Origin of the sequence: Proteus penneri, from assembly GCF_003144535.1 — a bacterium.
In the GTDB taxonomy this organism is placed as follows: Bacteria; Pseudomonadota; Gammaproteobacteria; order Enterobacterales; family Enterobacteriaceae; genus Proteus; species Proteus penneri.
This window is the reverse complement of record NZ_PHFJ01000001.1, coordinates 576,713-617,279: the sequence shown is the minus strand read 5'-3', so window position 1 is coordinate 617,279 and position 40,567 is coordinate 576,713. Positions and strand designations below refer to the sequence as shown.

Genomic DNA, 40,567 nt, shown 5'->3' with positions numbered 1-40,567 from the left:
ATAGACGACTATTGCCTTTGAGATAAAAATTAATCACATTTAGTTTAAAATCAAGAGAATATTTAGCCATAGAAAAACACCCCAAAGTTGGTGTCCAACTTTTGGGGTGCAGTTCAATATGAGATGCTTTTTACATACAATGCTAGCAATACTAATAACTAATTTTTAATTCTTTGCACTCGTGCGAATCAAGTAATCAAAGGCGCTAAGTGAGGCTTTTGCACCTTCACCTGCAGCAATGATGATTTGCTTATAAGGTACTGTTGTACAGTCACCCGCAGCAAATACACCTTTAATATTGGTTTCACCGCGAGCATCAACAATAATTTCGCCCATCTTATTACGCTCAACGGTACCTTCTAACCACTGTGTATTAGGTAATAAGCCGATTTGCACGAAAATACCGGCTAGCGCAATATCGTGCATAGAATCATTGGTGCGATCTTTATATTTGAGACCGGTTAATTTAGTACCATCGCCATACACTTCTGTAGTTTGGGCATTTAAGATAACCTCTACATTGCTTAAGCTACGCAGTTTTTTCTGTAATACCGCATCGGCTCTCATTTCTGGAGCGAATTCTAATACTGTTACGTGTTCAACCAAGCCAGCTAAGTCAATTGCCGCTTCAACACCTGAGTTACCACCACCAATAACAGCAACTCTTTTACCTTTAAATAGTGGACCATCACAGTGTGGACAATAAGTTACACCGCGAGTACGGTACTCATTTTCACCGGGAACATTCATATTTCTCCAGCGAGCACCTGTGGCAATAATTAAGCTACGGGTTTTTAAAAGCGCACCTGATGCTGTTTCAATTTGGTGTAATTCCCCTTCTGATGCGCCAGGAATTAAACGACTGACTGTTTGGCTATCAATCACATCCACTTGGTAATCATCAATATGGGCTTTTAAAGCACCTGCAAGTTTTGCACCTTCAGTTTTTGGTACTGAGATATAGTTTTCAATATCAACAGTATCAAGAACTTGACCACCAAAACGTTCACCAATAAGGCCAGTATTCAAACCTTTACGAGCTGAATAAACAGCTGCCGACGCACCCGCAGGGCCACTTCCCACAATTAATACATCAAATGCATCTTTTTGGTTTAACAATTCTGCAGTACGTTTTTCTGCATTGCTGTCTACTTTGTTAACGATTTCAGCTAAGGTCATACGACCCTGACCAAACTCGTTGCCATTTAAGAATACAGCAGGAACGCCCATGATATTACGTTCCTGAATTTCATTTTGGAACATGCCTCCGTCAATCGCAGTATGTGTGATCTTCGGATTTAAAATCGCCATTAAGTTTAATGCCTGAACAACATCTGGGCAGTTATGACAAGAGAGCGAATAATAGGTTTCGAAATGAAACTCACCGTCTAACTGACGAATTTGTTCAAGTAATTCTTGCGCTTCTTTTGATGGGTGACCGCCAGTTTGTAGCAAAGCTAAAACTAATGAAGTAAATTCATGGCCTAATGGCGAACCAGCAAAGCGAACACCCGTTTCTTTTCCTGGGTTAGTAATAAGAAAAGATGGTTTACGCACATCAGCGTTATTATCTTCACGATAAGTGACTTTATCGGATAATGGTTCGATTTCTTTTAATAGCGCTTGAATATCAGCTGAATGTTTACTGTCGTCTAATGTTGCTACTAACTCAACTGGCTGAGTTAATCGTTCTAAATAAGCTTTCAATTGAGCTTTTAAATTATTATCTAACATTTTTGCACCCTCAATAAAATCGGGTGCCGAAACACCCGATAAATAACTTTTTTAGTGGCTTAATTCTTATTTAGATTTTGCCAACTAAATCCAGTGATGGAGCTAAAGTTGCATCACCTTCTTTCCATTTTGCTGGGCAAACTTCGCCTGGGTGGCTAGCTACATACTGAGCCGCTTTAACTTTACGCAGCAGGTCTGATGCATCACGGCCAATACCTTCAGCAGTAATTTCAATTGCTTGGATAATACCTTGTGGGTCAACAACGAAAGTACCGCGGTCTGCAAGACCTTCGTTCTCACGCATATTTTCAAAGTTACGAGTTAATGCACCAGTTGGATCGCCAATCATGCCATATTTGATTTTACCGATAGTTTCTGAACTGCTGTGCCATGCTTTATGGGTAAAATGTGTATCGGTAGAAACTGAATAAATTTCTACGCCCATTTTTTGGAACTCAGCATAATGATCAGCTAAGTCACCTAATTCGGTTGGGCACACAAAAGTGAAGTCTGCAGGGTAAAAGAAGAAAACGCTCCATTTTCCTTCGACGTCCTTTTCAGTCACTTCTACGAATTGACCGTCTTTAAATGCCATGTTTTTGAATGGTTTGATTGGGGTATTAATTAAAGACATTGTATTTCCTCCTGTTTGGTATGGGAACTAATGTACCTATTCCACTTGAGAATAGCTAATACATTCCTACTATCAGTTCAATAGGTTTTACCTAATGAGTTGAAGAAATTGATAGAGATAGGTTAACTAAATGTAGCTATTAATGCAATTAAACAACCATGCAATATGCCTTACTTACTATCAACTACTCTCTCTATTTAACATCTTTGCCTTAAATGGCGATATGATTATAACATAATGAATTATAAAAATAATAATTCAATCTACCAGAGATTAGTTTAATATTATTGTGCTAATTTAGCAGGTTTAAGGATAGTATAAGTACACTCAAATGCTGCCTTTTGAATACGGTAAATATCTTGACTATCTATTGTGGATTGCACAACAGCATCGCCCGATTGAAAACGTTGCAATTCTCCCCAAGGCGCCTTCATTGCAAATGGAGGTGTAGAATCCGGTATAATAAAGTAATTCATTTCGATCCCCTTTGGAGTAAAAGGCCGATAATTACTAGGATAAGACGCTAAATTAATTTCACTTTTCTCTGCGATATTATAACGTTGAGCGAATTTGGTTTTTCTTACCAAGATCTCCTCATTACCTGTTTCTGGACAAATATTTTGTACTACCCAATCTCCTACTTTTGCGGGTTCTGAAATTGTTTCAATCCCTTCACCTTTAATTATAGTTATGATGATCTCACCTTCTTTCGCGGGTCTTGCTAGAACAGGTTTGGTTTTAATTGCCACACCGGTGATCCCTGCTTGCTGGGCTTGCGTAAAGTAAGCTACGCGTTCCTTTTGTGGTAATTGAGAAAGATCATGAGCAAACCCAAATGAAGGAATTAAGGATAAGCCTATTAATAGTGTTTTTATTCTATTTTTCTTATAGGTCTTGTCGATATTTAAATTACTGCTTTGTATATAGAAAGGCATTGAATTGTTTCCTGATAAATATCACCCATAATACGCTAGTTAAACGTCTATAAACGTTAAACTGATTACCGCAGGAAATAAAACAATAGCACGAGAAAAATCAGCTATCTAGCTCCAACAACGATGCAAACTATATAAAAAATAAAGACTTCAATTAACCAACAATACTCAGTATCTTGAAGTCTTTATATAAATCAATCTCTAACTATAAGTATTAAAAATAGAGTTAAAATAGATACTTAAAGCGGACACGAGCCCCATAACGATCTTTATCACTACTATGTACATTAATATCATCTTTGCCATCTATATGTGAATAATAAGCACCTAAATAAGTCTTGAAATTATCCATATCTAAAATATTAGGTAATTCATAAGAAGCAAATACTGTGTTGATATTGTACTTTCCAGGATTAAGTGTTAAATAGGTGTCATTTTGACCACTGCCGTTTCCGCTTTTTTGATAGTAAGCTTTAATATCATTATGAGCATAAATATAACCAAGTTGAAATTTTCGCCACAACACATTACTACCAATAGAAAAATCATTTTCATCTTTAGCGTCGAGATAAGCAGCACTTAAATTTGCAACAATACCGTTAATAGGATCATCAGCTAAAGTGTCCCATTTTACAGTTAAGCCATAACCTGTACGTCGTGACTGATCTTGGAATTTTCCATTTTCATCATCATAGCCATAAGCTTTGCTTATCACATTCGCATCTATTGCTCCCGCAATCGTGAAGTTATCTTTTTGCCATGCAACAACAGGCCGCATGTAAATAACATTTTTACGATTATCAAGTTTACGCCCATGATACTCACCATCTTTAAAAACAGAAGTTCCATCTTCAACTAAAGCATTTAGCTCAAAATACCAGTCGTTATAGTATGTATTAATCATCATACTACCACCATCGCTACTACGACCGCGTCCTTCTTTCATCATATAGATATAGCCAAAGCCATCACCATATAAATCATTTGCTGTATTACCTGAATACTCAACAAATGTATCTTGGTTTAGAGGGAACATGTCATAAGCTTCATAGCGACCAATTTTATATTGCCATTTATCACGTTGCCCAAAGTAGAAAACAGCATCATCGAGATTCATTTTACCTGTCATGTCAGCCATAGGCTGAACCCGGAAACCAGCATAATTACCGTTTTTTAATTCTCGTTCACCATCCACACCAATTAAAATACGCCCATTAAGTGACCATTTTTCATTATCATCAAAATCTTTTTGATTACCGGGCATCATTCTCATCGATGTTAGTTGCCCTTTCTTACTAGCTGCATCAATATTATATTCAACGTCACCATATAATTTGAGATCACCCCAATTTGTATTGGTAGAGAAAAAACCTGTGCCGTCTTTACTTTTCGTACTAGCAAGCTGAGCTGATTGTTTTTGCTGGATTTCATTAAGTTGAGTTTGTGTTATATCTACTTTGGCTTGAGCCTCATCAGATTGCTTTTCTAATAGAGCAACGCGTTGCTCCATGTTGACGTTTGTAACATTATTTGATGCTTTCTTTTCTTGAGATAAGCTGTTGGAATTAATTAATTGCTCAAGGCGAGCCGCTTTTTGTTCTGCTGCTGCGGCTCTAGCTTCAGCGGCGGTTGCTCGTTGTTCAAGTACATTTAACCTTGCTTCAATTGCACTTATATCGGTTTGTGCGTTTGCACATAATGGCGCGGTAAGGATTAAACTTATCACAGCAGATAATGCTTTAACTTTCATTCGAATATTCCTAAGTTAGCAAATGTTGGCTTAACAGGTACGGCAAATGCATAGCAATCAATTTAGTTGTTGGTCGATTGCTCTATCTGATGAGCGTATTGTTATAGTGATTAGATAATATTTTTATAAATATCAATCAGTTATTCGCATCATTATTTATATTCTTAATAATAAATAAACCGATATGTTGATTATCTTCCAACATCATAAGTAAGGCTACGTTTGAGCAAAGGTACTTATTCTCGTTTAAGTACTTACAAACGTTTATTATTTTTATTCGGTATTTAATTTATTATTTCAAACATATCTCTGGTTTTCGTTTTCAAATTTTATAATGGGTTCACTAATCTAAATAAAATAATCGCTAATGTGGAACATTTCCACAATCATTTGTGATTTTTTTGAGGTCAGTACAATAACCAGAGAAAATCAATGTAACCACCCATCAAAAAATGATGTATTACAGGTAAATAGAGATAAGAAATGTTTTATCAGGAATGAGACGTTTTGATATTTAGAATATATTTTATAAGGTGATAAATGGAGAGAAATTGCATAATAGAGGGGAAAGTGACAGAGATTATATCATTATAACCTCTGTCCATTATTATTATATTCTGCCTGGTTTACGTAATGCTCTACGAAAATAAGAAACCGGCATTTTCGGGCAAATTTGTTCTTTTACTGCTGGATTGTTTTCCAAATCTTCTTTATCTATTTCATTATTTCTTCTTGAATTTTGTAACCGAGTATCTGCTTTATTCATCTTCCCTTTCCTCTGAGATCAATGCCTCATTGATAGCTTCAATTTTCTCAACTGCTTCATTAAGAATAGAAGCAATACGTCCAGCTCTTTCCACAGAGAGCTCTTTTAACACTAATTTATGGCGTAAAACTGCTTTTAATTTACCAACAGCAGATTCAATTTCCTCAGAAACACCACCCGCGTTTTGAGACAAATCTCTCGCATAAGCCAGTTTTCTTTGGATATTGGCATCTATATCTTGATGTTCTGCTAAAAATGCAGCACCTTCAGATGTAATGCTGTAGTTTTTACGACCTTTTTCAGCAATCGTAGCAACTAATAAATCTTGCTCTTCAAGTAGTGTTAACGTTGGATAAATCACACCAGGGCTAGGTACATATAATCCTGAAGAAGCCTCATCTATTTCTCTAATAATTTCATAACCATGACTTGGCTTTTTCGAGATCATACTAAGTAGCAGAACGCGTAAATCACCATGATCAAACATACGTTTTAACTGGCGACCTTGCCCTTTCCCCCTACCAGCGCATCCACGGCCACGTTGCTTTCCATGTCCATCAGAACGATGTTCACCATGACAACATTCACCACGACCTTCGTGTCCATGATCATGTCCACCATGACAACACTCACCGCGACCTTCGTGTGCATGACTATGCTCACCATGACAACAATGCTCACCATGATTTTCTTGGTGTCGGTTATGTTTACCTTTACCACCGCAACGCCCTTTTCCGTGACCATGACCATATTCACCATTTTCAGCACGTTGTTGATATAGTGAGTTTAATGCTCGAATCATCATAAATATTCCCTCATTGTTTTAGATATATCGAATTTATACCGTGCAATATAATCCGATATATCTAAATGATCAAGTTTTAGATATATCTAAATACGCATTTAAATCGATTATCTTATTAACAATATGATTTATCTATGATTATATTATTCAGGCACGAGCTTAATTATGAATGATTATCATTCTCTAATTTGCTCTTATGTGCTATCGATGAAAATAAAAGAAGATTATTAATAAAGAGGAATAAAAAACAGGCACTTTTAGCTTAAAATGCACACAGAACAATAAAAGATATTTAGAATACGATAAGTGACAATGTCACCTTTATCTATTAAAAAGCGAAGATAATGAGTAATAACCCACTACTTCGCTTTTTAACAAAATTTATTTCAATTTGAGAAAATATAACAAAAGCGAAATATTGTTACTTGTCTAATGCGGACAAAACGACTTTCTTAATATATTGATATCCTGCCTCAATTTGTTGTTCATCACAGATTTCAGTATTTTTTATAGTAAGCTGCAGCAAGTTTAAGTGTTTGATAGTTTCCCACTCATTGTTATCAAAACCACACTCAGAACAAAACTGCACGGGCGCATCATCGCTATTGCGAGCACAAAGCGTTAATAAACTTAAATCTTGTTTATGATGGCTTTTTATCACCAAGTTTTCATAGATTGTTTTATTAAGATTATTTTGTGCTTCTAGATCCTTATTTCCTTTCTTTACAATAGCAAAATTTAGTTTATTAAAGTCAGATGCAGATAAAACACGAATATAATAGTGCTCACCTTCTTTTTCGAAAGCAGCTGCTTGATTAAAAAACTGCTCAAGTTTGATGCGTGTTTCCCATTGAATTTGTGCATATCTTCCATATCCAGATGAAGTAAAAGGATAAAGTTGATGCACACTCCACATTGACGCTACCGCTGGTGCGGATTGAATACCATCAATTTCAGGAACATCATCGTCTTGTTCTGGACATAATTTAGGGGGATTGCTTAAAAAACGACTAATACGTGCATCTTTAATACAGACTACACCAGTAGGATATGGTGAAAATCCAGCTTGAAATGGTTCAAAAGAAACTGAATCGGCAAGAGAAAGTTGTGTAATGCTTTCATATATTTCAGGTGTCAACTCGAGTAATGGGGCTTCTTTCTTTAATTTCTTACATAAAGTCTGATAAGGGATAAGATCATAATTATCATCAAGAAATAAGCTTTTCATATAACCAAATTGCGAAGCATCAATATGAATGTAAAATGAATTATTGTATTTTTCCTCGCACTCTTTTCTTAATTCAAAAAGTGGTTTTAACTTATCAACACAGCCATAAGACGGTGCACCTAATATTCCTATAACGCCTAGAATGGGCTCACCTTGTTCAATCAAACGAAAAACAATACTACGTGTTTTTTCAATATCAGTTTTAAATGTTTCATCAATAGGCAATGCGATAAGGTTGTCATACCCTAAACCAAGTATATCCATTGCTTTTTTCCAAAATTCAAAACGGGAAACTGGAACAAGCAATTTTCCTAAATGCATTGTTTTTGTCATGCCCGTTCCTCGGCATGTTAAATGGCTAACATCATCAAAAATCCCACGCTCATTGAGTTGTTCGCTGATTGCTAAAATATCCGTAACAGACATATTGAATAACTCAAAGGCTTTTTTATCTGCAACTAAATCGCGTGATTTTGGGTGACGAGCAATTGCCATAGGTAATGTCTTTAAATTTCTGAGCGCCCATAATATTTCATAGCAAGCAAGAGTGTGGCTTGTTGTGATATGGCCAAATGCTTCTTCTGATGAGAAACCGATTAATCTACAGAGATCATCTGTAATTTTCTTTTCTTGTTCTTTTAATAAGGGGGAGTGGTTATTAAAAACATTATCTGAATTGTATGCTAATGCGGAAAGATAACCGAATTTCGCCAATTGCATCACTTGAGAATGATGATGGGAAAAATAAGGTTCAATATCAGATTGATTATAATTATTTTGCTGCCTTAAAGGCTCTAAAATACTTTCATAAGCATTATCTACTGCTTTTTTTTCAATAGTGTTACTTTTTATTTTAGCGTCTAAACTCTCGCTATTATTTCTTTTCATTTTATTTGCTTTAGGAAAAGAATACTCACTATCCATTAGTATATTTATCATCTCTCGGTAATAACATGTGAGAGTATCAATGGTTCGGGTATGGTATACACGTTCTGTAGCACTCAGACAGGTTTGTTTGTAATTTGCCATCATCGCACCTATATATAAATTTTTATTATCTGTTTTAATGAGAATTGTGTTTATTAATCGTCAATAATTAATCTTTATTCAAATGATATACTACATGATGAGTAAGAATCTTCTTTATTTTATTGATATCAGTTAATATTTTTCTAATTTGATTTAATTAAATGATGTTTTGATGATAAATGATTTAGCTTTATTTGTTAGTTTCTTTAATTTATTATCAATTTTGATTTAAGTTATATTACTATAAATGTGATATTATTTTTGCTAAGGTCGATACTTAAATCTACCTTAATAAGAATTAATGAATATTTCTATCGCTTAACTGCTATTAAAAAGAACAGATATTGAATTACTTATCTAAAATAAGAATTTGTTTATTTAAATGTTATTTATTTTTTCTTCAATATATAAAAAAACACATGAAATATGGACATGTGTTTTTCGGAATATTCGTTTTTTAGAAAGTAAAATAAGTTCTGGCTCTTATATCAAATAAGTTTCAAACACCCTTAATTTTACTCTTTTTCGTTATAAGACAAAGTTTCAAGCATCACTTTACCAATCAAATCACCAGACTCCATTAATTTATGTGCTTTCCCCACTTCTTTTAATGGAAAAATAGCATTAATCATGGGTTTGATTTTTCCTTCAGCTATAAGTGGCCACACTTGCTGTTTTAGTTCTTGAGCTATTTGTGCTTTCTCTTCTATTGAGCGAGATCGCATCGTTGAACCAGTATGAATTAAACGCTTAATCATCATTGGCATCATATTTAAATTTTTAGGCATTCCTTTCATCATACCCACTTGTATAACGCGCCCAAATTTACTGGCAACTTGATAATTCTTTTCTACGTAATCCCCACCAATAATATCAAGAATAACATCAACACCTTTCCCTTCAGTTAAGATAGGAATTTCCTTAGCAAAATCGGCTTGTTTATAATTGATGACATAATCAGCGCCGAGATCACGTGCTACGGCAGCTTTTTCTTCAGAGCCTACCGTTGTATAGACTGTTGCACCTATTGTGTGAGCAAGCATTATAGCCGTTGATCCAATTCCTGACGTTCCACCATGAATCAGAACAGATTCCCCCTGTTTTAGCTTCCCTAACTGAAATAAATTAGCCCAAACAGTAAAAACATTTTCAGGTAATGCAGCGGCTTCAATATCCGTTAAATTCATTGACGGTAATGCAATGTCTTCATGTGCAATACAATATTGAGCGTAACCACCTCCAGCAACTAATGCACAAACTCTATCTCCTAATTGCCATTTAGTGCAACCGTCCCCTAATGCGACAACTTCTCCAGCAACTTCAAGGCCTGGAATAGGTGAAGCATCTGCTGGTGGCGGATAGCTTCCCTGCCTTTGAAAGATATCAGGTCGATTAACACCTGAGGCGGCAACTTTAATTAAAAGATAATGAGGAGGAAGTGTAGGTATCGGTGATCGTTGGGGTTTTAATTTATCTATACCGCCAGGCTCTGTAATGGCAATCTCTAACATATCCGCAGGTAAAACAGTATTCATCATAGGCTCCCATTTTATTTAATCACTCTCGTATTTAATGATAAATAAACAAAATCAACACGCTGTTTCTCATTTTAATCAGGATAGTCGATTATCCAGCAATAAATAATCTAAGTGTATTTGAGAGATTATAACCAACCTTGCTTCTGATGTTGTATGCAAATCGGGCATAATGTTGCGTCAGATTTCCATGATAAGAAAGCTAACCGACATTTTTCACAGTGGGCTTCATAATAGTGATAAAGAATGGGTTCATTATTTTTAGCGACATGTTCTTTAACATGAATAGATTTAGGAAAACAAACCACTTCACAACTCATACAACCAGTGCAACGTTTTTCATCAAGCGTGAATATATTATTTTCAAGTTCAATCGCACCTTCATCACAGACCTTTGCACATGCGGAACAAAGAATACACGTTTCGGTATCTAACTGAATTTGAAACCAACTGTCTTCTGGATAAAGTTGTTTTCTTGCATTTAATCCTGTTCTTACTTGATCTTTATTAAGTGGTTTTTCATCTAGTTTTTGACGAAAAAGCATAAAGCGGCGCCCACTATCAATATCAGTAGGTTCTGTGATAATTAATTGCCAAATAGGCTCTTGTAATGTTTTTAATTGAAGATTTAAGTTGGCTAAAACAGGAAGCCATTTATCCACTAAAGGCTGTGCTATCTTCATTCCTCTAATTTGATATTGGCGGTGCCACACTAACAATTCTTCTGTGCTTGCTAATGGTTCATCATGATTAACAACAAGGTAATTATCTTGATATGTTCTTTCATGAGGCGCGATATTTTCTATCGCATCAACGGGACAAGTAAATAGACAATTGCCACATTGAAAACAGCGTTCATTGTCTATTTTTACATCTAAATGAGCAAAAGTGATAGCGCCCACAGGACAAACTTTAGAGCAACTATCACATAGGCTTTGTTTGAGGCGTTTTCTCACACATTTATCATTAATAATTGGTTCAGGAGGAAGATCCACCTTAATAAAACGCCTCATACTTCACTACTCCACTACTTTACAATAAAGAATGCAAAACGATTGAGAATTTCTGCAACCAGTATTGTTGCGCTACTTGCTAACACCATACGCAATCCTGAAGTAAATACAGCATTACGATATTTCCATACACTGTATCCCATCATTAACATACCAAGAATTGACAAAATCCATGCAGATATTCTTAATCTGAATGTTTCATTATACGCAATGATAGGCGTATGAGGGAACGTTATTGCATCATTTGTTGAAATGACTGATGACATCCATTCTAAATAAAAGGGTTGTTCCGCCATACGTAATGTCACTGCAAGAAAAATAACGACTAATGCACTAATGACAATTCTTTTTGCTAGTTCACTATTTATAAAGGCTTTAACGCGAAGTGCAGTAATTAATAGCGCTATAGCCGCCCCTGTTGAAAATAGTGCGCCTATAAACATAAAGTAAGTATTAATGTGCATCCATGTCAGCATCGAAGTATTGTAATACAATGATGCCATACAAATTATGTCAATGATGCCAAGCAAACCAATAACCGCTAATAAAGTTTTGTTCATGTGCCCTTTAATCAAAACCACTAAGGTATAAAGGCATAACGCACCAAGATAAACGGCAGCAAATATGATTTCACGACTCAACCATGATGAAGAAATATGGCGTAATGCATGAAAAGCATTCCATGGATATCCCATATGTAGTGTTGATGCTAATAATCCTAAACATCCTAAAATAGCGGCAGTTAATAACACGGGTCGCATAGCAACCGTGGCTCTTTGATTACCAATCTCTTTTTCTAACCAACAAAAATAAAGAGCTGAAAAAAGTGTTACGCCAACAGAACTCTGGACGAATAAAGTAAAGGTCACTAATGGCCATTCATTCATGCTTGAACTCCTCCCTTTTTCGTCGCACCAGTATGAGGTTTGATAACTAAATTTGGATTTGTCATCGTAAAGTCAGGCAATCCTTGAACTTGGCTTAAATGCCCATATTTCGCTCTTAGATCTTTAATTTTTCCAAACTTAATCGCATTTAGCGGGCATGTATCAACACAAATTGGATTTTTGCCTTCTGATAGTAAATCAATACAAAAATCACATTTTGACATTTGTCCGGTCTCTTCATTCATTTGTGGTGCGCCATAAGGGCATGACCATGCGCAATAGCCACAACCTACACATTTAGAGGTATCAACACGAACAATGCCATCACCTTCACGTTTGTGCATTGCTGTTGTTGGGCAGTTTTTCACACAAACGGGTGATTCGCAGTGGTTACAAGAAATTGTTAATGTATATGCAAACACATTATTAACCAGACCACCTTGCCCTGTTGGTGCAAAACCGCCTCCTTTTACTTCATAAATACGGCGAAAACGGCGACCAACTTCTAAATTATTTTTATCTTTACACGCTACTTGGCAAGCTTTGCAACCAGAACAACGAGATGAATCAATAAAGAAACCGAGCTGTTCATCACTTACCGGTGCATATTCTTTAAAGTCACTCATGCTTTGGTTACCTCAACTAAAACAGTTAAATGTGAATTACCATGTGCTAATGGTGTCATTCGTGTCGATGTTAAAACGTTAGGGCATCCCCCATGATCAACGCCGTTTTCATCGGGAGCCCACCAAGCACCAGCTTGTAAACCAACAACACCAGGAATAATGCGTTGTGTTACTAATGCAGGGATCTCAGTGATCCCGCGGTCGTTATAAATACGCACCATATCACCATTTTTGATACCTCTATTTTCAGCATCAATTGGATTTATCCACGCCTCTTGACGTTGAGCTTCTTGTAACCAAGGATTAGCATACTGTGTTGAGTTAGCTCGATTTTTTCCTTTCCAAGTCAACATTTGTAATGGATATTTTTCTGTTAACTTATCTTCTGGGCCTTCAATTGCTGGCACATAATGAGACAACGCCGGAATATCCGGATTATTCATGTCATAAAGACGTTTAGAAAAAATCTCAATTTTACCTGAAGGTGTTGGGAATGGATTATTCTCAAAGTCACTGATGTTTTTTTCAAAGGCAACGAAAGGTTTATCTTTAAAAAGATAACGGCGTGTTTTTTGTAACTCGTCAAAATTAGGAAAATCAGGTCTGTCTTCAAAACGTGTTTTGTTGGTATCAACAAGATGAGCAATCCACTCTTTCTCACTACGACCTTCAGTGAACGCTTCTTTTACACCCATTTTTTCAGCAACTTCCGTAATCCACTCATAATCAGAACGGCGTTCAAAAGCGGGTTCAATAACTTTTTCAGACAGAAGAAAATAGTTACCCGTCCCCCATGTATTACCAATGTTCCAACGTTCTAGAAAACTGGTTTCAGGTAAAACAAGATCGGCATATTTTGCAGAAGGTGACAAATAGAGATCACTAACAACAATAAATTCTACTTTTGAATCATCTGCTAATAATTTTGCAGCTGCATTCACATCAGGATTTTGGTTAACTAAATAATTACCCGCTAATGAGAAGATCATTTTGATATTGGTATCGAGTTTATCAACACCCAAAAGACCATCTTCAACACGAACTTTACTTGCATATTCAACAGCCTGCATCCAGTTCATAATAGAGATTTTAGCTTTTACTGGATTTTCGCCAATATTAGGACCACGAATAGATTGACGGTTACCAATACCACCATATCCAGCTGCCCACGCACCTTTCTTACCAACGTTTCCTGTAATGGCGGCGAGTAATGATGAGCCTCTGGCACTGCGTTCACCACAAATATGACGTTGAGGCCCCCAACCTTGAATTAAGGCGGCAGGTTTTGTCATGGCATATTCACGTGCAAGTTGGCGAATAGTATTTGCAGGTACTCGAGTAATTTTTTCTGCCCATTCAGGTGTTTTTTCTATTTCGTCTTTTTTACCTGTCAAATACGCGACCAAAGACTCATTAGCAGGAACACCTTCTGGCATATGCTCTTCATCAAAGCCAATAACATATTTATCAATAAAAGATTTGTCATGAAGATTTTCGGTGACAATGACATACATCATTGCATCCATTAAAGCATTATCGGTTGTTGGTAAAAGCGGTATCCATTGGTCAGCAAGAGATTGGGCGGTATCAGAATAACGAGGATCGACCACAATAAATTTAGTACCATTGTTTTTCATCTTTTGAAAATAATGGTTAGTATGCCCAAAAATGGTTTCATTAGGGTTATGACCCCATAAGATCACTAGTGGTGTGTCTTCAAGGGTGTCTAAAGAGCTACCTGTTTTTGCAATACCATAAGTATAAGGCGTTACTTTTAAGGTGTTACCCAAGCTAACTGAATGGTAATAAGGAAGATAGCCTCCTGTTAAATTAAAGAGTTTCTTCATCATGGTATCACCAGAGAAGATCCCCCCTGTTACTGCTGTGCTCACTGTTAAAAAACGACTTGCAGCACCATGTTTCTCCGTTAAACGTGTCACATTTTCCGCAATAAGCGTTGTTGCCTCATCCCATGAAATACGTTCAAATTTACCTTCACCACGTTTGCCGACCCTTTTCATTGGGTATTTCAATCTATCAGCATGATAAGAAAACTTGCGATAACCTCGTCCACGTACACATGCCCTCATAACAGGCATGGCTTCATCTAATTCATTATCTGGTCTCGTAGTAATACGAGTAACAATACCTTCCTTTATATGTGCACGAATATCACACTTACCACCACAGTCAAAAGTACTGCATGTAGCAACAACAGTAGAAGATTCTCCATTTATTTTTGCAATGGGTAAACTTTCATCTACATTAGCTTGTGCATTTCGTGCGAAAAATGGCACTGTCACTAATGCAGCACTTGATTGAACAAAGTGGCGACGACTTAACGACATCATCCCTTTGTTTTCCTTATTTTTTTCTATTTTTTTCATTAGCTTATCATTCTCACATAACAACTCTCATTAGTAAAAATGATAGGGTATAGTGGTAAACCATCATTGATGCACATCAATACCACTAAAGAGGTAATAGAATGTTTCAATTTTCCGCACTTCTTTGCAGTTTCCCCATCTTTTATAAGGAAAAGCTAACTCAAGGTAGCATTAAGTTGCATCAAAAATACATTAAGTTAGATTTTCCTAATTTTTTGTTATAAAAATAACGAGTTATACATAAAAAATACAAAGATAAGATAAAGCCGTAAATAAAATGTCAATATAAAGATAGAAAATATTGAAGCACCCCTTCATTTTTGGCTTTTGACACGGATAATTTAGTAATAGCACTATGACTTCGTCAGAAAATCGAATAATATACCAATTGAGTATAGGGTTAGCGCAAATTGTTCTAAATAAACCTTTAAGCAAAACATTGTTTTTATCAAGATACCTGTTTTGTTACATTCAGAATTATTTCCACACGTACCGTTATTTCCCTTACTAATTACTTCAATATGTGTTAAAATTGACGCATATCAATATTTTTATTTGTAATGAGCAAGCTTATGATCCCAGAAAAACGCGTCGTTCGCCGAATCCAATCTGGCGGTTGTGCAATCCATTGTCAGGATTGCAGTATTAGCCAGCTCTGCATCCCGTTTACTTTAAACGAGCATGAGCTTGATCAACTCGATAATATTATCGAGCGTAAAAAGCCCATCCAAAAAGGTCAAACCTTGTTTAAAGCAGGTGATGAGCTGAAATCACTTTATGCCATACGTTCCGGTACAATTAAAAGTTATACCATTACGGAAGAAGGCGACGAGCAAATAACAGGATTTCATCTTGCTGGTGATTTGGTTGGTTTTGACGCCATTATTAATACTGAACACCCAAGTTTCGCACAAGCTTTAGAAACCTCTATGGTTTGTGAAATTCCTTTCGAAACGTTGGATGACCTGTCAGGCAAAATGCCTAACTTACGTCAACAAATGATGCGCCTAATGAGTGGTGAAATCAAAGGCGACCAAGAAATGATCTTACTGTTATCGAAAAAGAATGCAGAAGAACGTCTGGCTGCTTTTATTTATAACCTCTCTCGTCGTTTCGCACAGCGTGGTTTTTCGCCTCGTGAATTCCGCTTAACCATGACTCGTGGTGATATCGGTAATTACTTAGGTTTAACCGTAGAAACGATTAGTCGCTTACTTGGTCGCTTCCAGAAAAGTGGCATGTTAAGCGTTAAAGGCAAATACATTACTATTGAAGATAGTACGTTATTAAGTGAACTAGCTGGTAAACTTCCTTCGTCAGCTGAAGTTTAATCTGTTACATTTCACTCGCTAATTTTATAACGGGGCACACAAATTTGTGCCCCGTTTTCTATTTTGTGCTATTGCATTTTATCTTCTTGGGTTATCTTTAAATTGTAGATGGATAAATCCAGCCCTAAAGAGGATATTACAATGGAAAAATATCAAAACCTTCTCGTTGTCATTGATCCTAACCAAGATGACCAACCAGCACTTCGCCGTGCTGTCTATATCGTTCAGCGTAATGGTGGGCGGATAAAAGCTTTTCTACCTGTTTATGATCTCTCTTATGACATGACAACCCTTTTATCTCCCGATGAACGTAATGCAATGCGTAAAGGTGTTATCAGCCAAAAGGCAGCTTGGATCAAACAACAAGCACGCTATTACCTTGAAGCTGGTATAGAGATTGATATAAAAGTCATTTGGCATAATCGCCCTTATGAGGCAATTATTGAAGAAGTCGTTGCACATCAACATGACTTGCTAATTAAAATGGCTCACCAACATGACAAATTAGGCTCGCTTATTTTTACCCCCCTTGACTGGCAACTGCTTAGAAAATGCCCTTGCCCTGTTTGGATGGTCAAAGATAAAGAGTGGCCTGAATATGGCACAATTGTCGTGGCAGCCAATTTATCAAATGAAGAATCGTATCATGATGCACTTAACTTAAAACTGATTGAATTGACAACTGATTTGTCTCATCGCATACAAAAAGATCCTGATGTTCATCTACTCAGCGCTTACCCTGTTGCACCTATCAATATAGCGATTGAGTTACCTGATTTTGATCCTAATCTTTATAACAATGCACTTCGTGGTCAGCATCTTATTGCGATGAAAGAACTTCGTCAGAAATTCGGCATCCCTGAAGAAAAGACACATGTAAAAGAAGGATTACCAGAACAAGTTATTCCTCAAGTTTGTGAAGAGTTAAATGCGGGTATTGTTGTTTTAGGTATTTTAGGAAGAACGGGACTTTCAGCAGCCTTCTTAGGGAATACCGCAGAACAACTAATAGACCATATCAAATGTGATTTATTGGCCATTAAACCTGATGGTTTTACCTGCCCTATTACTGTTGATAGTGATCACGATTAGACTTATTACTCTGTATACTAAAAAAGCCAGTCAAATTTTGACTGGCTTTTTGCTATTCGCTATCTGTATCTATTACAGCTACAGCGCTTTTAAAATTGCATCCACGCTGGCTTTAGCATCGCCAAACAACATTTGTGTATTCTCTTTAAAGAATAGTGGATTTTGAACACCTGCATAACCTGTATTCATTGAGCGTTTAAACACAATAACATTCTGCGCTTTCCACACTTCTAATACTGGCATACCTGCAATTGGGCTATTTGGATCATCTTGTGCTGCTGGGTTTACTGTATCATTAGCGCCAATCACCAAAACCGTATCAGTGTCGGAGAAATCATCATTGATTTCATCCATTTCTAATACAACATCATAAGGCACTTTAGCTTCTGCTAACAACACATTCATATGACCTGGTAAACGCCCTGCTACTGGGTGAATACCAAAACGCACTTTCACACCACGTTGACGTAATTTCTCCGTAATATCATGCACAGGATATTGTGCTTGAGCAACCGCCATTCCATAACCTGGGGTAATAATAACTGAGGTTGAATTTTTCAGCATATCAGCCACTTCTTCAGCGGTTGTTTCGCGATACTCACCCATTTCACCGTCTTCTGTTGAAGCTGAGCCATCAGTACCAAATCCACCTGCTATTACGCTAATAAAAGAACGATTCATCGCCTTACACATAATATAAGAAAGGATAGCACCTGAAGAACCCACTAATGCACCTGTTACAATTAACAAGTCATTGCTCAACATAAAGCCTGCTGCCGCTGCTGCCCATCCTGAATAAGAGTTCAGCATCGAGACAACCACTGGCATATCTGCACCACCAATCGATGCAACTAAATGCCAACCAAAAGCCAAGGCAATCACAGTCATTATGATGATTAAGAAAACTTGTAAGCCAACACTGTCAGTTTTAACAAACCAAATCATCAATAAAAAAGAAACAACCAAAGCTGCAAGGTTTAATTTATGACGATTAGGTAACATCATCGGTTTAGATGACATTTTCCCGCTTAATTTACCATAAGCGACAATTGAACCAGTAAATGTAACCGCACCAATGAAGATCCCTAAAAAAACTTCTGTTAGGTGAATATTCACCATGACAGGATCCATTGCCGTATTGTGGTCAAGATAACTGTTAAAACCCACTAAAACCGCCGCTAAACCTACAAAGCTATGTAAGATTGCGACCAATTCTGGCATTTGAGTCATTTCGACTTTTTTAGCTAAACGAATACCAATAACGGCACCGATTACCATTGCAATAATGATCCAACCCACATTACCAGCATAAGGACCGAAAATGGTTGCGAACAATGCAATTGCCATCCCTGCGATACCAAAATAGTTACCTTGTTTAGAGGTTTCATGTTTTGATAAGCCGGCAAGGCTGAAAATAAATAATATCGCGGCGACAATATATGCCGCTGTAACAACGCCGCTGGACATAATTGTCTCCCTTATCCTTTACGGAACATTTTCAACATACGTTGAGTAACAGTAAATCCACCAAAAATATTAATACTCGCAATCAATATTGCAATAAACGAAAATAGGCTAACCCAGCCACCACTACCAATTTGGAGCAAAGCTCCAACAACGATAATGCCTGAGATTGCGTTTGTCACTGACATTAATGGCGTATGCAATGAATGACTTACATTCCAAACAACGTAATACCCTACAACACAAGAAAGTGCGAATACAGTAAAGTGAGATAAAAACTCTTTCGGTGCAACATTTGCAAGCCATGCAAATAATAAGAAGGCTACCGCTAATAAACTGTATTTTTTCCAAGGTGAAACAGGTTTAGCAACGGGTTTCTCTTGTGGTTTTGTAGCAGGAGTAGCTTTCGGTTGTGCAGAAACTTGAATAGGTGGCGCTGGCCATGTTACTTCACCAGCACGAATAACAGTCACTCCTCTAATAACAACATCATCAAAGTCAATATTGATATTGCCGTCTTTTTCTTTACACAATAATTTCAATAGGTTAACTAAGTTAGTACCATAGAGTTGAGATGACTGTGCAGGCAAACGAGCGGCTAAGTCAGTGTAACCAATGATTTTTACGCCGTGTTCTGTCGTAAAGATTTTATTAGGAACGGTATATTCACAGTTACCACCATTTTGAGCTGCAAGGTCAACGACAACACTTCCCGGCTTCATTGAATCAACCATCTCTTTCGTAATTAAACGAGGGGCGGGTTTTCCTGGAATTAATGCGGTTGTAATGATGATATCAACATCTTTTGCTTGTTCTGCAAATAATGCCATTTCAGCATCAATAAATGCTTTTGACATTACTTTAGCATAACCATCACCACTGCCCGCTTCTTCTTTAAAATCAAGTTCAAGGAATTCAGCACCCATACTTTGAACTTGCTCTTTAACTTCAGGGCGAGTATCAAAAGCACGAACAATAGCACCAAGACTACCTGCGGCACCGATAGCAGCAAGACCAGCAACACCCGCACCAATGACCATCACTTTAGCTGGTGGTACTTTACCAGCAGCAGTAATTTGTCCGGTAAAGAATCTTCCGAATTCATGTGCAGCTTCTACAACAGCACGGTAACCTGCAATGTTTGCCATAGAACTTAACGCATCGAGAGATTGTGCACGAGAAATACGTGGCACACTATCCATTGCCATAACGTTAATATTCTTTTTAGCCAACTTTTCAAGCAATGTCGCATTTTGAGCTGGCCAAATAAAGCTCACCAATGTCGCGCCATCTTGTAGTAACTCAATTTCATTATCCAGTGGTGCATTTACCTTTAAAATAATGTCTGATTGCCAAACATTTTGAAGGTCGAGGATCTCAGCGCCAGCTTCCTGATAAGCGTTATTTTCAAAACTTGAAGCAATACCAGCACCATTTTCAATTGCGACTGTAAATCCTAATTTTATGAGTTGAGTTACTGTGGCAGGTGTTGCCGCAACCCTTGTTTCATTAGAAAGTCGCTCTTTGGGTATACCAATTCGCATAATTTTCCCTTCTTATCCATAGAGATCTGTTAAAATTTCTCCATTAACTTCACATTCATGCAAAAAAAATGTTAAAAATAATAATATGCATGCCATTAATCGGAGCTCTAATAACCTACTGAAAATAAAACCAATAATCTATATCTGTGTAAAGCTAAAATTGAACTTAATTGGATCATTTTAGTCGAAAAGGCATATTTATGAATTATTCACTATATTCAGGTAAATATCTGGTAACATATACTGGTCATTTGACTCTTTGGTGATTCACTAAATAAAATAATGCGACAAATGCTATTATTACATGTAATAATTAATCTCTATGTGATAAACCACTACGTTCAGCACATGACCAATATTAATTGCGCAAGGCGGAAGGATTTTGTATGAAGCTGAAAACCTCAGTCATCGCAGCAGCGATGTTGTCTTTAACTAATATCACTGTTGCGCAGGCTGCTCAGGAATTAACACCCGAACAAGCTGCAGAACTAAAACCATTTGAGAGAATTACAGTTATCGGTCGTTTTAACGCTATTTATGAAGCCGCTGACGCGGTCTCTCGTCGTGCGGATAAAGTCGGTGCTGATGGTTTCTATATTCAAGGTCTAGATGATATCAGTGATAGTGGCAACATGAGTGTTACTGCTGATCTATACCATAAAGATGCACCAAAAGCAGAAGAAGAAAGCTATCGTGTTTTTCATGGCGTAACTGAATTACCAAAACCTGAAGCAATTCTGTTACAACCCTTTGATACTGTTTCTATCCGTGGTTATTTCCCAACAACACCTGATATTAACGATGCAATTGCAAAAGCGGCTGCTAAAAAAGGTGCTGCATCATTCTTTATTGTACGTAATGTATCGACAAATGATGGTGGCAACCAAGAAGTTACCGCTTATATCTACAAAAAAGATGCACCTAAACGCGCTATTCAAGCACCAGAAGCGGTTGTTCCCTATGATTCTGATGCTGGTCGCGCTCTTATTGCAGAAGGCGGAGCTGCTGCCAATAAAGTTGAGAAGCCAGGTCTTGCATCAAACACTGATTTTGATAGAAGCGTAGGTACATTTGCTGAGACACAAACTTCGGGTGCAAGTGGTCGTTACACTGTAACATTACCTGATGGCACTGAAATCCAAGAAGTCAATAAAGCTGCCGCTGCGTTAATGGATCCTTTTGATACCATTACCTTTAGCGGATACTTTGTAAACTCACCAGAAATTTCTTATCAGGTTGCTAAACGTGCTGCCGCAAAAGGTGCCAAGTATTACCATATTACAAATGAATGGCAAAGTGATGGTGGTACAGTCACTATTACTGCTGACCTATTTAAGTAATAAAATGCCCTAATTAAAAAAACCTTGCTTATGCAAGGTTTTTTTTACTCAAAATATAATCAAACAAACTACATTTTGTAAAAGTGCATAATTTTTATGATTTAATGCATAGACAACCAAGTTAACTCTCCGTAAAATCTCGCTGTTTTTTAGTGTTTTTATCTTTATTTAAATTTGAGATATTCATATTTATTCTATTTATTGACCGAAAAACAAGAAAACACGCTATTTATTTACAATTTTAATCACGTAGGTAATTATCCTTGAATAAGAAACTTGGCTTAATATCACTCACCGCGTTAGTATTAAGCTCAATGGTTGGTGCAGGTGTATTCAGTTTGCCTCAAAATATGGCTGAAGTTGCTAGCCCTGCTGCATTGATTATTGGCTGGGTAATAACGGGTGTTGGGATCCTCTTTCTTGCCACGTCTTTATTGCTTCTCTCTCGCCTTAGACCCGATCTTGATGGTGGTATTTTCACTTACGCTAAAGAAGGATTTGGTGAGTTTATTGGTTTTTGTTCTGCATGGGGTTATTGGGTCTGTGCAGTTGTCGCTAATGTTTCTTATCTTGTTATTGTCTTTGCTGCCTTTAGTTTTTTTACAGATACACCAGAGAACGTTATTTTTGGTGATGGGAATACATGGCAGGCATTAATTGGAGAATCAATTTTACTTTGGGTTGTCCATTTTCTTGTTTTACGTGGTGTTCAAACTGCAGCCAGCATTAATTTAATGGCGACAATGGCAAAACTCCTTCCTTTAGGATTATTTATTATTGTTGCTCTATTGGCTTTCAATATGGATATATTTACTCTTGATTTTAAAGGTGTAAATATGGGTGTCCCCGTTTGGGACCAAGTCAAAAATACCATGCTGATTACACTGTGGGTATTTATTGGTATTGAAGGTGCAGTCGTAGTCTCCGCAAGAGCCAAAAATCGTCGTGATGTTGGCTTAGCAACAGTACTTGCCGTTGTTATCGCATTAATTATCTATATTCTTGTCACTTTATTATCGCAAGGTTTAGTTAGCCAAGCAGAATTAGCAACGATGAAAAACCCATCAATGGCGCCGTTACTGGTTCAGCTTATTGGTAGCATAGGCGAGATAATTATCGCAGCAGGTCTTATTCTCTCTGTATGTGGTGCTTATTTAAGCTGGACTATCATGGCGGCAGAAGTGCCGTATATTGCTGCTTTGCATCACTCATTCCCTAAACAATTAGGAAAACAGAATAAAAATGATGCTCCTTCATCTTCATTATGGTTTACCAATTGTGCTGTCCAATTCTCTTTAGTTTTAATTTGGTTGACAGGAAGTAACTACAATACATTACTGACTATTGCATCAGAGATGATCCTTGTCCCTTACTTTCTTGTCGGTGCATTTTTATTTAAAGTCGCAATCGCACGCAGCAGTCGTGCTTTATTATTAATAGCTATACCTGCAAGTTTATATGGTTTATGGCTACTTTATGCATCAGGTGTTATTAATTTATTGCTCTCTGTCGTTTTGTATGCACCAGGTATTCTGATATTTCTATACACACGAAAACAATATAAAGACAAAAATCCGCTATTATTGAGTGAAAAGATCCTGTTAGCTCTTGTCTTATTTGGCGCAATTCCGGCATTAGGTTACTTAATTATTTACTAAAAACAATCTGAGAGGTACTAGAGAAACAGTACCTCTCCTACTCTTATCATTCTTTACTTCCCAAGATCCCACCTAAATCAAATTTTTTCTGCTAAGCTGTTATTTTTAATACAGTTGGTTAGGTACTTAAAAAGTATGGAATATATAGTATGTTGTAACTAATTAGTAGGTAATTATTAATAAGCTAGATAATAAAAAACCCACAGGAAGTATAAGTTCCCGTGGGCCTAAAAACATCTCACTATTAAATTAGTTAAAACTCATTTGTTCCATTGCCTGCAATATACGTTTATCTGATATTGGATATGGTGTACCTATCTGCTGAGCAAACAGACTTACTCTAAGTTCCTCTATCATCCAACGAATATTTTGCACTTCTTCTTGCTGTTTTTGTTTCTCTGATAACTTACCTAACCACTGTTGCCATTGTTGAATAACATTTTCAACTCGACTCATTTGAGCGCGATCACGGTTAGGATCAATGGCCAATTTTTCCATTCGTTTTTCAATTGCACTCAAATAACGAGGAATATCCGCCAGACGTTTCCATCCATGCGAGGTAACAAAACCAGGAAAAACTAATTGACCAAGTTGAGCTTTAATATCAGATAATGCAAAAGCAACGCTAATATCCACCCGCCCTTTTAAACGTTTATTGATAGCAAACACTTGAGTTAAAATCGCTTCAACTTGTTTTGCTATTTCAACCACCGCATCATTTAATTCAGATCTGACATATTCTTGCAGTTTTTGATATTCACCTTCTTGCCAAATTAAACCACCATAAGACGCCATTAATTTATCAACGCCACAAGCAATACAATCATCAATTAGCTCTAATACTTTGCCATAAGGGTTAAAGTAAAGACCAAGTTTTGCTTTATTCGGTAATTTCTCATGTAGATATTTTATCGGTGATGGAATATTTAATAATAGTAATCGCCTTACCCCTTCCCACATCGAAAATTGTTGTTCAGATTCTGTTTCAAAAAGCTTAATGCTTACACTGTTTTTTTCATCAACCAGTGCAGGATAAGCCTTCACTGAATAACCACCTCGTTTCTGCTCATAACGCTGAGGTAAATCACCAAAACTCCAAATATGTAAATCATGTTGTTCAATACCATCATCAGCTACTGCTGATAATGTTTCTTGCACTTTTTCCTTTAAATTCTCTTTTAATTTATTGAGATCTTTACTTTCTGCCAGCGTTTTATTTTTATCACCAACAACACGGAATGTCATTTTTAAGTGATCAGCAACTTGGTCAAGTTGCCAACTCTCTCTATCAACCGACACTCCCGTCATACGACGTAATTCTTTTTCAAGTCTATCGAGTAAATTACCTTCAACTTGGGGTACTCGTTCTAAAAAAGCAGAAGCATAGTTAGGTGCTGGTACAAAATTACGACGGATAGGTTTTGGTAATGACTTAATCAAGGCCACAATCAATTCATGACGAATACCTGGAATTTGCCAATCAAAGCCTTCGTCTTTTACCTGATTTAAAATAGGTAATGGTATATGAACAGTGACACCATCAGCCGCAGTACCCGGCTCAAATTGATAGGTTAAACGTAATTTTAGATTATCTTGATGCCAATAATTTGGATAATCTAATGCGCTAACACGTTTAGCATCATCTTTAATAAGCATACTTTTTTCAAAGTTAAGCAGATCAGGTGATGCTCTTTGAGCCTCTTTCCACCATTTATCAAAATGTCGAGACGAAACAACATCCTGAGGTATTCGTTGATCGTAGAAAGTAAACATTGTTTCATCATCAACAAGAATATCTCGACGACGAGATTTATGCTCTAATTCTTCAACTTCTGTTCGTAATTTTAAATTGTCACGGAAAAATGCATGACGAGTCTGCCAATCTCCCTCCACTAACGCATGTCGGATAAAGAGCTCACGACATAAGAGCGGATCAATTTGGCTGTAATTGATAGGTCGAGAAGCAACAATTGGTAAACCATACAAGGTCACTTTTTCATTTGCCATTACAGCGCCTTGCGCTTTTGACCAATGAGGTTCGCTATACTGATGTTTCACCAAATGTTCAGCAATAGGTTCAATCCACTCAGGTTCAATCCGAGCTGCAATTCTCCCCCATAAACGAGATGTTTCGACGAGTTCCGCCACCATTGTCCATTTAGGTGGTTTTTTGAATAGACCTGAACCTGGATAAATCGAAAAACGCGCATTTCTTGCACCCGTGAACTCCTGTTTATCCGCATCTTTTTGTCCAATATGCGACAATAAACCGCTTAGGAGTGCAACATGAACACTTCTAAAATCAGCTGGCTCACTATTGACAGGAAAACCTAATTCTTTCACAACTTGTCGTAATTGCGTATAAACGTCTTGCCACTCTCGAACACGCATAAAATTTAAAAACTCTTGGCGACACAGTTTTCTAAACTGAGAATGACTCAATTCTTTTTGTTGAGTTTTTAAATAATCCCACATGTTTAAAAAAGACAAGAAATCAGAATCTTTATTCTGGAATCGCCGATGTTTCTCATCAGAAGCTTGTTGTTTATCCATCGGTCTTTCACGAGGATCTTGAATTGAAAGTGCGGAAGTAATGACCATCAATTCTTTAACAGCACCATATTTACGCGCTTCAAGTACCATTCTTGCTAAACGAGGATCAATAGGAAGTTGTGCAAGTTGTTTTCCCATAGGGGTTAAACGATAAGCACCTTTATTATCTGTTCCCTCTTGTAATGCACCTAGCTCTTCTAATAAACGAACACCATCTTGAATATTACGTTTATCAGGTGGCTGTACAAATGGAAAAGCACTAATATCTCCTAACCCTATCGACGTCATTTGCAAAATAACAGATGCAAGGTTGGTTCTTAATATTTCAGGATCAGTAAATTCAGAACGAGAAATAAAATCATCTTCTGAATAAAGGCGAATACAAATACCATCAGAAACACGTCCACAACGCCCTTTTCTTTGGTTTGCTGACGCTTGTGAAATAGGCTCTATTGGCAGTCGTTGTACTTTAGTACGATAACTATAGCGACTAATACGTGCAAAACCGGTATCAATAACGTATTTAATACCCGGTACAGTTAATGAAGTTTCAGCAACATTAGTTGCTAAAATAATACGCCTACCACTATGAGGATGAAAAATTCGATTTTGTTCACTATTAGATAAACGAGCGAATAAAGGCAATATTTCAGTATGACGAAGTTGTAGTTTATTCAGAGCATCAGCAGTATCGCGAATTTCTCGCTCACCGCTCATAAAAATAAGAATATCACCCGCACTTTCTCTGCTTAATTCATCAATAGCATCAATAATCCCATCTGTCATATCCTTATCGCTATCCAGTTCATCGCCACCAATTGGGCGATATCTCACTTCAACAGGATAAGTTCTACCAGAAACTTCAATAATTGGAGCTTGACTAAAGTGTTTAGAAAAGCGCTCAGGGTCAATGGTTGCTGACGTAATAATGACTTTTAAATCAGGACGTTTAGGTAATAGCTGTTTTAAATAGCCAAGAATAAAGTCAATATTTAAACTACGCTCATGGGCTTCATCAATAATGATAGTGTCATATTGTAGTAATAGTTTATCTTGTTGCAATTCAGCTAATAAAATACCATCTGTCATAAGCTTAACGAGGGTATTATCACCGACATGATCACTAAAACGAACCTTATAACCGACAGCTCCTCCTAGCGTGCTTTTTAATTCATGAGCGATACGTTCAGCCACTGAACGTGCAGCTAAACGACGAGGCTGAGTATGTCCAATAAAACCCTTGATCCCTCGTCCTAACTCAAGACAAATTTTAGGGATTTGTGTTGTTTTACCTGAGCCTGTTTCCCCTGCAATAATAACGACTTGGTTATCTCTTATTGCATTATAGATAGCGCCTTTCTTTTGACTAACAGGAAGATTTTCTGGATAAGTAATTTCAGGACAATTAGCACGACGGTGAATTATCATCTGTTGTGCTGTGGTAATATTGTCTTTAATTGCACTTAATACCGCTTGTTTAGACTCTTCATTATTAATTTTAGCGACGCCACGTAGACGTTTTTTTAATCGTTGCTGATCCCGCAACGAAAGTTGCTCTATTTCTTTGTAGAGCACCGCAGATGATAATGCCACCTTTTGCTATCCTTTTTGAGGTTTATTTAACCAAATAATATTGTAGTTATGATATCACAACAGCCAATTTGCACATAAAGGGTTGATGAATTTTCTTATTACATAAATGTATATAATCAATAAATTTGAATAGCATATTTGAACGATTAACCAACCATGGCAGTTTTTATAAAGAACAACCTTCTGATCTGTTTGTTCCTTTCCTAACACTGTTTTTATTATTTATTGATATTAATAATGTACAATTTATTTTAATCGAAGGTGCTGTTATCGGCGAAAAATATGCACAACCGTCACATAATTAAGAAGAAAAATAAATTCGCTTAATTATTAATAAAGAAATAATGATAAAATAAAGCTATATTTATTAGTATTTTTGATCAAGGTGCTATTTATTTATAAATACAATTATAAAAAAAACACCTCTACTTTTTTTTAAAAAAACCCTCAACAGATAAATCCTTCACGCCTTACCTATACTTCGAAATTTAAATCTAAGTCACCTATCATAGAAAGTATTCTTTGCTAATTATTTAATAAAACAATATTAATTATAATTACATATAACTTGCCAAATTTTACGTAAATAAATATTATTATCTCGCTCTTAATTATGAGCAAACTTGTAACTAATTTTAATATTTAAATGGACTTTAAAATGAAAAAATCATTATTTTCACTGTTAATTCTGTCTACTCTTTCTTTGTCAAATCAAGCTATTGCAGAAGATAGTTATCTTATTCATGCTAATAATGAGATATCTATCCGAGGTAATGTAATTAAAAAGGCTCCAACTTGCACCCTAGATAATATAGAGCCAGTTGTATTAAATAATATTTACGCTGATGAAATTGAGCACTCTGAGACAAAAGAATTTAAGATAAATTTTTCTAGTTGCGATGTTCCTAATGGATCTAAAGAAATCTCTATTAAACTTCAACGACAAGACGATCCTATATTAAAAAATACCCATCAAGGGGAAGATAAAACCAATGTCTCCATTCAGTTGTTTGATGAAGATAATCGTCAAATTTTATTAAATCAAGACGATAATCTTACTTTAAAAAAGGATATTATTGGTGGTGATGCTGAATTTATATTAAAAGCAAATTATAAGGCACCAGATGACGGGGAAATTAAAGCCGGTTTGTTCACCTCTAGTTTAACTTTTGATGCTTACATCAATGATAATATCGCTGAAGAAATTGAAGAAGTCATAGATAATGGCGACTTGTAATAAGCATTATTTCTCTTTGAACTTTAACTAAATAAAAAGCCGGAATGCCGGCTTTTTATTCTTAGATTAATGTAATTAATTATTTTATCTGAAAGTTGATTAAAACCTTATGCTAAAAAAACATATCATATATATAATATCATTTTTTCTTACATTCTCATCTTATGCTTCTATTCAAATAAGTCAGGATGAATTTTTTTATAAAGAACAAGATAAAGAAATTCTATTTGATATAAAAAACAAAAATGAACAAAATACATATATTGTTCATAGCTGGGTATCACACTATAAAAAAGAAAATAGTGCTGAGACACCATTTATCATCTCCCCTAGTTTAATAAAATTAGCACCAAATGAAAAATTCACATTAAAAATCATAAAAATGGGTGATATAAAAGAAATTAATCAAGAGTCTGTGTATAGAGTAAATATAAAATTAGTTCCAGTTATAGATAATGAAATGATTGATAAAAACATTCTTCTTATCTCTTTAAATTCAATATATAATCTTTTCTACACACCGAAAAATATTATAAATAAAGATAATAACAAAGATATTGAATTTTTTATTAATGATGATGATTCTATTAGAATAAACAACCCTACTCCCTACTTTATTACAATAAAAGAAACAACCATAAACAATATTAATATATTGGATAAAATAATAACCATATCGCCATTTAAATATTATAAAATAAAAAATAAAAATATAACTAAAAATATAAAAGATAAAAAAGTGTATTGGAAAAAAACAAATAAGTATGGCGAGACCATTACTGGTACACCAAAGGAACTTACTTATGAGTAAGATAAACTTTAAACTAAAAACATCTTTACTATTAGTATTAAATGTATACCCTTTTTTTTCTGTTGCTCACAGTAATATTCACCCTTTATACAAAAAAGTGTTATCCAACATTGACAATAAAATCATCGATAGCTTATTAATTAATGAGCATCCTGAGGGCTATTACTCAACGAATTTCTATATCAACAACCAGAAAAAAGAAACTATTCTTTTATATTATGAAAATAAAGATAAAATATTAACACCAAGGATTAATGTTGATAATTTAATTCGTTTAAATATCGAACCATCTTTTTATAAAATTCCTTTAGATTTAAATTCTGATTTCTTATTAAGCGATTATAATATTGATTTTAAATATAACTTTTCAACACAATCATTATATTTAACTATTCCACAAAAAGCATTAGGAAGTAAAAAAAATAGAATATCAGATCAAGTTTTGTGGGATGATGGTGTCCCTGCTTTATTTAGCTCATATTCCTATTTTGGTAAATATAACAACCAAAATAAAACAGATCACAAAATCAATTTTAATTCAGGTGTTAATTTAGGTGCTTGGCGGGTACGCAGTCAAAGTTATTATCATTACACTGATAAACAACAGCAGTTCAAATTATACTCACTATATGCTTATCGCCAATTAAATACGATGTTGGCAACTCTGAATATGGGTGAGTTTCGGCCAACAAGTAGAATGTTATCGACAGATAAATTGATTGGATTCCAACTCATATCAAGTAATTTGCTCTCTGGCAATGACCTTTATATGAACAGCCCTATCATAGAAGAAATAGCAGAATCTCATGCTGAAATTAAAGTGAAACAGCAAGGAAAAACAATTTATGAAACTATTGTTCCTCCAGGTCCTTTTGTTTTAAATGATTTACCTGTTATAGGTAGCAATGAATTAGTATTAGAAATAAAAGAGGCTGATGGGCGTATAAGAAAAAGTACGCATTACTTTACTACAATGCCAAATCAATTAAAAAAAGGTCGTTATCAATATAATTTTATTTCTGGATATTCTTATGATAGATACAATCAGCATAATAATTCAAATGAAAAGCCTATTTTTTTACTGAGTGAATTCTCTTATGGCATTAATCAAAAAATAACAGCTTATGGTGCAATCAGAAAAATGCTTAATCACAATACCTTCTTTTCAGGATTATCATTGGATTTAGGTCCTTGGGGGGGATTAGCGAGCGACATTAGTTATTTTAACTATAATAACCTATTAAAATATCAATTACGCTATCATAAACGCTGGAGCAATACTGGTACTTCTTTAAATATATCCTCTAGCCATTACCAATCAGTAAAAGATGATGATAATAGCAATAAAAAAAGTCAAAAAGATAAAATAAAAAACAGATATTCAATTTCTCTTTTTCAACCCATTAAATATTTTGGTACATTTTCCCTTGGTTACCATCAAAGTTCTTTCACAAAAAGAAAAAATAATTTTATGATAAATACTTCTCTATCATCTTCTATAAAAAAAGTAAATTATAGTATAAAATATCAATATGAAAATAAAGGGCGTTATAATGACAATCATTTTTCTTTAAATTTTAATATCCCATTAATAAGTAAATCTCATTCTTATCATTGGATAAACAATCAATTTAATTATCACTCAAATAATAAAAGTTATGTAAATAGTACAACTATAGGTGGGAGTTTACTAGAACATCATCGTTTAGGATACTCTATTAATTACCAACGGGATTTTAGCAACCCAAATGTTAACCATCATACCTCAGTAAATGCTCAATATAGAGGAAAATACCAATCTTATTCTATTAATACAACTAACTCACCTAATAACACCTTTTTAAGATTAGGAGTTAATGGCGCGATAGTTATACATCAAAGTGGAATAACCTTAGCACCTAATTTAGGCAACACTTTTGCTATTGTAAATACTAATGGCATAGCCGGAATTAAAACTAATAACTCGTCACAAACCACTACTGACAACAATGGTAATTTAATATTATCAAACATCACTCCATATCGTAAAAATATTATTGGATTAAATATACATTCGTTACCCGAGTTTAGTAGTACTAAAACTCAAAGTAAAATTATCGTTCCTACATTAGGTGCAGTATCAAAAGTCAATTTCCCTATAAATATGGGCTATAATGTTTTGTTTACCTCAAATACACCTATTCCGTTTGCTGCAAATGTAATGGTATTTGATAACAATAATAATCTCAGTTCTACTGATTTTGTCTATGATCATAATAGAATTTTCCTCTCGGGAATAAAAGAAACTGGATGGGTACAAGTAAAATGGGGGGACACAGAAGAAAAACAATGTATCTTCCGTTATGACATAAAAAATGAAATAAAAAATAACTCAATTATTAAAAAAGAAATTAGCTGTCAATAATTAATAATTTATTCTTACATATTTATTGAAGAGTTTTATATGAAATCAATAAAAATAATGGTTTTAACCCCGCTATTATTACTATACTTCCCTTTTATTGCTTTATCTGAAAATAGAAGAGGAAGTTTACCACCTCCAGTAAGCTGTGATATTTACATACCTTATACTACTGTATTTAGCAATATAACTTCTGATGATTTTACAACACCTCATGCAGGAACATTAGCTAATGAAGACTATAGTGAAGTTATTCTGCTATCATTTGAAAATTGTTCGAAAAATAATACTGAAATAACAGTAAGTATTGATAATAAAAGTATTGATTTTAATAATGGCTACTTTATAAATCACGCAACTGGCCCCACGGCAAGTAACAATATTACATTTCAATTGATTGATGATGAAAATAATCCTATCAATTTAAACCAGAAAAATAAATTCACCAAAACCATTGATGAGCATAATGAAGCACATTTTCATTTTTTATTAAATTATGTCAAGAAAGATGATCTTCCTCCAATGCCAGGAAGTATAACTACTCATATCATGTTTAATATGGAAGCGAACGATCAGATTATTGAATCAGATAAAATAATAGACATAGGTTATCAAGAAGACTAAAAAATATTATACGTATATTAATTATAAGATAATAATTTAGTCTATTTTTTATTACAGCACTACTTGGGTAGTGGATATTATTTCTTAATCCACTGCCCATTAATTCCTTTTACAAACTCACCTTCATTAGCTCTTGCGACTAATTTTTCACCTGCAAGACGAGCAACAGAATCGGGTGTTATTTGATTGGTTTTGGCAATTTCAGCATATTTTGCTTTTCTAGCTTGATTTATCTCATCAACAAGTTGTTGAGCTTGTTTGTTGTTTGTCTGCACAAGCTCAATATAGCCACTAAAGGTCTCTCCTACTAACCCTTGTGCTCTCGCTTCATCAAGCGTCAATGCTATGGCATTAACACTCGTTAAAGCTATCATTAAACCAAAGCTTAAGAGATATTTTTTATAATTCATCATTTATCCTTTAAAAAATGGCGCTGTTATTTTTTAAGAGATCTTCTACTTGTCTATCTATTTTTACATTAATTTCATGTTCGATTTTTACATTCATATTAATATTTATCGGTTTATCAGGTGTTGCGACTTCTAGTCGAATACATCCGGTTAAAATTGATATTCCCATTGCCATGATCGTGAATAAAAATAGATTTTTTAAGAATAATGGTTTCACTCTGACTCACTCCCTAAATCTGATAAGCTTTTTTCTAACCACTCTTCCAATTGTGAACCAAATCGTAAACTTCGCCATAATTGAAAGACATTTTCTTCATGCCGATAATTGAAATTAACCTGACGACGCTTATCTTCAAGGGGATTTGTTCCTTGAATCTCAGCCTCTAGCACTAACTCACCTAAATTACTTAAATTCACTCGAGTCCAAGAACGACTGATTTCTAGATAACGCAACCATGCCATAGCAACACCAGCTGACATGTTATTATCATCGATTGAATCAACAAAATCTTTATCAAGTCTTAATGTTAAATAAGATGAATTAGCCAGCCAACCATCTTTAATAATCCATTGATTATTGTTAATAAAAAATGGAAATTCACCACTAACTTTACCTGATGCAGCAAACTGAGTCACTTTTAATAAAGTAAACAGATGACTTAATTGAATGTTATCAATAGAAATAATCGCTGCATCATGTTGTGGTATTACTAATTTTGCTAAAGATAGTGTTCCATCCAACATTGCTACATTAACGTTAGATAAGACTAATGGCTTACTTTCAGTTGCTGGATAAAAACCTTGAAGATCGGCTGTAATATCGGTCATTTCAAAAAGATTATTAACATGCTTTATTCGTAACTGAACAGGCTCTTTTACACCAAGTTGCCATTCATCACCGTTTAAACGCCAAGGTAAAATAAATTCTAACCCTTCTAAAACTCCATCTTTAAGCCACATTCCACCTTGTTTAACAACAAGATGTCCACCAGCAACAAGTCCTTGTTCTGGTGCAATAGAAAAATCTGCTTGAGTGTAGAGTTCACCTTCATCAAGAGTAATTCCTAAATCTGTGGGGATAAGTGATTGAAAAACATTAATTGGCTGTAACGGCCAACGCATTTGACCTCTTAATCTTGCACCATCCCAACGTGTATTAATTGCAATTGGTCCTATGTTGGGCTTAGCACTTAGCTCACCTTTTACATTAAAATTAAAAGGTGATTCACCATTAACCGTAGCAATAAAATCTGTCTTATCTAAAAAACCACCAGCAGGAAAATCAATGCGCTGACTCGTTAACTTTAGCTTTCCATTAAATGTCGAGGTTTTATCATCTCTGTTCCAATGAAATGGGCTCAGCAAAGATAATCGTGGTGCCGTCATTACGGTATGTTGATATTTTAAAACATCAAAACCTGTGTTGAGTTTTTCAAAACTCACTAATTTATCAGCCCAATAACCTGTCCCTGCAATATCCCAACGCGCTTTTAATGGTAGTAAATTCCCATCCCCCCAATAGCGCCATTGCCAAGTTCCATTATCAGGTAAAAAGTCACTGGCTTTACCTTGAAAATGAATGCGATAATCCCCCCAAATACTATCTTGGGCAACAACTATCGCATTTAAACGCCCATTAAAACCTTTTGATGAAAGAGTGGTTCCAGCTAAAGGTAAACGAGCATCTGTGACAGTGAGCGTTTCAGTGACGGGTCCTTTAAAACGAAATAAAGAACCAGATTAAAATTCAATAGTAGGATTAGTCAACATACCAGTAACTTTAACTGGCAATTGTGCACTAGCTTGCATTAACTCTTTATTAATAATACCTGTGATTTGAATAGGGATTTTAGCATCTAACCAATTAACAGCTGTTTCAGGGATCGATATCACTAAGTTTCCTTTCCCCGCTTTACCTTCTGTCATCACGTTTAATCGTGCAGTTAATCTTAAATCCGTCAATCCTTTTTGCCATTGAGCAATATTAATATTTACACCGCCTCGCAAAGGTTGGTCTAATCCAAACCATTCCCAACGGCCTTGCTCAATAACAATAGTTTCAGATGTGACTGTCCATGGTAATAAAGCCAAGGCGTGACCACCGCCTTGTTCTGCAACGGAAATAGTGCCCGATTGTCCTATCCATTCAAGAATAAAAACTAAAGGATGAGCATATTGAGAAGCTAATAGCGTGGCATTAATGGTTCCTTTTTCAGGTAATGACGCAATATCCAGAGGAAGCGCTATTTCAGCAGCAAGTTCAATATTATTGTCATCAGGTAAATTCACTTTAAGTTGTTTAATATCAAGCCACTTATTATCTCTAATAAAAATAGCAAGTTGAGCATTTTTCCCTTGGTAAGAAATTAAACGCCCATTATTTTGGGTTTTTAGCTGTAACTCACCTTGGTAACGGCTATTTTCTTTTAAAAGCACATTGTCGATATTGACAGATAAATGAGGTATTGAGGTTAGTAGTGAATTTATTTCAAGAGGAATAGTTGCCGTTTCTTCTTGCTTACTTGTAGGGATCATTGAAAAACATTTTTCATCAATGGCAAGTTGCTGGCTATTAAATTGAAGTTTATCAATCTGCTCTTTTTGATAAGAGAACGCGAAGTTATCAATATTAGCTAAAGTGCAGCTTTCTGTCTTTAATGCGATATTGTCAACTGAAACACCCATACGCTGTAACTTGGGCTGTGATAAAGAAAGTGTTACACCTTCAGGTAAGTAATAATCGGCAACAACTGGCAACCAACGAGGAATAGATACCCATAAAGCAGTGCCTATTAGGCCTGTGCCTAGTAGTATCATCCCTGTCCATTTGATTGTTTTTCTTAACAACACATCATATTCCTTTTAAACAAACCTGAATCATCCAATTACCTCGTTAAATTGTTTATAATGATAGTATTAATTTCTTTCATATTGGGGCTGGATAATTCTTGTTTTTCCAGTCTCTGAATAAAAATTTAATCGAGAGTAGAGAAGACTGAATGAAAATCGTTTCCTATAGTACTAAACATTATGATCGTAAGCACATGGAATGGGTCAATCAACATAATGGATATCATTATGATATTGAATATTTCGATTTTAATTTAACAGAACAAACCGCAAAAAATGCCGTTGGCGCTGATGCTGTCTGTATTTTCGTCAATGACGATGCGAATCGTGCGGTTTTACAAGAACTTGCTAGCCTTAATATACGTATCCTCGCATTACGCTGTGCAGGATTCAATAACGTTGACTTAGAAGCTGCCACTGAATTAGGCATAACAGTTGTCCGTGTCCCTGCTTACTCGCCAGAAGCTATTGCAGAACATGCTGTTGGCATGATGCTATCACTTAATCGTCGTATACACAGAGCCTATCAACGTACTCGTGATGCTAACTTCTCATTAGAAGGCTTAACTGGCTTTAATATGCATAATCGCACTGCCGGTATTATTGGTACAGGTAAAATAGGATTAGCGACATTACGCATATTAAAAGGCTTCGGCATGAAATTACTAGCTTATGATCCTTATCCAAATCAAGCAGTACTGGATTTAGGTGCCGAATATGTCGATTTAGCGACAATTTTCAGAAATTCTCATGTCATTTCATTACATTGTCCATTAACCGCAGATAATCATCATCTATTAAATGAAACAGCTTTTGCACAAATGAAAGATGGTGTGATGATTATTAACACTAGTCGTGGTGCATTAATTGACTCTGCAGCTGCAATTAATGCATTGAAACAAGGCAAAATTGGTGCATTGGGAATGGATGTTTATGAAAATGAACGCGATCTTTTCTTTGAAGATAAATCAAATGACGTGATCCAAGATGATATTTTTCGTCGTCTTTCTTCTTGTCATAACGTGTTGTTTACGGGACATCAGGCCTTCTTAACAGAAGAAGCCTTAATTAGTATTAGTGAAACGACACTGCACAACATTAAAGAAGTTGCTTCAGGCAATGAGTGCGTTAATCAGATCAAAGCTTAGTTCTAAGTATTAAGAATAAAAATCATAAAAAGCCCCTTTCGCATTATTTAGCCAAGGGGCTTATTTTATTTATTATCGATACGACACTTATTTTTCTTGAATATCGATAGCTTCTGTTGATTGTATTGAATCAGAACGTGAAAGGACTTTTTTCTCTTCATCTACTTTAAATTGTGAAACCAATTTAGCTAATTGATGAGCTTCATCATCCATATTCGCTGTGATAGCCGCTGATTCTTCAACTAATGCTGCATTTTGCTGAGTAACCGTATCCATTTCACTGACAGCTAACGCAATTTGATTTATGCCCATACTCTGTTCATTAGAATATAAAGGCTCGTAGGATCTGCCTTCGTTTATAATGTCGGTAATAATGAGGGAAAACTTTAGAGTACAGTGAAAACCATTTTTCATTTATGAAATAAACAATTACTTTATCCATCCACAGACAAATTACTCACATAATATCCTGCGATGAAGGTGATTTCACTCAGAAAAAGATAATTTATTAATTATTTTTTAGTTTTTATAATTTTATTTGTATATTTTTATCTTAAGCTTTAATAGGTATATCTACTTATTAACATTAATTTATTTAATTCTAATATTAATTTATAGTGAGTTTTAAAATTTTTTATTTCCAATAATAATAAAGCAGTTTCTAAAAACCGCTTTAATTGTTTATTTATTATGAGCCATTTAGTTTTATTAAGAAACTTAAATAATTTTTTTTATTAATAGTTTTTCAGTTAGTTCAATAAGTCTTATCACATTTAATGGCGTTTTTCTTTTTTTAACCTCTTCTAAAGAAAGCCATTGGAAAGATTTATTTGTTAATTGGCTATTTTTTAACGGTTTGCAAAGATAAATCATATCGATGTGATAATGAAACCCTTGTTTTTTATCGTGAATGGGTTCTTTTAAAATGGCGAGAGGTTTTACAAGTTCAATAACATCATCGTTATTTAGGTTAAGGCTAAATTCAGGTTGATAACAAAGACACTCACACAATAAACCTGTTTCTTCTTCTATTTCTCTTAATACTGCATCTTGTGGCTCTTCATTTTCTTCTATATGACCACCAGGTGGTAACCAACAGCCTATTTTAGAATGTAAATGAAGAAGGAATTTGCCCTGCCCATCGAATACAACGCCCGTTGCTGTGAAATGACTCTTAGGTACTTCTATTGTCATAATACTCTGATCCTTTGCTCTATTTATTTTTATCCAATTTACATCGCATCTATCATTATGTTTGTGCTATTGATGGTTTTTCGCATTTATCGAAGATTGTTTTATCCCCATCAAAAAATCAGAAAATATCGTTTTAAAGTCCTTACAAGCATTTTCAGGTAATGTAGCTTCATTCTTTAAATTAATCGTGATATGCGTGATAAATCCATAAATCAAATTCACAACAATATCAGAAGAATAAGTGCAAATTTCTTGTTGTTCATAGAGAACATCTACACATTTTTTAATTCGAGGAATAAGAATTTGTGAATCAATCGCATCCCATTCCTTCCAACCTAGAACCGAAATTATTTCTTGTAAAGGAATAAGCTTATCTTTATGTTGATAAATATGATCAACACAAACACTAAAAATAACTTCTAACTCTTGCCACTGATCATCATAGGTAGGAATTTGAACGAGTTTTTCGACGACTTTATCAACCTGAAAAAGGTAGCACTCTTTTAATAGCGCTTTTTTATTACTAAAGTGGTGATAGAAAGCCCCTTTAGTTACTCTTGCGTGACGTGATATTTCATTAACGGAAACATCACAATAGTTCTGATTTATAAATAGTTCTTGTGCGGCTTCACGTAATGCAGAACGCGTTTGTTCTGAATTCTCTTGTTGCCGTGATTTTATTTCCATGATAAAACCCTAAATACATACCATAAGTATGTAATAATATATGGGTATCAGTTTCGTGTAAACTGAACAAAATATTTTCAGGAAATTATCATGTCATCTCAGTACAATGGGCTTATCCCCTCAAATACCTTATCCTCTTTTAATATAGAAATTATCAAAGAACTTCTTCTCTGGATTGAGGTGAATTTGGAAAAACCATTGCTACTTGATGATGTTGCGATCCGTTCTGGTTATACCAAATGGCACTTACAACGCGTATTTAAGCAAGCAACAGGATTAACACTTGCTTCGTATATTCGAGGAAGACGCTTAACAAAAGCAGCGACAGAATTACGTTTGACCAAATTGCCTATTCTGACTGTAGCATTACGTTATCAGTTTGATTCTCAGCAATCATTTACACGTCGTTTTAAAGCCACATTTGGTGTCACACCTACAGAATACCGTAAACTTGATAATCTTTGTGGCAATAATTTTCAGCCACCAATCAATTTTGATGTTGTTGATTTACCTATTCCTAAAATTATGGAGTTACCTGAAAGTTATGTTTATGGGATGCAATATCAATATTTTTGTTCTATCGAAGATATAGGTAAATTGCACGAAGATATACGTCACCAATTTTGGAATGATTTTTTACTGTATACGGACAAAAATTTTATAGAGAGTACTGTGCTTATCTCATACCAACCAAACACATTACGTAAAAATAAAATCCAGATTGATTATGAAATTGGGTTAAATAGCTTAGATCATTTTACAAAAACCAGTGGTTTTAGAAAAAGAGTGATTGAGGCAGGACGTTATGTCAGATTCCAATTTAAAGGAACACTGGAAGAATATAAACAATTTGCGATGAAAATTTATTTTTATACCCTGCCCGCATTAGGTTTATGTCGTCGCTTAGGCGCTGATATTGAAAGATACGTCAGTATAGAAACTAATATTGATTTAATGGAATTACCCAAAACCTTAGAAATTGATTATTTTGTTCCTATTCATTAATGATCTTTAAATAGCCTGAGTTTTCAGGCTATTTTATTAAGAGTAGATTCATTTTATAAAGGCTACTGTGCGATAACTGTTTTATCGCTTTTTTCTGTACAATAAATAATTCACTAAGTCAGCTGTTTACTAATTATTGAAAAATTTCTTATTACATCCCTACAAAAACAAATAAGGTGATCATGCGCACTTCGCTTCTATTTTTACTCTCTGCTTTTTTACTTCCTTCTTTTGCAAGTTATGCAGAAATATCAACACATTTACTCCCACGGAAAGATGGCAGTGAAATTAGCTAT

Annotated in this window: 32 protein-coding genes and 1 pseudogene (1 of these 33 only partly in view); 12 read left to right on the top strand and 21 right to left on the bottom strand. The window is 35.2% G+C overall.

From position 1 onward, the window contains the following. Positions 1 to 165: 165 nt before the first annotated feature. The 12 genes from ahpF to CUB63_RS02960 form a co-directional block, all read right to left on the bottom strand. Positions 166 to 1,734 (bottom strand): alkyl hydroperoxide reductase subunit F, encoded by a 1,569-nt coding sequence (gene ahpF / locus CUB63_RS03010; protein WP_109847417.1) that lies wholly within the window; start codon positions 1,732 to 1,734, stop codon positions 166 to 168. A 70-nt stretch (positions 1,735 to 1,804) separates the two neighbouring features. Further along, entirely contained in the window at positions 1,805 to 2,368 is a 564-nt protein-coding gene (ahpC, locus tag CUB63_RS03005; RefSeq protein ID WP_006536680.1) for an alkyl hydroperoxide reductase subunit C, read from the bottom strand. A gap of 284 nt (positions 2,369 to 2,652) precedes the next feature. After that, on the bottom strand, positions 2,653 to 3,303 hold the full coding sequence (locus CUB63_RS03000; protein ID WP_202608111.1) for a hypothetical protein: 651 nt from the start codon (positions 3,301 to 3,303) through the stop codon (positions 2,653 to 2,655). Between the two features lie 226 nt (positions 3,304 to 3,529). Further along, complete coding sequence (locus tag CUB63_RS02995) at positions 3,530 to 5,053, bottom strand: carbohydrate porin (RefSeq protein ID WP_109847416.1); 1,524 nt, start codon at positions 5,051 to 5,053, stop codon at positions 3,530 to 3,532. Between the two features lie 610 nt (positions 5,054 to 5,663). Next, the gene (locus CUB63_RS17545; RefSeq protein ID WP_006536676.1) at positions 5,664 to 5,819 is read right to left on the bottom strand and encodes a hypothetical protein; all 156 of its coding nucleotides are present in this window, start codon (positions 5,817 to 5,819) and stop codon (positions 5,664 to 5,666) included. Continuing rightward, positions 5,812 to 6,624 (bottom strand): PadR family transcriptional regulator, encoded by an 813-nt coding sequence (locus CUB63_RS02990; RefSeq protein WP_006536675.1) that lies wholly within the window; start codon positions 6,622 to 6,624, stop codon positions 5,812 to 5,814. Before CUB63_RS02990 ends, CUB63_RS17545 begins: the two co-directional genes overlap by 8 nt. Before the next feature lie 421 nt (positions 6,625 to 7,045). Further along, positions 7,046 to 8,881, bottom strand: a complete 1,836-nt coding sequence (locus CUB63_RS02985; protein WP_109847415.1) for a tyrosine decarboxylase — start codon at positions 8,879 to 8,881, stop codon at positions 7,046 to 7,048. A 515-nt stretch (positions 8,882 to 9,396) separates the two neighbouring features. Further along, a complete protein-coding gene (locus CUB63_RS02980) occupies positions 9,397 to 10,416 on the bottom strand; it encodes an NAD(P)H-quinone oxidoreductase (protein WP_006536671.1) in 1,020 nt (339 codons plus the stop codon). Positions 10,417 to 10,544: 128 nt separating this feature from the next. Beyond that, complete coding sequence (locus CUB63_RS02975) at positions 10,545 to 11,429, bottom strand: 4Fe-4S binding protein (protein ID WP_109847413.1); 885 nt, start codon at positions 11,427 to 11,429, stop codon at positions 10,545 to 10,547. Between the two features lie 14 nt (positions 11,430 to 11,443). After that, entirely contained in the window at positions 11,444 to 12,316 is an 873-nt protein-coding gene (locus tag CUB63_RS02970; protein WP_109847412.1) for a dimethyl sulfoxide reductase anchor subunit family protein, read from the bottom strand. Continuing rightward, a complete protein-coding gene (locus tag CUB63_RS02965; RefSeq protein ID WP_072063982.1) occupies positions 12,313 to 12,942 on the bottom strand; it encodes a DMSO/selenate family reductase complex B subunit in 630 nt (209 codons plus the stop codon). Before CUB63_RS02965 ends, CUB63_RS02970 begins: the two co-directional genes overlap by 4 nt. After that, complete coding sequence (locus tag CUB63_RS02960; protein WP_109847411.1) at positions 12,939 to 15,329, bottom strand: DMSO/selenate family reductase complex A subunit; 2,391 nt, start codon at positions 15,327 to 15,329, stop codon at positions 12,939 to 12,941. The genes CUB63_RS02965 and CUB63_RS02960 overlap by 4 nt, the downstream gene beginning before the upstream one ends. Before the next feature lie 572 nt (positions 15,330 to 15,901). Between CUB63_RS02960 and CUB63_RS02955 the strand changes: the two genes are divergently transcribed. Both CUB63_RS02955 and uspE read left to right on the top strand, forming a co-directional pair. Further along, a complete protein-coding gene (locus CUB63_RS02955) occupies positions 15,902 to 16,660 on the top strand; it encodes an FNR family transcription factor (RefSeq protein WP_036936742.1) in 759 nt (252 codons plus the stop codon). A 141-nt stretch (positions 16,661 to 16,801) separates the two neighbouring features. Continuing rightward, entirely contained in the window at positions 16,802 to 17,752 is a 951-nt protein-coding gene (gene uspE / locus CUB63_RS02950; RefSeq protein ID WP_072063983.1) for a universal stress protein UspE, read from the top strand. 78 nt (positions 17,753 to 17,830) lie between these two features. Here uspE and pntB read toward each other — a convergent pair whose 3' ends face one another. Together pntB and pntA are read right to left on the bottom strand one after the other, a co-directional pair. Then, a complete protein-coding gene (pntB, locus tag CUB63_RS02945; RefSeq protein ID WP_006536662.1) occupies positions 17,831 to 19,219 on the bottom strand; it encodes a Re/Si-specific NAD(P)(+) transhydrogenase subunit beta in 1,389 nt (462 codons plus the stop codon). Positions 19,220 to 19,230: 11 nt separating this feature from the next. Next, a complete protein-coding gene (gene pntA / locus CUB63_RS02940; RefSeq protein ID WP_006536661.1) occupies positions 19,231 to 20,760 on the bottom strand; it encodes a Re/Si-specific NAD(P)(+) transhydrogenase subunit alpha in 1,530 nt (509 codons plus the stop codon). A gap of 386 nt (positions 20,761 to 21,146) precedes the next feature. Here pntA and ydgH point away from each other — a divergent pair, with 386 nt between their 5' ends. Both ydgH and CUB63_RS02930 read left to right on the top strand, forming a co-directional pair. Continuing rightward, the gene (gene ydgH, locus CUB63_RS02935) at positions 21,147 to 22,100 is read left to right on the top strand and encodes a DUF1471 family protein YdgH (protein ID WP_006536660.1); all 954 of its coding nucleotides are present in this window, start codon (positions 21,147 to 21,149) and stop codon (positions 22,098 to 22,100) included. Between the two features lie 263 nt (positions 22,101 to 22,363). After that, complete coding sequence (locus CUB63_RS02930; RefSeq protein WP_109847410.1) at positions 22,364 to 23,758, top strand: basic amino acid/polyamine antiporter; 1,395 nt, start codon at positions 22,364 to 22,366, stop codon at positions 23,756 to 23,758. A 249-nt stretch (positions 23,759 to 24,007) separates the two neighbouring features. Here CUB63_RS02930 and hrpA read toward each other — a convergent pair whose 3' ends face one another. After that, positions 24,008 to 27,904, bottom strand: coding sequence for an ATP-dependent RNA helicase HrpA (gene hrpA, locus CUB63_RS02925; RefSeq protein ID WP_109847409.1), 3,897 nt, complete (start codon positions 27,902 to 27,904; stop codon positions 24,008 to 24,010). 125 nt (positions 27,905 to 28,029) lie between these two features. On the opposite strand from hrpA, the gene CUB63_RS02920 reads away from it, so the two are divergent. The 5 genes from CUB63_RS02920 (at position 28,030) to CUB63_RS02900 (ending at position 32,977) form a co-directional block, all read left to right on the top strand. Then, the gene (locus CUB63_RS02920) at positions 28,030 to 28,209 is read left to right on the top strand and encodes an NADPH-dependent FMN reductase family protein (protein ID WP_109847408.1); all 180 of its coding nucleotides are present in this window, start codon (positions 28,030 to 28,032) and stop codon (positions 28,207 to 28,209) included. A gap of 353 nt (positions 28,210 to 28,562) precedes the next feature. Beyond that, positions 28,563 to 29,141 carry a fimbrial protein gene (locus CUB63_RS02915; RefSeq protein WP_157955968.1) on the top strand — a complete coding sequence of 193 codons (579 nt, stop codon included), beginning with the start codon at positions 28,563 to 28,565 and terminating at the stop codon, positions 29,139 to 29,141. A gap of 109 nt (positions 29,142 to 29,250) precedes the next feature. Further along, positions 29,251 to 29,952 carry a fimbrial biogenesis chaperone gene (locus CUB63_RS02910; RefSeq protein ID WP_109847407.1) on the top strand — a complete coding sequence of 234 codons (702 nt, stop codon included), beginning with the start codon at positions 29,251 to 29,253 and terminating at the stop codon, positions 29,950 to 29,952. Further along, complete coding sequence (locus CUB63_RS02905) at positions 29,945 to 32,356, top strand: fimbria/pilus outer membrane usher protein (protein ID WP_109847406.1); 2,412 nt, start codon at positions 29,945 to 29,947, stop codon at positions 32,354 to 32,356. The genes CUB63_RS02910 and CUB63_RS02905 overlap by 8 nt, the downstream gene beginning before the upstream one ends. A 39-nt stretch (positions 32,357 to 32,395) precedes the next feature. Then, positions 32,396 to 32,977 (top strand): fimbrial protein, encoded by a 582-nt coding sequence (locus CUB63_RS02900; protein WP_109847405.1) that lies wholly within the window; start codon positions 32,396 to 32,398, stop codon positions 32,975 to 32,977. 77 nt (positions 32,978 to 33,054) lie between these two features. Here CUB63_RS02900 and CUB63_RS02895 read toward each other — a convergent pair whose 3' ends face one another. The 3 genes and pseudogenes from CUB63_RS02895 to CUB63_RS18035 form a co-directional block, all read right to left on the bottom strand. Continuing rightward, positions 33,055 to 33,387: a YdbL family probable chaperone protein gene (locus tag CUB63_RS02895; RefSeq protein ID WP_109400491.1), complete on the bottom strand. Its 333-nt coding sequence runs from the start codon at positions 33,385 to 33,387 to the stop codon at positions 33,055 to 33,057. Between the two features lie 10 nt (positions 33,388 to 33,397). Further along, positions 33,398 to 33,604, bottom strand: coding sequence for a YnbE family lipoprotein (locus tag CUB63_RS02890; RefSeq protein ID WP_006536650.1), 207 nt, complete (start codon positions 33,602 to 33,604; stop codon positions 33,398 to 33,400). Beyond that, positions 33,601 to 36,204: pseudogene (locus CUB63_RS18035) on the bottom strand (YdbH family protein). Before CUB63_RS18035 ends, CUB63_RS02890 begins: the two are co-directional and overlap by 4 nt. Positions 36,205 to 36,386: 182 nt before the next feature. On the opposite strand from CUB63_RS18035, the gene CUB63_RS02880 reads away from it, so the two are divergent. Then, entirely contained in the window at positions 36,387 to 37,385 is a 999-nt protein-coding gene (locus CUB63_RS02880; protein WP_109847404.1) for a 2-hydroxyacid dehydrogenase, read from the top strand. A gap of 87 nt (positions 37,386 to 37,472) precedes the next feature. Here CUB63_RS02880 and CUB63_RS02875 read toward each other — a convergent pair whose 3' ends face one another. The 3 genes from CUB63_RS02875 to CUB63_RS02865 form a co-directional block, all read right to left on the bottom strand. Further along, positions 37,473 to 37,697 (bottom strand): hypothetical protein, encoded by a 225-nt coding sequence (locus CUB63_RS02875; protein ID WP_232240039.1) that lies wholly within the window; start codon positions 37,695 to 37,697, stop codon positions 37,473 to 37,475. Between the two features lie 405 nt (positions 37,698 to 38,102). Beyond that, a complete protein-coding gene (locus CUB63_RS02870) occupies positions 38,103 to 38,579 on the bottom strand; it encodes an NUDIX hydrolase (protein WP_109400495.1) in 477 nt (158 codons plus the stop codon). Between the two features lie 66 nt (positions 38,580 to 38,645). Continuing rightward, a complete protein-coding gene (locus CUB63_RS02865; protein ID WP_109847403.1) occupies positions 38,646 to 39,266 on the bottom strand; it encodes a TetR family transcriptional regulator in 621 nt (206 codons plus the stop codon). A gap of 90 nt (positions 39,267 to 39,356) precedes the next feature. On the opposite strand from CUB63_RS02865, the gene CUB63_RS17845 reads away from it, so the two are divergent. Next, positions 39,357 to 40,271, top strand: a complete 915-nt coding sequence (locus tag CUB63_RS17845; protein WP_072063999.1) for a helix-turn-helix domain-containing protein — start codon at positions 39,357 to 39,359, stop codon at positions 40,269 to 40,271. 182 nt (positions 40,272 to 40,453) lie between these two features. Further along, a protein-coding gene (locus tag CUB63_RS02855) for an acyl-CoA thioester hydrolase/BAAT C-terminal domain-containing protein (protein ID WP_109847402.1) crosses the window boundary here: on the top strand, positions 40,454 to 40,567 show its start. The gene runs 807 nt beyond the window's last position; the window shows 114 of its 921 coding nt (coding positions 1-114); it begins with the start codon at positions 40,454 to 40,456; its stop codon lies beyond the right edge, outside the window.

What these genes read in the sequence shown, in the direction of transcription:
- ahpF (WP_109847417.1), bottom strand. Translation starts at nt 1,734, where the DNA reads ATGTTAGATAATAATTTAAAAGCTCAATTGAAAGCTTATTTAGAACGA.
- ahpC (WP_006536680.1), bottom strand. Translation starts at nt 2,368, where the DNA reads ATGTCTTTAATTAATACCCCAATCAAACCATTCAAAAACATGGCATTT.
- CUB63_RS03000 (WP_202608111.1), bottom strand. Translation starts at nt 3,303, where the DNA reads ATGCCTTTCTATATACAAAGCAGTAATTTAAATATCGACAAGACCTAT.
- CUB63_RS02995 (WP_109847416.1), bottom strand. Translation starts at nt 5,053, where the DNA reads ATGAAAGTTAAAGCATTATCTGCTGTGATAAGTTTAATCCTTACCGCG.
- CUB63_RS17545 (WP_006536676.1), bottom strand. Translation starts at nt 5,819, where the DNA reads ATGAATAAAGCAGATACTCGGTTACAAAATTCAAGAAGAAATAATGAA.
- CUB63_RS02990 (WP_006536675.1), bottom strand. Translation starts at nt 6,624, where the DNA reads ATGATGATTCGAGCATTAAACTCACTATATCAACAACGTGCTGAAAAT.
- CUB63_RS02985 (WP_109847415.1), bottom strand. Translation starts at nt 8,881, where the DNA reads ATGGCAAATTACAAACAAACCTGTCTGAGTGCTACAGAACGTGTATAC.
- CUB63_RS02980 (WP_006536671.1), bottom strand. Translation starts at nt 10,416, where the DNA reads ATGAATACTGTTTTACCTGCGGATATGTTAGAGATTGCCATTACAGAG.
- CUB63_RS02975 (WP_109847413.1), bottom strand. Translation starts at nt 11,429, where the DNA reads ATGAGGCGTTTTATTAAGGTGGATCTTCCTCCTGAACCAATTATTAAT.
- CUB63_RS02970 (WP_109847412.1), bottom strand. Translation starts at nt 12,316, where the DNA reads ATGAATGAATGGCCATTAGTGACCTTTACTTTATTCGTCCAGAGTTCT.
- CUB63_RS02965 (WP_072063982.1), bottom strand. Translation starts at nt 12,942, where the DNA reads ATGAGTGACTTTAAAGAATATGCACCGGTAAGTGATGAACAGCTCGGT.
- CUB63_RS02960 (WP_109847411.1), bottom strand. Translation starts at nt 15,329, where the DNA reads ATGAAAAAAATAGAAAAAAATAAGGAAAACAAAGGGATGATGTCGTTA.
- CUB63_RS02955 (WP_036936742.1), top strand. Translation starts at nt 15,902, where the DNA reads ATGATCCCAGAAAAACGCGTCGTTCGCCGAATCCAATCTGGCGGTTGT.
- uspE (WP_072063983.1), top strand. Translation starts at nt 16,802, where the DNA reads ATGGAAAAATATCAAAACCTTCTCGTTGTCATTGATCCTAACCAAGAT.
- pntB (WP_006536662.1), bottom strand. Translation starts at nt 19,219, where the DNA reads ATGTCCAGCGGCGTTGTTACAGCGGCATATATTGTCGCCGCGATATTA.
- pntA (WP_006536661.1), bottom strand. Translation starts at nt 20,760, where the DNA reads ATGCGAATTGGTATACCCAAAGAGCGACTTTCTAATGAAACAAGGGTT.
- ydgH (WP_006536660.1), top strand. Translation starts at nt 21,147, where the DNA reads ATGAAGCTGAAAACCTCAGTCATCGCAGCAGCGATGTTGTCTTTAACT.
- CUB63_RS02915 (WP_157955968.1), top strand. Translation starts at nt 28,563, where the DNA reads ATGAAAAAATCATTATTTTCACTGTTAATTCTGTCTACTCTTTCTTTG.
- CUB63_RS02910 (WP_109847407.1), top strand. Translation starts at nt 29,251, where the DNA reads ATGCTAAAAAAACATATCATATATATAATATCATTTTTTCTTACATTC.
- CUB63_RS02905 (WP_109847406.1), top strand. Translation starts at nt 29,945, where the DNA reads ATGAGTAAGATAAACTTTAAACTAAAAACATCTTTACTATTAGTATTA.
- CUB63_RS02900 (WP_109847405.1), top strand. Translation starts at nt 32,396, where the DNA reads ATGAAATCAATAAAAATAATGGTTTTAACCCCGCTATTATTACTATAC.
- CUB63_RS02895 (WP_109400491.1), bottom strand. Translation starts at nt 33,387, where the DNA reads ATGAATTATAAAAAATATCTCTTAAGCTTTGGTTTAATGATAGCTTTA.
- CUB63_RS02880 (WP_109847404.1), top strand. Translation starts at nt 36,387, where the DNA reads ATGAAAATCGTTTCCTATAGTACTAAACATTATGATCGTAAGCACATG.
- CUB63_RS02875 (WP_232240039.1), bottom strand. Translation starts at nt 37,697, where the DNA reads ATGGGCATAAATCAAATTGCGTTAGCTGTCAGTGAAATGGATACGGTT.
- CUB63_RS02870 (WP_109400495.1), bottom strand. Translation starts at nt 38,579, where the DNA reads ATGACAATAGAAGTACCTAAGAGTCATTTCACAGCAACGGGCGTTGTA.
- CUB63_RS02865 (WP_109847403.1), bottom strand. Translation starts at nt 39,266, where the DNA reads ATGGAAATAAAATCACGGCAACAAGAGAATTCAGAACAAACGCGTTCT.
- CUB63_RS17845 (WP_072063999.1), top strand. Translation starts at nt 39,357, where the DNA reads ATGTCATCTCAGTACAATGGGCTTATCCCCTCAAATACCTTATCCTCT.